Annotated in this window: 55 protein-coding genes and 15 tRNA genes (1 of these 70 running past the window's edge); 49 read left to right on the top strand and 21 right to left on the bottom strand. The window is 67.6% G+C overall.

The genetic code is table 11. The features are described from left to right. Positions 1-2,180: the 5' portion of a xanthine dehydrogenase family protein molybdopterin-binding subunit gene (locus AACH06_RS27670; RefSeq protein WP_341429040.1), read on the bottom strand. Its footprint begins 76 nt before the window's first position; 2,180 of the gene's 2,256 nt are visible here — the first part of the coding sequence; its start codon is at positions 2,178-2,180; its stop codon lies off the left edge, out of view. A gap of 16 nt (positions 2,181-2,196) precedes the next feature. Next, a complete protein-coding gene (locus AACH06_RS27665; protein WP_341429039.1) occupies positions 2,197-2,673 on the bottom strand; it encodes a (2Fe-2S)-binding protein in 477 nt (158 codons plus the stop codon). A 151-nt stretch (positions 2,674-2,824) separates the two neighbouring features. Here AACH06_RS27665 and AACH06_RS27660 point away from each other — a divergent pair, with 151 nt between their 5' ends. Together AACH06_RS27660 and AACH06_RS27655 are read left to right on the top strand one after the other, a co-directional pair. Next, positions 2,825-3,784 carry an AraC family transcriptional regulator gene (locus AACH06_RS27660; protein WP_341429038.1) on the top strand — a complete coding sequence of 320 codons (960 nt, stop codon included), beginning with the start codon at positions 2,825-2,827 and terminating at the stop codon, positions 3,782-3,784. A 134-nt stretch (positions 3,785-3,918) separates the two neighbouring features. Beyond that, positions 3,919-6,162, top strand: coding sequence for a hypothetical protein (locus tag AACH06_RS27655; RefSeq protein WP_341429037.1), 2,244 nt, complete (start codon positions 3,919-3,921; stop codon positions 6,160-6,162). Positions 6,163-6,215: 53 nt separating this feature from the next. On the opposite strand, the gene AACH06_RS27650 is transcribed toward AACH06_RS27655, so the two are convergent. The 3 genes from AACH06_RS27650 to AACH06_RS27640 form a co-directional block, all read right to left on the bottom strand. Continuing rightward, positions 6,216-7,091, bottom strand: coding sequence for a pirin family protein (locus AACH06_RS27650; protein ID WP_341429036.1), 876 nt, complete (start codon positions 7,089-7,091; stop codon positions 6,216-6,218). A gap of 72 nt (positions 7,092-7,163) precedes the next feature. Continuing rightward, positions 7,164-8,192 carry a hypothetical protein gene (locus tag AACH06_RS27645; protein ID WP_341429035.1) on the bottom strand — a complete coding sequence of 343 codons (1,029 nt, stop codon included), beginning with the start codon at positions 8,190-8,192 and terminating at the stop codon, positions 7,164-7,166. 342 nt (positions 8,193-8,534) lie between these two features. Next, positions 8,535-8,810: a hypothetical protein gene (locus tag AACH06_RS27640; protein WP_341429034.1), complete on the bottom strand. Its 276-nt coding sequence runs from the start codon at positions 8,808-8,810 to the stop codon at positions 8,535-8,537. Here AACH06_RS27640 and AACH06_RS27635 point away from each other — a divergent pair. The 7 genes from AACH06_RS27635 to AACH06_RS27605 all read left to right on the top strand — a co-directional run bounded on the left by AACH06_RS27635 (position 8,797) and on the right by AACH06_RS27605 (position 13,893). Beyond that, the gene (locus tag AACH06_RS27635) at positions 8,797-9,165 is read left to right on the top strand and encodes a hypothetical protein (protein WP_341429033.1); all 369 of its coding nucleotides are present in this window, start codon (positions 8,797-8,799) and stop codon (positions 9,163-9,165) included. The two genes, AACH06_RS27640 and AACH06_RS27635, sit on opposite strands and share 14 nt — an antisense overlap. Positions 9,166-9,415: 250 nt before the next feature. Next, positions 9,416-10,096, top strand: coding sequence for a protein-L-isoaspartate(D-aspartate) O-methyltransferase (locus AACH06_RS27630; RefSeq protein ID WP_341429032.1), 681 nt, complete (start codon positions 9,416-9,418; stop codon positions 10,094-10,096). 241 nt (positions 10,097-10,337) lie between these two features. Next, on the top strand, positions 10,338-11,828 hold the full coding sequence (locus AACH06_RS27625; RefSeq protein WP_341429031.1) for a cytochrome P450: 1,491 nt from the start codon (positions 10,338-10,340) through the stop codon (positions 11,826-11,828). A gap of 81 nt (positions 11,829-11,909) precedes the next feature. Beyond that, positions 11,910-12,254: an NIPSNAP family protein gene (locus AACH06_RS27620; protein ID WP_341429030.1), complete on the top strand. Its 345-nt coding sequence runs from the start codon at positions 11,910-11,912 to the stop codon at positions 12,252-12,254. Further along, positions 12,251-12,592, top strand: coding sequence for an antibiotic biosynthesis monooxygenase family protein (locus AACH06_RS27615; protein WP_341429029.1), 342 nt, complete (start codon positions 12,251-12,253; stop codon positions 12,590-12,592). The genes AACH06_RS27620 and AACH06_RS27615 overlap by 4 nt, the downstream gene beginning before the upstream one ends. 38 nt (positions 12,593-12,630) lie before the next feature. Beyond that, positions 12,631-13,341 carry an ArsR/SmtB family transcription factor gene (locus AACH06_RS27610; protein ID WP_341429028.1) on the top strand — a complete coding sequence of 237 codons (711 nt, stop codon included), beginning with the start codon at positions 12,631-12,633 and terminating at the stop codon, positions 13,339-13,341. A gap of 138 nt (positions 13,342-13,479) precedes the next feature. Then, positions 13,480-13,893, top strand: coding sequence for a hypothetical protein (locus AACH06_RS27605; protein WP_341429027.1), 414 nt, complete (start codon positions 13,480-13,482; stop codon positions 13,891-13,893). A 129-nt stretch (positions 13,894-14,022) separates the two neighbouring features. On the opposite strand, the gene AACH06_RS27600 is transcribed toward AACH06_RS27605, so the two are convergent. Beyond that, positions 14,023-14,430, bottom strand: a complete 408-nt coding sequence (locus AACH06_RS27600; RefSeq protein WP_341429026.1) for a hypothetical protein — start codon at positions 14,428-14,430, stop codon at positions 14,023-14,025. Between the two features lie 224 nt (positions 14,431-14,654). Between AACH06_RS27600 and AACH06_RS27595 the strand changes: the two genes are divergently transcribed. The 3 genes from AACH06_RS27595 (at position 14,655) to AACH06_RS27585 (ending at position 17,715) form a co-directional block, all read left to right on the top strand. Next, positions 14,655-14,972: a BON domain-containing protein gene (locus AACH06_RS27595; protein WP_341429025.1), complete on the top strand. Its 318-nt coding sequence runs from the start codon at positions 14,655-14,657 to the stop codon at positions 14,970-14,972. Positions 14,973-15,079: 107 nt separating this feature from the next. Then, positions 15,080-17,137 carry an AsmA family protein gene (locus AACH06_RS27590; RefSeq protein ID WP_341429024.1) on the top strand — a complete coding sequence of 686 codons (2,058 nt, stop codon included), beginning with the start codon at positions 15,080-15,082 and terminating at the stop codon, positions 17,135-17,137. A 155-nt stretch (positions 17,138-17,292) separates the two neighbouring features. Further along, positions 17,293-17,715 carry a response regulator transcription factor gene (locus tag AACH06_RS27585; RefSeq protein WP_341429023.1) on the top strand — a complete coding sequence of 141 codons (423 nt, stop codon included), beginning with the start codon at positions 17,293-17,295 and terminating at the stop codon, positions 17,713-17,715. A 29-nt stretch (positions 17,716-17,744) separates the two neighbouring features. Here the strand turns inward: AACH06_RS27585 and AACH06_RS27580 are convergent, their stop codons facing one another. Further along, entirely contained in the window at positions 17,745-18,377 is a 633-nt protein-coding gene (locus AACH06_RS27580) for a response regulator (protein ID WP_341429046.1), read from the bottom strand. Between the two features lie 45 nt (positions 18,378-18,422). Between AACH06_RS27580 and AACH06_RS27575 the strand changes: the two genes are divergently transcribed. The 5 genes from AACH06_RS27575 to AACH06_RS27555 all read left to right on the top strand — a co-directional run bounded on the left by AACH06_RS27575 (position 18,423) and on the right by AACH06_RS27555 (position 21,616). After that, positions 18,423-19,865: a CHASE3 domain-containing protein gene (locus tag AACH06_RS27575; RefSeq protein WP_341429022.1), complete on the top strand. Its 1,443-nt coding sequence runs from the start codon at positions 18,423-18,425 to the stop codon at positions 19,863-19,865. Between the two features lie 166 nt (positions 19,866-20,031). Next, entirely contained in the window at positions 20,032-20,196 is a 165-nt protein-coding gene (locus AACH06_RS27570; protein WP_341429021.1) for a DUF1328 domain-containing protein, read from the top strand. 55 nt (positions 20,197-20,251) lie between these two features. After that, on the top strand, positions 20,252-20,653 hold the full coding sequence (locus AACH06_RS27565; RefSeq protein WP_341429020.1) for a hypothetical protein: 402 nt from the start codon (positions 20,252-20,254) through the stop codon (positions 20,651-20,653). 291 nt (positions 20,654-20,944) lie between these two features. Continuing rightward, complete coding sequence (locus tag AACH06_RS27560; protein ID WP_341429019.1) at positions 20,945-21,391, top strand: BON domain-containing protein; 447 nt, start codon at positions 20,945-20,947, stop codon at positions 21,389-21,391. A 42-nt stretch (positions 21,392-21,433) separates the two neighbouring features. Then, entirely contained in the window at positions 21,434-21,616 is a 183-nt protein-coding gene (locus AACH06_RS27555) for a hypothetical protein (RefSeq protein WP_341429018.1), read from the top strand. Positions 21,617-21,687: 71 nt separating this feature from the next. Here the strand turns inward: AACH06_RS27555 and AACH06_RS27550 are convergent, their stop codons facing one another. Then, complete coding sequence (locus AACH06_RS27550) at positions 21,688-22,965, bottom strand: HD-GYP domain-containing protein (protein WP_341429017.1); 1,278 nt, start codon at positions 22,963-22,965, stop codon at positions 21,688-21,690. Positions 22,966-23,219: 254 nt separating this feature from the next. Between AACH06_RS27550 and AACH06_RS27545 the strand changes: the two genes are divergently transcribed. Both AACH06_RS27545 and AACH06_RS27540 read left to right on the top strand, forming a co-directional pair. Further along, entirely contained in the window at positions 23,220-23,753 is a 534-nt protein-coding gene (locus AACH06_RS27545) for a GNAT family N-acetyltransferase (RefSeq protein WP_341429016.1), read from the top strand. 264 nt (positions 23,754-24,017) lie between these two features. Then, on the top strand, positions 24,018-24,551 hold the full coding sequence (locus AACH06_RS27540; RefSeq protein ID WP_341429015.1) for a DUF6622 family protein: 534 nt from the start codon (positions 24,018-24,020) through the stop codon (positions 24,549-24,551). A gap of 118 nt (positions 24,552-24,669) precedes the next feature. On the opposite strand, the gene AACH06_RS27535 is transcribed toward AACH06_RS27540, so the two are convergent. Beyond that, a complete protein-coding gene (locus AACH06_RS27535; protein ID WP_341429014.1) occupies positions 24,670-25,644 on the bottom strand; it encodes an MBL fold metallo-hydrolase in 975 nt (324 codons plus the stop codon). Between the two features lie 262 nt (positions 25,645-25,906). Here AACH06_RS27535 and AACH06_RS27530 point away from each other — a divergent pair, with 262 nt between their 5' ends. From AACH06_RS27530 to AACH06_RS27515, 4 genes are all read left to right on the top strand, one after another. Further along, a complete protein-coding gene (locus AACH06_RS27530) occupies positions 25,907-26,908 on the top strand; it encodes a LysR family transcriptional regulator (protein WP_341429013.1) in 1,002 nt (333 codons plus the stop codon). Positions 26,909-27,084: 176 nt separating this feature from the next. Beyond that, positions 27,085-28,164, top strand: a complete 1,080-nt coding sequence (locus AACH06_RS27525) for an SPFH domain-containing protein (protein ID WP_341429012.1) — start codon at positions 27,085-27,087, stop codon at positions 28,162-28,164. Continuing rightward, positions 28,151-29,098, top strand: a complete 948-nt coding sequence (locus AACH06_RS27520) for a diacylglycerol kinase catalytic domain-containing protein (protein ID WP_341429011.1) — start codon at positions 28,151-28,153, stop codon at positions 29,096-29,098. Before AACH06_RS27525 ends, AACH06_RS27520 begins: the two co-directional genes overlap by 14 nt. Before the next feature lie 79 nt (positions 29,099-29,177). After that, entirely contained in the window at positions 29,178-29,549 is a 372-nt protein-coding gene (locus tag AACH06_RS27515) for a hypothetical protein (protein ID WP_341429010.1), read from the top strand. A 93-nt stretch (positions 29,550-29,642) separates the two neighbouring features. On the opposite strand, the gene AACH06_RS27510 is transcribed toward AACH06_RS27515, so the two are convergent. After that, entirely contained in the window at positions 29,643-30,143 is a 501-nt protein-coding gene (locus AACH06_RS27510; protein WP_341429009.1) for a hypothetical protein, read from the bottom strand. Positions 30,144-30,311: 168 nt separating this feature from the next. Between AACH06_RS27510 and AACH06_RS27505 the strand changes: the two genes are divergently transcribed. The 5 genes from AACH06_RS27505 to AACH06_RS27485 are packed head-to-tail and all read left to right on the top strand — an operon-like array spanning position 30,312 to position 35,493. Then, positions 30,312-31,226, top strand: a complete 915-nt coding sequence (locus AACH06_RS27505) for an STM4015 family protein (RefSeq protein ID WP_341429008.1) — start codon at positions 30,312-30,314, stop codon at positions 31,224-31,226. Further along, complete coding sequence (locus AACH06_RS27500) at positions 31,192-32,394, top strand: STM4014 family protein (protein ID WP_341429007.1); 1,203 nt, start codon at positions 31,192-31,194, stop codon at positions 32,392-32,394. The genes AACH06_RS27505 and AACH06_RS27500 overlap by 35 nt, the downstream gene beginning before the upstream one ends. Beyond that, the gene (locus tag AACH06_RS27495) at positions 32,391-33,200 is read left to right on the top strand and encodes an STM4013/SEN3800 family hydrolase (protein ID WP_341429006.1); all 810 of its coding nucleotides are present in this window, start codon (positions 32,391-32,393) and stop codon (positions 33,198-33,200) included. Before AACH06_RS27500 ends, AACH06_RS27495 begins: the two co-directional genes overlap by 4 nt. After that, positions 33,197-34,573: an STM4012 family radical SAM protein gene (locus tag AACH06_RS27490; RefSeq protein ID WP_341429005.1), complete on the top strand. Its 1,377-nt coding sequence runs from the start codon at positions 33,197-33,199 to the stop codon at positions 34,571-34,573. The genes AACH06_RS27495 and AACH06_RS27490 overlap by 4 nt, the downstream gene beginning before the upstream one ends. Continuing rightward, on the top strand, positions 34,567-35,493 hold the full coding sequence (locus AACH06_RS27485; RefSeq protein WP_341429004.1) for an STM4011 family radical SAM protein: 927 nt from the start codon (positions 34,567-34,569) through the stop codon (positions 35,491-35,493). Before AACH06_RS27490 ends, AACH06_RS27485 begins: the two co-directional genes overlap by 7 nt. 17 nt (positions 35,494-35,510) lie before the next feature. On the opposite strand, the gene AACH06_RS27480 is transcribed toward AACH06_RS27485, so the two are convergent. Next, entirely contained in the window at positions 35,511-36,005 is a 495-nt protein-coding gene (locus AACH06_RS27480; RefSeq protein WP_341429003.1) for a GNAT family N-acetyltransferase, read from the bottom strand. A gap of 488 nt (positions 36,006-36,493) precedes the next feature. Between AACH06_RS27480 and AACH06_RS27475 the strand changes: the two genes are divergently transcribed. Beyond that, positions 36,494-38,149: a WD40/YVTN/BNR-like repeat-containing protein gene (locus AACH06_RS27475; RefSeq protein WP_341429002.1), complete on the top strand. Its 1,656-nt coding sequence runs from the start codon at positions 36,494-36,496 to the stop codon at positions 38,147-38,149. 99 nt (positions 38,150-38,248) lie between these two features. Here the strand turns inward: AACH06_RS27475 and AACH06_RS27470 are convergent, their stop codons facing one another. From AACH06_RS27470 to AACH06_RS27450, 5 genes are all read right to left on the bottom strand, one after another. Continuing rightward, complete coding sequence (locus tag AACH06_RS27470) at positions 38,249-39,541, bottom strand: O-acetylhomoserine aminocarboxypropyltransferase/cysteine synthase family protein (protein WP_341429001.1); 1,293 nt, start codon at positions 39,539-39,541, stop codon at positions 38,249-38,251. 485 nt (positions 39,542-40,026) lie between these two features. Then, positions 40,027-40,587 (bottom strand): DUF4256 domain-containing protein, encoded by a 561-nt coding sequence (locus AACH06_RS27465; protein WP_341429000.1) that lies wholly within the window; start codon positions 40,585-40,587, stop codon positions 40,027-40,029. A gap of 132 nt (positions 40,588-40,719) precedes the next feature. Then, entirely contained in the window at positions 40,720-41,343 is a 624-nt protein-coding gene (locus tag AACH06_RS27460; protein ID WP_341428999.1) for an alpha/beta fold hydrolase, read from the bottom strand. Positions 41,344-41,363: 20 nt separating this feature from the next. Continuing rightward, positions 41,364-41,891 (bottom strand): GNAT family N-acetyltransferase, encoded by a 528-nt coding sequence (locus AACH06_RS27455; protein WP_341428998.1) that lies wholly within the window; start codon positions 41,889-41,891, stop codon positions 41,364-41,366. Continuing rightward, positions 41,888-42,475 (bottom strand): helix-turn-helix domain-containing protein, encoded by a 588-nt coding sequence (locus tag AACH06_RS27450; RefSeq protein ID WP_341428997.1) that lies wholly within the window; start codon positions 42,473-42,475, stop codon positions 41,888-41,890. Before AACH06_RS27450 ends, AACH06_RS27455 begins: the two co-directional genes overlap by 4 nt. 163 nt (positions 42,476-42,638) lie before the next feature. Here AACH06_RS27450 and AACH06_RS27445 point away from each other — a divergent pair, with 163 nt between their 5' ends. Next, a complete protein-coding gene (locus AACH06_RS27445) occupies positions 42,639-43,175 on the top strand; it encodes a hemerythrin domain-containing protein (protein ID WP_341428996.1) in 537 nt (178 codons plus the stop codon). A 13-nt stretch (positions 43,176-43,188) separates the two neighbouring features. Here AACH06_RS27445 and AACH06_RS27440 read toward each other — a convergent pair whose 3' ends face one another. Further along, complete coding sequence (locus AACH06_RS27440) at positions 43,189-43,497, bottom strand: putative quinol monooxygenase (protein WP_341428995.1); 309 nt, start codon at positions 43,495-43,497, stop codon at positions 43,189-43,191. 112 nt (positions 43,498-43,609) lie between these two features. Here AACH06_RS27440 and AACH06_RS27435 point away from each other — a divergent pair, with 112 nt between their 5' ends. Next, a complete protein-coding gene (locus tag AACH06_RS27435; RefSeq protein WP_341428994.1) occupies positions 43,610-44,572 on the top strand; it encodes a GlxA family transcriptional regulator in 963 nt (320 codons plus the stop codon). 20 nt (positions 44,573-44,592) lie between these two features. On the opposite strand, the gene AACH06_RS27430 is transcribed toward AACH06_RS27435, so the two are convergent. The 4 genes from AACH06_RS27430 to AACH06_RS27415 all read right to left on the bottom strand — a co-directional run bounded on the left by AACH06_RS27430 (position 44,593) and on the right by AACH06_RS27415 (position 49,672). Further along, positions 44,593-44,901, bottom strand: coding sequence for a hypothetical protein (locus AACH06_RS27430; RefSeq protein WP_341428993.1), 309 nt, complete (start codon positions 44,899-44,901; stop codon positions 44,593-44,595). A gap of 116 nt (positions 44,902-45,017) precedes the next feature. Beyond that, positions 45,018-46,058, bottom strand: coding sequence for an RNA 3'-terminal phosphate cyclase (rtcA, locus tag AACH06_RS27425; protein WP_341428992.1), 1,041 nt, complete (start codon positions 46,056-46,058; stop codon positions 45,018-45,020). A 60-nt stretch (positions 46,059-46,118) separates the two neighbouring features. Continuing rightward, a complete protein-coding gene (locus AACH06_RS27420; protein WP_341428991.1) occupies positions 46,119-47,345 on the bottom strand; it encodes an RtcB family protein in 1,227 nt (408 codons plus the stop codon). 749 nt (positions 47,346-48,094) lie between these two features. Beyond that, on the bottom strand, positions 48,095-49,672 hold the full coding sequence (locus tag AACH06_RS27415; RefSeq protein ID WP_341428990.1) for a vWA domain-containing protein: 1,578 nt from the start codon (positions 49,670-49,672) through the stop codon (positions 48,095-48,097). A 208-nt stretch (positions 49,673-49,880) separates the two neighbouring features. Between AACH06_RS27415 and rtcR the strand changes: the two genes are divergently transcribed. The 18 genes from rtcR (at position 49,881) to AACH06_RS27325 (ending at position 54,005) form a co-directional block, all read left to right on the top strand. Next, entirely contained in the window at positions 49,881-51,485 is a 1,605-nt protein-coding gene (rtcR, locus tag AACH06_RS27410) for an RNA repair transcriptional activator RtcR (protein ID WP_341428989.1), read from the top strand. A 183-nt stretch (positions 51,486-51,668) separates the two neighbouring features. Then, positions 51,669-51,881 (top strand): hypothetical protein, encoded by a 213-nt coding sequence (locus AACH06_RS27405; RefSeq protein WP_341428988.1) that lies wholly within the window; start codon positions 51,669-51,671, stop codon positions 51,879-51,881. A gap of 206 nt (positions 51,882-52,087) precedes the next feature. Further along, positions 52,088-52,162 (top strand) — tRNA-Gly (locus AACH06_RS27400). 268 nt (positions 52,163-52,430) lie between these two features. After that, positions 52,431-52,506: transfer RNA gene (locus AACH06_RS27395), tRNA-Ala, on the top strand. 4 nt (positions 52,507-52,510) lie between these two features. Then, positions 52,511-52,586 (top strand) — tRNA-Asp (locus AACH06_RS27390). 7 nt (positions 52,587-52,593) lie between these two features. Then, positions 52,594-52,671 (top strand) — tRNA-Arg (locus tag AACH06_RS27385). Between the two features lie 37 nt (positions 52,672-52,708). Continuing rightward, positions 52,709-52,942 (top strand): hypothetical protein, encoded by a 234-nt coding sequence (locus tag AACH06_RS27380; protein WP_341428987.1) that lies wholly within the window; start codon positions 52,709-52,711, stop codon positions 52,940-52,942. A 15-nt stretch (positions 52,943-52,957) separates the two neighbouring features. Further along, positions 52,958-53,102: transfer RNA gene (locus tag AACH06_RS27375), tRNA-Tyr, on the top strand. Between the two features lie 4 nt (positions 53,103-53,106). After that, positions 53,107-53,178 (top strand) — tRNA-Gly (locus AACH06_RS27370). Positions 53,179-53,191: 13 nt separating this feature from the next. Further along, positions 53,192-53,267 (top strand) — tRNA-Trp (locus AACH06_RS27365). 10 nt (positions 53,268-53,277) lie between these two features. Beyond that, positions 53,278-53,363: transfer RNA gene (locus AACH06_RS27360), tRNA-Cys, on the top strand. 1 nt (position 53,364) lies between these two features. Further along, positions 53,365-53,441: transfer RNA gene (locus AACH06_RS27355), tRNA-Asn, on the top strand. 13 nt (positions 53,442-53,454) lie between these two features. Continuing rightward, positions 53,455-53,529 (top strand) — tRNA-Ile (locus tag AACH06_RS27350). A gap of 11 nt (positions 53,530-53,540) precedes the next feature. Beyond that, positions 53,541-53,616 (top strand) — tRNA-Pro (locus tag AACH06_RS27345). A gap of 24 nt (positions 53,617-53,640) precedes the next feature. Next, positions 53,641-53,711, top strand: a tRNA-His gene (locus tag AACH06_RS27340). A 23-nt stretch (positions 53,712-53,734) separates the two neighbouring features. Further along, a tRNA-Leu gene (locus tag AACH06_RS27335) sits at positions 53,735-53,819 on the top strand. A 10-nt stretch (positions 53,820-53,829) separates the two neighbouring features. After that, positions 53,830-53,919, top strand: a tRNA-Ser gene (locus AACH06_RS27330). 8 nt (positions 53,920-53,927) lie between these two features. After that, positions 53,928-54,005, top strand: a tRNA-Arg gene (locus AACH06_RS27325). The last annotated feature ends 435 nt before the right edge of the window (positions 54,006-54,440 follow it).

Below are 54,440 nucleotides of genomic sequence, written 5' to 3'. Positions count from 1 at the left end.
AGGGGCGGCAGGCCAGGTTCGCCCATGCCGGTGGGGGCGTCGGCGCTGGGCACGGTGTAGACGGCGATCTTGGGCATGTCGGTGATGCGCGGCACGGCGAAGTCGCCGAAGTTGCGCTGTTCGACCTGACCGTCTTTCAAGGTGATCGCAGCGCCGGGCAGGCACATCGACAAACCCATCAGCGCCGCGCCCTGCACCTGGGCCTCGACCGTGCGCGGATTGACGACGAAGTTGCAGTGCACGCCGGCCGTGACCTGGTGCAGCACGGGCTTGCCCTTTTGCACAGACGCCTCGACGACATAGGCCACCACCGTGTTGAACGACTCGTGGACCGCCACGCCCCAGGCGCGCCCGGCCGGCAGCTTCTTCTTGCCATAGCCGCTCTTGTCGACGGCCAGTTGCAGCGCCGCGCGGTGACGCGGATGCTCGCCCATCAGCTTCATCCGGTAGGCCACCGGATCCTGCCGTGTCTGGCGCGCGATGTCGTCGATCAGCGTCTCCATCACGTAGGCGGTGTGGGTCGAGCCCACGCTGCGCCACCACAGCACCGGCACGTTCTGTTTCGGGTGGTGGACCGTCAAGCGCATGGGCACGTCGTAGGGCTCTTTCATACCCTCGACGGCGGTGGTGTCGATGCCGTCCTTGACCATCATCGGCTCGAAGGGCGAGCCGGCCAGGATGGACTGCCCGACGATCACGTGGTCCCACGCGAGCACGCGGCCCTCGGCGTCGAAGCCGATGCGGGCGCTGTGCAGGTGCATCGGCCGGTAGTAGCCCCCCTGGATGTCGTCTTCGCGGCTCCACAGCGTGCGAATCGGCGCCGCGATGCCCGCGGCCTGCGCCGCCTTGACGACCTGGCAGGCCTCGACGACGTAGTCGCTCGTCGGGATGGCGCGCCGGCCGAAGCCGCCACCGGCCATCTGCACGTGCACCTGCACGTTCTGCGGCGGCACCCCCAGCACCTGGGCCGCCGCCATGCCGTCCAGGCCCGGCATCTGCGAGCCCATCCACAGCTCGGCCTGGCCGCCCTTGAGCTGCACGGTGCAGTTCAGCGGCTCCATCGGCGCATGGGCGAGGTAGGGGAACACGAACTCTGCCTCGATGCGCTTGGGCGCATCTTTCAGCGAGGAGACATCGGCGTCGTACTTCTTCGGCCCCGGCTGGCCCACCAGTGCGCGGTAGGCCGCCAGTTGCTGGGTGCTGTCGACCCGCTCGACTCCGGACAGGTCCCACTCGACCTTCAGCGCCTCACGCCCTTGCTTGGCCGGCCAGTAGCCTTCGGCGATCACCGCCACGCCTTCGCCACCCCGGTCCACCGGCACGCGCAGCACCGCCTTGACGCCCGGCACCGCCTTGGCCGCCTGATCGTCCACCGATTTCAGACGGGCTCCGAAAACGGGAGGGCGCGCGACCACCGCGGTCAACATGCCCGGCAGACGCATGTCGATGCCGTAGCTCTGGCGGCCGCTGCTCTTGGCCGGCGCGTCGATGCGGGTGGTGGGTTGCCCGATCAGACGGAAGTCCTTCGGGTCCTTCAACTTGACCGTCTCGGGCACCGGCAGCTTCATGGCCTCGTCCGCCAGCTCGCCGTAGCCCAGGCGCTTGCCGCCCGGGCCGAGCACGGCGCCATCGCGGGTGCTCAGTGACGCGGCGTCCACCTGCCACCGTGCGGCAGCGGCCGACACGAGCATCGCCCGCGCCCGCGCGCCCAGCTCTCGGTATTGCATGTAGCTGTGAGCGATCGAGCCCGAACCGCCCGTGAGGTGCATGCCGAACAGCGGGTCGACATAGGACGGATCGTTCGTGCCGTGCACGCTGCGAACTTTCGACCAGTCGGCATCCAGCTCCTCGGCGAGGATCATCGGCAGCGCGGTCTGCACGCCTTGCCCGAAATCCAGCCGGTTGATCGTGACCGTCACCGTGCCATCGGCCGCGATGTGCACGAACGCCCCCGGTTGCTGGAACGGTTTCAGGCCGGCCGTAGCGGGTGCGGCACCTTGTGCGCCGGCGAGGGCGGGAAAGGCACCGATCGCGAACCCGCCGGCCACCGACAGCTTCAGGAAGCTGCGGCGGGCGAGGCCGGCACCGCCTGCCGGCGCCGTGTCACGCGCGAGCATCGCCCGCAAGACCTTCGGCAGTTCGGCAGCCAGTTCGGGCGTCAGGGCTTTGTCGTAGAGCATCGTCGTCTCCCCTTGTTCAGGCCAGGGCCTTGGCCGCATCGCTCACCGCGGCGCGGATCCGGGCGTAGGTGCCACACCGGCAAATGTTGCCGGCCATCGCGGCGTCGATCTCGGCCTCGGTCGGGCGTTTGCCCTTGGGCAGAGACTTCAGGAACGCGGTGGCGGTCATGATCTGGCCGCTCTGGCAGTAGCCGCACTGCGCCACGTCGTGCTTCACCCACGCGGCGTGCACCGCTTGGCCGACCTTGTCGTGCCCGTCGGTCACCGACTCGATGGTGGTGACCTTCTGGCCGGCGGCGGCCGAAACCGGCGTCACACATGAGCGAATCGCCTGGCCATTGAGGTGAACCGTGCAAGCGCCGCACAGCGCGGCGCCGCAGCCGAATTTCGTGCCGGTCATGCCCAGCGTGTCGCGCAGCGCCCAGAGGATGGGCGTGCCGGGGTCGACATCCAACTGCTGATCGCGGCCATTGACGTTCAAGGTGGTCGTCATGCGAAGTCCTCCTGTAAGCCGGCGAGTGTCGATCGGGCGCCGGGGTGGCTGTTAGCCTGAAGCTGCGAGTTCATTGCCTGATCGTCCGGAGGACGCGAGCAGCCGGCAATCAGGCGGCGTAGCATTGGCCGGCCACCACCTCGACGCCGCCATGCTGCAAAGAGTTCATCCCCCCGTTCCCGATGCCGACGACGATCGCGTCGAGGCCGCGCGGCGTTCGCTGGCGGCCGCGATCCAGCAGCGAGCCCCGGAGGGGCAGCTGTTCCGCCTGCCCGATCTGCCCAACCTCGCCATGTTCCGCAGCGGCACCTCGGCCGGGCCGGTGTGCGGCATCTACGAGACCGGCGTGGCGCTGATCGTGCAAGGCAGCAAGCGGGTGCTGCTGGGCAACGACAGCTTCGTCTACGGCCCCGACCATTTCCTGATCGCCTCGCTGAACCTGCCGGCGGTGGCGCAGATTCTCGAAGCAACGCCCGAGCGCCCCTATCTGTCGGTGATGTTGCGGTTGGATGCGCACGAGATTGCGCAGTTGATGATGGACGGCCATGTGCCGCCGCCCCGTCCGCAGGCGGCCGAGCGTGCCATGGGCACCGGCCGGGTCACCCCCGCCTTGCTCGGCGCCTTCCAGCGGCTGGTGGCTCTGCTGGACGAACCCACGTCCATCCCCGCCCTGGCCCCCCTGATACAGCGAGAGATCGTCTATCGCCTGCTGATGAGCGAGCAGGGCGACAAGCTGCGCCAGATCGGCTCGGCAGGCAGCCAGAGCCACCAGATCGGCCGGGCGATCGACTGGCTGAAGACCCATTTCGCTGAACCCCTGCGGGTGGAAGCCCTGGCCGAGATGGTGCGGATGAGCCCATCCACCTTCCACCACCACTTCCGCGCGTTGACGGCGATGAGCCCGCTGCAGTACCAGAAGTGGCTGCGGTTGACGGAGGCGCGCCGGCTGATGCTGGCCGATCGGATCGACGCCTCGACGGCGGCCTTCCGGGTGGGCTACGAAAGCCCGTCGCAGTTCAGCCGCGAGTACAGCCGGCAGTTCGGTGCGCCCCCGATGCGCGACATCGCCGGCCTGCGCGGCCAGCCGCAGGCGGCAGACTCCGCCGCGTGACACCGCCCCGGTGCATCTGCTGATGCTGCCGATGTGCGCCGTCTCCGCGGCGGCGAGGGTGGCGCGTCGGCCCGTACCATCCGTCCCGGGCCGCCGAACGCACGTCGCGTGACGGCAGGCCCCAGGAGACAACGATGAGGGACGAGGGAGTCGAAGAGCGCGCGAAACGCTGGCAGCGCATCGCCGCGCTGATGGTGGTCTTGTTGGGCTTGTTGTTCGCGATGAGCTGGTGGGCCCGTAGCCGTTCAGGCCCGGCCGCGTTGTCGGACGACGAGCTCCGGGCGGTGGTGGCGGACATCGACGCCGCACTCAAGACGTCGCCGCAGAAGTGGTCGTCGTTGACGCCCCGCGAGGCGACACCCGAGCGGCTGGCCCGGCTCTATGGCGGCCTGCAGTTCCGGCAACTCAGCGTGCCGCATCGGGAGGCCGGGCTGATGTGGGCCGGGCAAGGGGACCTGCTCCGTTTCGATTCACCCTCGGACATCGTCCGTCAGATGGACCGCTGGTTCAGCCAGGCTCCCTCGGCGGGCACGGGCGCCGACCCTGCCGCCGCGCAGAACGGTTCCCGCTACCTGGCTCGGATGCGGGGGCCGTTCCACCACTGGCAGGACACGCCCATCGCGTTCGCCGCATTGTGGAACTGCATGCCGCGGCGAGTCTGGGTGCATCCGGATCGCTCGCCGTTTGATGCGGAAGTCGATCGCGGCACGGGTCTCTATGGCCTGGCTTCGCCGGGGTCGGAGGAACTGGATTTCGGCTTCTGCATCCGTGAACGCAACGGCTGGGTCACCAGCGCGTTCGACACGCCGCAGGCGCGGGCGGCGGCCGAAGCCGATGCGCGCACGCTGCGGGCGCGGGCCGAGCCGCTGGTGGGACAGCGCCTGGCCGCTCACCTGAAGCGGCGTGGCTGTGCGGGCACCGGCCCGGACGACTGCGTACTCGCCGCCGCGTTGTGGGCCAGCGTGAGCCCGGGCGACCGTCAACTGCCTGAGGCCCTGCGCCGCATCCACGCCGAAGTCTGGCCGGCGACAACGCTCTGGGGCCCCAACGACGGTGAAGCCCCGCGCCAGGCGCGTCTCACCGAAGCGTTGCGCCTGGCCGCGCTGACCCGGGCGACCTTGATCTCGATCGGTGGCGCGCCAGACCTGTGGAGCGCGGACGCCGTCACATCGGCGCTGAAGCAGTTGGCGCGGCTGCAGCCGGTGCTCGACGCGGTCGCCAACGACCGGCAGCGCGACTGGGTGATCTCGGAATTGCGCGACGACCGCGGGTTGGCGAACCCCTGGCCGGCGCTGCAGTCGCTGGCGGCCCACCCTGCCGGCGCCGCCAGCCTGGGTGCTCAACTGGCCACGATGCCCGACACGCCAGGCTGTGAACCCACGCAGCGCTGGCTCAAGCGCACGCCCCCTGCGTTGTCGGCCAGCATCGCGATCTCCCATTGGACGTCGCAGGCCACAGGCAACCCGGGCAAGATCGGCACGGCGCGGAGCCGATCGGGCGTGGGATGCATCGAGCCCGATTGGTCATGGCTCGCCCGAGCCTCCGAGGCCGAAGCCGCCGCATTTCGCCTCGCCCTGAAACCCTTGATCGAGAAAGTCACGGAGGGCTTGCACGAGCACCTGCTCGACGGATTGACCCTCGGCGGCGCCGCGTGTTTCGGCCCCGAGGCCACCGGCACCCCTGCGGATGTGAAGGCGCTGTGCCGCCAGTGGGTCAGCGAGCCGCAGCAGGTCACCGAGCCCTTGCCGGGCAGCGGGCGCCGCGTGCCGCCCGCAGACGTATTCGCTGCGCTCAACCTGCCGGCCTGGCCCGAGGCGGCAGCCAGTGCCAGCGAGAAGGAGGTCAACGATGCCTTGCGTGCCCGGATGAGCCACCTGGCCGCGCTGCTGGGCCAACTCGGCGCCCCGGCCGACAGCAGTGCGCGCCTGGTGCAGACACTCGAGCAACTGCATCGCCAGATCGACAGTGCCGCGGCCTGGCGCAGCCGTGACGGGCAACAGCATGTGATCGCACTGGGACTGTGGGGCAACGCCCCACCCGACACCGCACCACCCACCTCGTCCGCCTGGCCTTACACCGAAGATCGGCTGTTGCTCTGGCTCTCTGCCGGCAGGCTGCAGGTCGTTGGCATTCCGTTGCGCTTCGCCTACCAGTACGACAGCGGCAGCGTCGAACGCATCACCGACATCGACCACGACGGAAGACCCGAGCTGTGGCTGACGGGCACCTTCGGCGAGTGCGACGGCGAGGATCTGAAGCCCGGGGAGGACTGCGCCATCAGCACCACGCACATGGGCGAGATCTGGGCAGACACCTTGAGCTTCTTCGCCTGGACGCCCCCGGGCGCGGGCGCGGCGACCTCATCCGCCCGGCCCTGAGGGCCCATCTGCCGAACAGGTGGGCCGGCGCAACCCCGGCGCTGCGGGCGCTTTCAGACCCCCGGGTGCAGCGGCCGCGGCGGCATCAGCAGCCCCCCCTCTTCCCCCGGAATCACCGGGAAGGCTTGCGTGGACCACCGCTGCGCGGCTTGCTCGATAAAGCTGCGATCGGTGGCCACGAAGTTCCACCAGATGAGGCGTGGGCCCAGCGGGGCGCCGCCGATCACGACCACCCGCGCCGGCAGCGCCGCGCGCACGGTGGCGCCCTCGGCCCCCGCCACCAGCGCCATCTCGCCAGCCGCCAGCACCTCGCCGTCCAGCTCCACGCACTCGGTGGGGCTGTAAAGCGCCATCTCATCGGCCAGCCGAGGCAGGTGCCAAGGGGTGCCCGCCGGCAGCTCAATGTCAAGGTAGAGCGTGGGCGAGGCGGTGCGCACCGGCGAGCTCAGGCCCAAGGCTTCACCCACCAACACGCGCACCGACGCTCCTTCATGGACGCATTCGGGAATGTTCGCCGCCGGCACATGCTGAAAGCTGGGCTCGCTCTGCTCGGCCTCGGCCGGCAAGGCGACCCACAGCTGCAGCCCGTGCAGGCGCCGCGGCTGCCCGCGCTGCCCCGGCGGCGTGCGCTCGCTGTGCACGATGCCATGGCCCGCCGTCATCCAGTTCACCGCACCGGGCTGAATCTCTTGCACCGTGCCCAGACTGTCCCGGTGCATGAAGCCCCCCTCGAACAGATAGGTGACGGTGGCCAGGCCAATGTGCGGGTGCGGGCCCACGTCGGTGTCCGCCTCGGCGGCGAGGGTCACCGGTCCGAAGTGGTCGAAGAAGACAAAGGGCCCCACCGAGCGACGTGCCGCCACCGGCAGCGCCCGCCGCACCTGCAGACCGCCGGCCAGATCGGTGACCCGGGGTGACCATCGCACCATCGCGCGCTCCTTTGTGGGGGACCACGGCCGGCAGCGACGCCAGCCACAACGCGCGATGGTACGCGGCCCGCGTCAGGCCACGTGCAGCAGGCCGCGCTGGATGCGCCCCCCCACGCGCTCGATGCGACGCCAGCCGCTGTTGTCGTTCAGGGTGATCCAGCGGCGCTCTTCCGATCGGTAGAACCAGTCCTTGTCCTGCTGGTAGTAGACCTGTGCACCCTGCGCTTCCCAGATGTTGGCGATTTCGTTGCTGTGGGCGCGCACCTCGTCGAAGTCGGTCGTGGCCTTCTGTCCCATCTCGCTGTAGCAGGCGTTGAGCTTCACCAGCAGCGCGTTCACGTCCGCCGGCATGCGCTCGGCCTGCAGGCCGATCTTCACAGCCTCGTCCAGCAGGATCGGGTAGCCGTGCGACGGGTACTTGCCATTCAGCGCACCCGCGATCGATTCGGCCTTGGCTGCATCGGCGATGTGGTATGCGAGCAGCTCGCGGCACAGCATCAGCGACAGCGACTCGGCCCGATCGACCGCGCCGATCACCAGCGGATGCACGTACTGGAACAGCGCCTTGTAGGCGTTCTCGGGCACGGCTTCGCCCTGGGCCTGCTGCTCGCGCCACAAGCGGATCACCCGCTGCAGCTCGTTCAGGCTGACGCTGACGCGATCGTTGTCCCGATCCAGCGGCGACAGCGCATGGTTCAGCGACGTGTCGACGGCGGTGAGATACGCGGTCGGCCCCATCAGAATGCGATCGGCGCCGATGGCCACCATCGTGGCGGCCGACGCACACTCCAGCGGCACCAGCGCCACCAGGCACCGGCAATGCTGCCGCAGCAAGTTCACCAAGCGCAAAGACACCTGGCCGCTGCCCCCGTCCGACTTCAGGAACAGGTAGATGGTCTCGTGCTCACCCAGCCGCGACAGCACGTGGTAGAGCGCCACCACGTCGCTGTGACAGACCGAGCCGCGCGCGCCGTTCCAGTAAGCCACCACGGGGCCACCGAGCCGCTGCGACAGCTGGCCGATCAAGCCTTGGGTCTTGCTGAACAGCACCGGCGGCTGCTTCACCTTCACTTCGACGGCCGGCAGTTGTTCGTTCTTCATCGTTGTTCTCCCTCCTGGTGGTGTTCCATCCGGTGACGGGTTCCGGCGCCGCCCTATCGTTGCGGCCGATTTCCACCACCCCGCGCTCGTGGGCGCGATGGCGGTTCAGTGCCTTCTCATGGCGGTTGTGCTCCAACGCGGTTCACTGCTGGCCGGGCGTGTCCGCTGCACGACGCACGGCATGCCGGCGGCGCACATGCCGGCCGCCGTGCGCTGGTGGGCGCGAAGCGACGGCCGTTGTGTCAAAACACACCCGCCATGAGAAGGCGGCAAAAAACAAGAAGGCCCGGATCCTGGTGGGGATCCGGGCCTCGACAGATGCGAGAGGCGCGATGCGGTCGGTCAGTCGACCGTCGAGCCCGGATGAGTGGCAAGCAGCATGTCTGCTCGCGCTGCGTCGCCTGCCAAGGCATGTGCCCCGCGGCTCAGCGCTGCCTCTGCCGCGGCTGTGGCGGGCAGAGGGTTCAGCAGTGCTGGCGCAATGAGGAGGTTCACGGCAGACATGGGTGGCAATTCGATGAAGACGGCACTGTAAAGAGTCTTCACCAGATCGTCAAGGCGATGCGACAATGCCGCATTGATCTCGTCGCCTGACCGCCACATCTTGAGCGAAGCCAACCTCACGCTGACCCGCCGACAGAACGCGCTGCAACTGTTCCAGCAATTCGCCGAAGCGCGCATGCGCGCCGGTGAACCGCCCAAGGGCATGGAGCAGGCCTTTGCGCAGGCCTTGCAAGTCAGCCCCAGCATGTGGAGCCAGATCAAGAGCAGCCGCCCCATCGGTGACAAGCTCGCGCGGCAGATCGAGGCCGCCTGCAGCCAACCCCATGGCTGGCTGGACGTGGCACATGAAGTCGTCGGCCTGTCTCCTGCCGAAGAGCAGTTCCTCGATCTGGCGTTGAAAGCCTGGCGCGGCAGCAATGCCACCGGGCGAAAGCAGCTCAAGCTGCTGCTGAAACAAGCGCTGTCGTAATGCAGTGTTTGATGCTGGGCGGAACTGAAGAAATCCGATAGATTGGGTCGTCTGGCGAGGCGCAAACCACAGCGATGCCCGGTGGCATCGCCAGGATTTGCAACGACGCCAGGCGGCCAAAGGCACGGTTTGATGTTCCGCACAGCGTCGAACACTGCACTGGCCTCGGGCATCGGGCCCTGGTGCAGCCGAGCCACGGGGCGTAGCATCGGCGCACCGGCACGCCACCGGCTGGGGATCCACAAGCGCCATGGCCCAGGAAGACGACGAATACGTGCAGGCGCGCGAGCGCATGCTGGCCGAGGTCACCGCCTTGGTGATCTTCAACTGCGGGCGCTTGGGCAAGGCGGCGCTCAGCCGTCGCGTGATGAGCGTGATGCGTGAAGTCCCTCGGCATGTCTTCGTGCCGCTGGACATGCGGCCCTACGCCTACGCCGATTCGCCCCTGCCCATCGGCTGCGGCAAGACGATCTCACAACCCTTCATCGTCGCGGTGATGACCGATCTGCTCGACCCGCAGCCAGACGATAAGTTGCTCGACATCGGCACCGGCCTCGGCTATCAGACGGCCGTGCTCTCCCGCCTGGCGGGCCAGGTGTGCAGCGTGGAGTTGATCGAGGCCCTGTCGGTCGGTGCGCGACAGCGGCTGCATCAGGCAGGCTGCCGCAACGTCGCGCTGCATGTGGGCAACGGGCACCATGGCTGGCCCGAAGAAGCACCGTTCGACAAGATCATCGTCAGTGCGGCTCCCGAGACGGTGCCCCCTGCCCTCGTCGAACAACTGGCGCCGGGCGGCCGCCTGGTGCTGCCGGCCGGCCCGCCAGAACAGCAACAACTGCTCGTGATCGACAAGGGCCCCGACGGCTCGCTGCACGAGCGCGAGGTATTTGCGGTGCGCTTTTCTTCGCTCGAGAACACGGCTCCGCGCTGAACCCTGCGGCGGGCAGGGGCTCCAGGCCACTTCGGCATGGAAAGCTGGCATCGTGCAGCCTCGTGCCTCCACTGGAGGTGGGATGCCCCGGCCCTGCGGCTGCGGTACCGTCGCCGGCCATGTGCGGTTCGCGTGGCAGCCGCCCGTCTGCCGCCACACTGGTGTGGTCGGTTGCCCACCGTCGGCACATCAGCGACCGTCACCGACCGTCGACAGGGCCGATGACTCCGAGACTGTTGTGATGAACCCACCGACGCTGCCGCCCCCCTCGCCGCCACCACGCGTGTCTTCCGACTTGGCGCCGCCGGCGCTGCGCCGCATCGCCGATCTGCCTGGCCCTCGGGGCGTGCCGTTGCTGGGCAACCTGTGGCAAATCGACCGTGACCGCCTGCACCAGCAGGCCGAGGCCTGGGCCCACCGGTATGGCGAGGTCTACCAGATGCGGCTGGGCGCGCGGCGCTTTCTCGTGCTGTCGAACCCAGAGGCGATCGCCGCGTTGCTGCGCGATCGGCCCGACGGTTTCAAGCGCACCGACCGGCTGAGCGCCACCGCGCGCGAGCTGGGGTTCCACGGCCTGTTCAGCGCCAACGGTGACCACTGGCGCCGACAGCGGCCGATGGTGCTCGCAGGCTTGGACCCCACCCACATCAAGAGCTTCTTCCCGACGCTGGTGACCGTGACGCGGCGCTTCGCCCGCCGGTGGCGGCGCGCCGTCGAGCAAGGCGAGTCCATCGACCTGCAGGCCGACTTGATGCGCTACACGGTCGATGTCACCGCCGGCCTCGCCTTCGGCGTCGACATCAACACCATCGAGTCGGATGACGAGGTGATCCAGCAGCACCTGGACAAGGTGCTGCCCGCCCTGCACCGCCGAGTGATGGCGCCGGTGCGGTACTGGGACTGGTTCAAGCTGCCCGCCGACCGCCAACTGGATCGCCATCTCGCCGCCTTGCATGAGGCGGTACACGGCTTCATCAACGCGGCGCAGGCCCGGCTGGACGCCGACCCGGGCCTGCGCGAGCAACCGCGCAACCTGATCGAAGCGATGCTGGCCGCGCGCGGGCGCGATGGCCAGTCGGTGACCGACGAGGATGTGTCCGGCAACGTGCTGACGATGCTGCTCGCTGGCGAAGACACGACCGCCAATACCTTGGCGTGGATGATCTGGCAACTGCACCAGCATCCCGACGCGGCACTGCAGGCGGCCGCTGAAGCGCGGGCCGTGTGCGGCGACGAAGGCCTGGTGACGCAGCCAGAGCAGCTGTCTCGTCTGGACTACGTCGAAGCCTGCGCCCACGAGACGATGCGCCTTCGGCCGGTGGCGCCAGTCATCATCCAGCAAGCCGTGCGTGACACGGTGGTGGCCGGCATCGAAGTGCCTGCCGAGGCGCTGGTGATGTGCCTGATGCGCCCGGGCGCCACCAGCGACACCCACTTTCCTGAGGCCGAGCGCTTCCGCCCCGAACGCTGGTTGTCGCCGGGTGCGGCCAACGTGGCGGCCAGCTCGGCCAAGCGGGTGGCCATGCCCTTCGGCGCGGGCCCGCGCATCTGCCCGGGCCGCTACCTGGCGTTGGCAGAGATGAAGATGGCGATGTCGATGTTGCTGTCGTCGTTCCGCATCGAGTCGGTCCAGACGCCGGACGGCACCGACGTGCGCGAACGCCTCGCGCTCACGATGTCGCCGGTGGGCCTTCGCATGCGGCTGCGCACCGCCGGCACGTTCACCGTCTGAGGCACCACGCTTCGTTCACCGTCGAAGCATTTGCGCCGCGCGCCGGCCGACACTGGCTTTTCTCTTTGGCCGGTGCCTCACATGACCCTGACCTGTTTCATCCGCTACCAGATCGACCCCTTCCAGCGCGACGCTTTCGAGCGCTATGCCCAGACCTGGGCCCGCGTGATCCCGCGCTGCGGTGGCCACCTCGTGGGCTACTTCATGCCGCACGAGGGCACGCTGGATGAAGCCTGGGGCCTGATCGCCTTCCCCAGCCTGGCCGCCTACGAAGCCTACCGGCAGCGCCTTCGCCTGGACCCGGAAGGCCGCGCCAATTTCGAGCTCGCGCAGAAGCAGCGCTTCATCCTGCGCGAATGGCGCACCTTCACCCGCGTGGTGGACGACACCTTCGAACGGCCCGCCCTGCAGGAGGCCAGCGCATGATCACCGTCATCTTCGAGGTCACGCCGCGGGCCGGGCAGGCAGCACGCTATTTCGACATCGCCGCTGCGCTCGCCACCGAGCTGCCCAAGATCGACGGTTTCATCTCGGTGGAACGGTTCGAGAGCATCAGCCGGCCGGGGCACTACCTGTCGCTGTCGACCTGGCGCGACGAGGACGCGGTGCGGACCTGGCGGCAGCACGAGGGCCATCAGGCGGGCCAGCGCGAAGGGCGCGCTTCGGTGTTCGCCCACTACCGGATCCGCGTCGCCCAGGTGCTGCGCGACTACAGTCTGGAGGAACGTGAACAGGCTCCCAAGGCCTGTTCACCCCTGATCTGACCGGCCCCGACCCGACCCACCGCCCCGCGCCGCCTCGCATGCCAGCCCCTCATGAACCCCGCGTCGTGCGTGTGGCGGCGATGATCGCCGATGCCACCCGCGCCCGCATGCTGAGCTACCTGCTGGGCGGCGAGTTGGCCAGCGCGAGCGAATTGGCCCGGTGCGCCACGGTGAGCGCCGCGACGGCGAGTGCTCACCTGGCCAAGCTGCTCGACGCGGGCCTGGTGGTGTGCACGCCTCGGGGGCGCCACCGCTACTACGCGCTGGCCGATGCCGAGGTGGCCCACGCGCTGGAAGCGCTCGCGCTCGTGGCAGAGCGTGGCTGCCACACCAGCGCCTGGGCGCCACCTGCCCGCGCACGGCTGCGCGAAGCCCGCAGCTGTTACGGCCACCTGGCAGGGCGCGCCGGGGTCGCGCTGCTCACGCACCTTCAGGCGCAGCAATGGCTGGAGCTCGAAAGCGGTGCGGGTGGGCCGCAGTTCCGCCTGTCGGACACCGGTCGGCAAGGGCTGTCTGACTGGGGCCTGGACGGCACGGCATGGCAGGCGAAGCTGGCCACGTCCGGCCCCAAACGCCAGGCCTACCCGTGCCTGGATTGGTCCGAGCGGCGCGACCACTTGGCCGGGCCGCTGGCGTCGACCCTGCTGAGCCACTTTCTCGAGCGCCACTGGCTGTACCGTGCGCCCAGCGACCGAGCGCTGAGTCTCACCCCGGCGGGCCGCTGCGCGCTCGGCTGGTGGCCCGTATGACGGCTCGGGGTGACACCCCGCCGCCCCGGGCGAATGACGGTGTCGCCCTACAAGGCAAGCCGCTCGCGTCCGATGCCCCGGGGTTCCACGCCTGGCGATGATGCCCTCCATGGCCACTCGCCCCCGAAAGGAACCGTCATGTTGAAAGCCTCCATGCTCGCTCTTGCGATGCTGTCGCCGACGATCGCCATGCTCCCGCAACCCGCCCACGCCGAAGTCGACATCGACCTCGTGTTGCGCGTGCCGCCGCCAGCGCCCCGCTACGAGGCCGTCCCGCCCCCCCGGCCCGGCTTCGTCTGGACGCCAGGCTATTGGGCCTGGCGAGGCAACACCCATGTCTGGGTGGGCGGAACGTGGACGGCCGCGCGGCCGGGCTATGCCTACGTGGCGCCTCGTTGGGTCGAGCGCAACGGCCAGTGGTATTTCACCCGCGGTGCATGGGCACGGCACGACGCCGATCACGACGGCATCCGCAACCGCCGCGATGCCGACCGTGACGGCGATGGCGTGCCCAACTGGGTAGACCGCCACCCCAACACCACGGGGCGTTGACTCCCAGTCTCAAAGACATGTGGGCCCCGGTCACCTGCCAAGGGACCGGGGCCTTTTCACGAGTAGGGTCTGTCGGCGTAGCCCCGGGTCGGGGCGGCAAAAGGCGAGCTGACGCTCGCCTGCCGAGGATCATCGCGTGAGCGGTTGATCGTCTGTGGCGGGTGACGAGACGTCGACAGGCGGCTGATCGGAAACAATCACGCCCCCATCGTGGGGCTCAGCCTGCGCAGGGTCTGTCCCGCCAGGCGGCAGCGTGGGGTTGTCGCCGTTCGCCTTGGCCCCTTCCACCTCAGCGGCAGGGGCTGTTCGAGGCGTGGTCACCGTGTCCGCAGTGTCGGTGCCATTGACGGAATCGACAGCGAGCCAAGCCACCAGCCCAGCCACCGCCAGCGCGGCGACCACACCGGGCCAGTGGCGCCGAACCGGGCGATAGGGCGCATGGTCGTCGAGTGACGAATCCGACGGGACGTCGAAGGCAGCGCCGGGGCGCGGCGGCGGCGTGAGGATGCGACGGTCAGGTTGAGCGTGAGTGGTCATCGAAGTCTCCAGGTGAACGAAACACCAGTCCAGTCTGATCGCCATGCCATGGGGCGGGCATCGGCCACCATCGACGGTCGATGTAGGACGGCAGGTCTGTCGAAGACCCCTCCCCACTCTGCGCCAGCGCTGTCCTACAGACCTCAGCGCTTCTCTCCGATCGCGCTCGTGGCGCGGCCCACCTAACGTTCGTGCATCAACACACCTCGCTGAGGAGACTCTCCATGAATGCACGTCACACCATCGTCGCCTGCGCCGCTGCGTTGGCCGCGCTCACCATCCTCCCGGGCTGCGCTGTCTCGCGCGGCCAATCCAGCGTGGGCGAGTACATCGATGACGCCACGATCACCACCGCCGTGAAGGCGAAGTTCGTCGAAGCCAAGTCGGTCGACGCCACGTCCATCAAGGTCGAGACGCTGAACGGCGAAGTGATGCTCTCCGGCTTTGCCAAGAATGGAACCGAGCGCTCTGAAGCCGAGAACCTGGCCCGTCACGTGAACGGCGTCAAGGCGGTGAAAAACCAGATCGTCGTTCGATCGTGACGCCTCGCCTGGCTGGGCATTGACCTGCATCCGGCGCGTCCGTGACCGAACGATTTCCCGACCTCCCCTCAACCCCTGAGGCCCCCGCAGCCCAGGGGTCTGAGCCCGTGCTCACCCGGCCGAACCTCGCCCGTCGACCGACGGTGCTGTGGAGCATGGCCGGTGTACTGGCAGCGGTGACTGTCGCGCTCGGCGTGGCCGAATGGCAGGGGTGGCGCTTTCTGGCGCGGCCGGCCGAGCGCTGGTTGAGCCAGCATCTGGAACGCGAGGTTCGCTTCGGTGCAGCAGAATCCACCGGGTTTCGGCTGTCCTTGTGGCGAGGCATTCGGCTGCAGGTGGCCGATCTCAGCATCGCCAACCCACCGTGGAGCCAGCTGGGCCCCATGCTGACGGCGCATCAGGCGGAACTGCGTTTGCGCTATCGCGATCTGTGGGCGGCACGCGGGGGCTGCGCATTGAACGTGCAGGCCCTGCAGGCCGACACCTTGCAACTGCGCCTGGAGCGGCGGCAGGATGGGCGCGCCAGTTGGCAATTCGGTGGGGCCGACAGCGGCCTTGCCGCGGCAGAACCTGCGATCAACGGCGTGCATTTCGAATCGCTGATGGTGCGCGATGGGCGGCTGCATTGGATCGACGAACCCAGCCAGGTGACGCTGGACGGCGAGTTCGCATACCGCCCGGACGCCTGGCGGCAGACGCCCGGCTGGGTCGCTCAAGCGAAGGGCCGCTACCGCGATGCCCCGATGGCTTGGCAAGCCCGCACGGCCGCCGTGCTGCCGGGCATCGACGCGCTCGCGCCGGCAGAGGTGCCGCTTTCGGTCGAAGGCAGCGCCGGCCGAGCCCGGCTGAAGTTCGAAGGCAGCATCCGCGATCTGTTCGGCGAACAATCGCTGAACGGGCGCTACGCCTTGAGCGGGCCTTCCCTCGCCGCGGTCGGTGATCCGCTCGGGGTGACCTTGCCCACCACCGCCGAGTTCACACTGCGCGGCCAACTCCAGCGCGACGGTGATCGTTGGCGAACACAGGTCGAATCGGCCCAGATCGGGCGCAGTCGCCTATCGGGCGATTTTGAGTTCCACCACGTCGCCGGCCAAGTACCGTCGCTGACCGGCGAATTGCGCGGCACGGCGCTGTGGCTGCAAGATCTGGGGCCGGCGATCGGGGTGGAGCCGGGCACCGGTCTGGCGGGCCAGCCCGAGCGCCCCACCTCCAGCACTGCGGCGCGGCGGGTGTTGCCGGATCGGCCGCTGGACCTTCCCTCGCTGGCGGCCATGAAGGCTGACGTGAGGGTGCGGCTCGATCGGTTCGAGCTGGGGCATCCGAAGCTCGAATCGATACGGCCCTTGAAGGCGCGCATCACCCTGGGCGACAGCGTGCTGACCGTCAAAGACCTCGACGCCACCTTGGCCCAAGGCCGAATCTGGGGCGGGTTCCAACTCGATGCACGCCAGCCTCGTGACGGCATCTGGGACGTGAACCTGTCAACGCAGGGCCTGCGGCTGGAGCAATGGATCGATCAGGCTCGGCCCGCCGGGCAGCCGCCCTATGTGGCCGGCGACATCGGCGGTCAGCTGCAATTGCGCGGCCATGGCCGCTCCGTGGCCGAGCTGCTGGCCCACGCGGATGGCCAGGCAAAGCTGTGGTGGACAGAAGGCCAGATCTCGCACCTCGTCGTCGAAGGCTCGGGCATCGACCTCGCGCAGGCGCTGGGGGTGATGGTCACCGGAGATCGTGCCCTGCCGGTTCAATGCGGCGCGGCCGACCTGCGCATCCGGCAGGGCATCGTCTCGCCACAAGTGATGGTGGTGGACACGAGCGACTCCACGCTGTGGGCCACCGGTCACATCTCGCTGGCCTCGGAGGAGTTGAGCCTCACGGGCCACGTGGCCCCGAAAGATGTGAGCCCACTTGCGTTGCGCACCCCCGTGCGCGTGCGCGGCACGCTCGCCGACCCCGACCTCTCGCTCGCCAAAGGCCCCTTGGTGCGGCGTGCGGTGCCGGCCCTGCTGCTGGGCATGCTGAACCCCTTGGCGGCGTTGTTGCCGCTGATCGACCTGGGCAGCGGCGAAGCGCGCGATCGGTTGAATGGATGTCGCACGCTGGCCGCCCGTCAACCAGCCCCAGCGCCTTCGCGTGCACGGTCGGCACGCCCAGGGGCATCGTAGGAATCGTCTGACAAGAAACACGTCGTTGAACGGACGCCCGCGGCCCGGCGAGCGCTTGATAATCCGGCCCAAGCACCCAAGGCGGGCCGTCGCCGGCCGCGGCGGGTATCGATTTCCAACAGGCTCTTGGCGCACGCGCCCGGCCTTTCTTTCGTATGACCTCGCTGTTGCCTGCCAGCGTTCCACCCGCTCCGTTGAGGTGCTTCCTCGTCGAGGACAGCGCGGTCATCCGGCAGAACCTCATCGCCACGCTGGAAGAACTCCTGGCGGTGCAGATCGTGGGCACGGCCGAAGACGAGCGCAGCGCGGTCGAATGGCTGCGGGGCCACCCGGCCGACACCTGCGACCTGATGATCATCGACATCTTCCTGCGCAAGGGCACCGGGCTCGACGTGCTGCGACAGGCCCGCGAACTTCACCCCGAAGCGCGGCTGGTGGTGCTGACGAATTTCGCCACCGCCGACATGCGTAAGCGCTGTGCGCAGCTGGGCGCTGACCGCGTGTTCGACAAGTCGGCCGAGCTCGAGGAACTGCTGGCCTACTGCGAGGGGCTCAGCCGCCCCCTGCCCCAGGCTTGACGGGGCCGAAGCGGCCCTCGCCCATGGCGCTACTGAATCAGGCCGTTCTTCAGCGCGTAGTAGGTGAGGTCGCTGTTGGACGACAGCTTCATCTTCTCCATCACCCGCGTCCGATAGGTGGACACCGTCTTCACGCTCAGGGCCATCGAATCGGCCATGTGTCCGATCGTCTCACCCTTGGCGAGACGAAGGAAAACCTGGAACTCCCGCTCCGACAGCTGCTCATGCGGCAGCTTGTCGGGATCCCCCCCCAGTCCGTCGGCCAGCAGTTCAGCGACCGCCGAGGTGATGTACTTGCGGCCCCGGAAAACCGTGCGGATCGCGGTGACGATTTCTTCCGGGTCGCATTCCTTGTTGAGGTAGCCGCTGGCACCTTGACGCAGCAAGGTGGTCGCGTAATGCGTTTCCGGAAATCCCGACAGAATGAGCACCGGCAGGTTCGGCTCGCGCGCCTTGATGGCGGCCAGCGCATCCACACCGCTCTGATCGGGCATCGACAGGTCCATCACCAGCACATCGACCTCGCCCTTGCGCACAAGATCGAGTGCTTCGCGGCCGTTGGCCGCCTCACCTGTGATTCGCAAGTCGACTTGCTCGGACAGGAACTGACGCAGGCCGGTCCGAACGATCACGTGGTCATCCACAATTCCAACCCTGATCATGGCGCTCTCGTTGTGAACAGTTGCAAGGCCGGGGGAGTGTAGGCCATGGCCCATCCGTTTGCTGCATGGCTCGAACGAGCCCGATATCAGAAGCTGGCGTTTCCCGCCGCCGCGTTGGTGGCCGGGCTGATGATCCTGCTCAGCGAACTGGCCTACCACGGCGCCGACGCGCGCCTCACGCGCCTGACGGCGATGGACCAGGCCCGCTACGAATTGCTGCGGGTGCTGCGCCGCGTCACGGATGCCGAATCGGGCGAACGTGGCTTCCTGTTGACCGGTGGCCCCGAGTACCTCGCACCCTATCAGTCGGCCCGTGCCGACGTGTTCGATGGTCTGCAAAAGATCGAAAAGCTCTACCGAGACAGCGGTGATGCCCAGGCCGAAGCGCATCGGCAGCGCATCGCTGCACTGGTGATCGCCAAGCTCAGCGAAATGGAAGAGGTGCTGCGCCTGGATGCGAGCGGCGCACGCGGTACGGCCCTCGAGATGGTCCGCACAGGCATCGGCCGCGACCAGATGGAGCTGCTGCGCAAGGAGATCGACCAACTGCTCAAGCAGCAGGCCCAGGCCAGCAGCGAAGCGCTGGGCAGCGTGTACGACACGCTGCTGATGGGGCGATTGGGCGTGGCCGCGCTGACGGTGATCGGCCTGATCGTGTTGAGCGGCTTCCTGCGGGTGGGCCGGCAGCTGGATCGCCAGCGGGCGGAGCGGCAGGCCGAGGCGCAGGCCGAGCGCGAAAGATTGGAGCGAGAAGTCCAGTTGCGCACGGCGGACCTCACCGAGCTCGCGCGCCATCTGCAGACCGCCCGCGAAGACGAGCGCGCACGCCTGGCGAGGGACCTGCACGACGAGCTGGGCGCATTGCTCACCGCCGCCAAACTCGACGTGGCCCGCATCCGGCCCAAGCTGCAGCAGGCCGCCCCTGACCTGGCGCCGCGCCTGGCACACCTGGTCGAGGCGCTCAACAGCGGCATCGCCCTCAAGCGCCGCATCATTGAAGACCTGCGTCCGTCGACCCTCAACAGCCTGGGCCTCGGGCCGGCGCTGGAGATCCTGTGCCAGGAGTCGGGCGAACGCATGGGGCTGCCCATCGATGCCCGGCTGGAGCCGGTGCGCCTGGCACCCGGTGCCGACCTGGTGGTGTTCCGCGTGGTGCAGGAGTCGCTCACCAACATCGCGAAATACGCCAAAGCGACGAAGATCGAGGTGCAGCTGTGCACCGAAGGCGATTGGGCGGTGGTCGAAGTGCGCGACAACGGTGTGGGGTTCGACGCCAACCGGTCCACACGGGGCAGCCACGGCCTGTTGGGCATGCGCTTTCGCGTCGAAGCGGAGCGGGGGCACCTGGAGGTGCTGACAGCACCGGGGCGGGGCACCACGCTGCGAGCCAGGCTGCCATTGATGCCGACGCCCGAGCCCATGACGGACGTCGACTCGACGCTCCCCGCGCCGGAACACGCCGCCCCCAGCCCCGGCGCGCGCGCGTAGGACAACGCCTACACCGACTCGCTTCCCGCACCGACATCTCGCCGCGCCGTCTGCTGCTGAAGTAGGAAGAGGCGGCTGCCTACATTGGATGCATCGCAGCGAGCGGCTGCGAATCCATCCAACCGGCGGTCGCCTTGCGCCGCCCTTGCCCCACAAGGAGCTTCAGATGCTGCACTACGCCGTTGTGTTTTTCGTCATCGCGCTGATCGCGGCGCTGCTTGGATTCGGCGGCATCGCTGCCGGGGCCGCCGGCATCGCCAAGATCCTGTTCATCCTGTTCCTGGTGATGGCGGTGGCCGCCTTCCTCATGGGCTTGTTGCGCAAGGGCTGAGGTACCAGCCGGCCTCATCGTCATTCTTCCCCCCACCGATCGAAAGGAACCTCTCATGACCAAGCCAACCACCTCGTTCTCGGAGGCCACCAGCGACACCGCCAACCAAATGGCCGAGCAACTGGCCGACAAGGCCCACAGCGCGGTCAGCGCCACGCGCCGTCGCGCCAACAGCGCCCTGGATGGCGTGGACGAAGGCGTGGACAACCTGCGCGACATCGCCCCTTCCGCGTTCAGCCGCGCCGCGGCGCAGATGGAAGAGCTGACCCGCCGGGGCATGGATCGCGCCCGCGACACCAGCCAGGCCGTGCGAGACCAGGCTCAACGCGCCGGTGACCGTGCGGTCGGCTACATCCAGGACGAGCCGGTCAAGTCGGTGCTGATGGCGGTGGCTGCCGGTGCCGCGGTCGCCATGCTGGCGAGCTGGTTCGCCCGCTCACGCTCCGGCCGGTTCTGACGGTCGTTGGCGCCGCTCCGATCGCCGTAACGGGCCGCGCCGCCCACGCAAGGGGCCGCCGACGAGGACGGCCCCTTCTTCTACAGACGCGGCCAGCGGCCTTGGCCACGGGTCTTGTCAGCCGCCTCTGACAAGGGAACGCGCCCGTCGCCGATGTCAACGCCCTGCCGGGCCACGTACTCTGAGCGTCACGGTTGAGCGGGTTTTTCTTCCTTCGACCGCCATGCCCGGCCCACGCCGGATTCACCAGCCAGCCACCGCGGGTGGCCCATGCCAAGAAGAGGACTCGACATGAACTTCCATTCACGCACCACGATCGCGCAACATGGTTTGCTGCTGACCGCCCTGGTCGCCACCTTGGGCCTGACCGCCTGCGACCGCCGAGATGACCAGACCGCCGGCCAGAAGCTCGACAGCGCCATCGCCAAGACCGAGCAGAAGGCCGACGAGGCCAAGGTGGCCACTGAAAACGCCGCTAATCGCGCCGAGCAAAAGATCGATGCCGCCACCGACAAGATGGCCGCCAAGGCCGACGACGTGGCGATCACGGCCAAGGTCAACGCCGCGCTGGCGGGCGACCCCAAGCTGAGCGCCCTCAAGATCGATGTGGACACGGTCGATGGCCGCGTCAACCTGTCGGGATTTGCTCCCGATGCAGGATCACGGGAACGCGCCACCGAGCTGACCCGCGCCGTCAACGGCGTCGTCAGCGTGGACAACAAGCTCGAAGTCCGCTGATCGGGCGGCCGAGAACAACCGACTTGCCAGGAGGACCGCACCATGAAGACGTTCCTTCACGCACCGCTCTACCTGACGGTGGCAGTGGCCTGCGCCGCCCTGGTCGGGCTGCAGCCCGTCGACGCGACGATGCTGGATGCGAACGCGATGGTGGCGGTCACCGACCAGGTGCTGAGTTCGCTGGTGTTGGAAGCCGCCAGCGAAGCGCCGAGCCGAGCCGAGTAGTTCGAGGCCGGCACAGCACGGGGCCTGCCCGCCGATGCGGCGGCAGGCCCCTTCTCATTCAAGAGGCAGGCTCAAACGCTCGCCGCGCGCAGGCTTTCGCACAGCGAGGCCAGCCGCCCCGCGTCGGCCGGCGCCAGCTCGCCGGCCCGCAACAGGGCTGCCCGCTCGACCGCGCGAAGGCGAAACACCAGCTCTTCTTCGATCGACTCGACTTCGGCAACGTCACGTGCCGACAGACCCTGCGAACTCCACAGGCCGCTCGCATTCCACCCGATGCGCAGCCGCGCCAGCAGGTGCCGGCTCAGTGCCACCGCGGCCTTCAACGGCGGCGATTCGGCCTGGGCCGCCAACTCCGCAGCCCCTTCTTCGGCCGTGCGCAAGGCGGCATCCAGACGGCCGAGCCGACTTTGCACCTCGGACGAACTGAGCCTCGCGCCGCTGGGCACCTCGGCACGGGCGCCGGCCTCGACCACACGGGCCCAGTACAGGTCGAATTCGCCAGGCACGGCGCGCAAGGCCACGCTGACACGCGCCAGCAGGGGCTGCTCGGCATGGCGCAAGGTACCTAACGTCGCCTCAGTCACCGCCAGCATCCGGCCCAGTGACGACATGTCGTCGGACTGCAGCCCGTGCGGGTAGCCCGACCCATCGAGGCGTTCGTGGTGTTCGGCAATGGCCCGGGGCAGCGCGGCGGGGTAGTTGGTCAACTGCGCGATCAGCAGGTGGCCGACATGAGGATGCACCACCAATTGCTGGTAGCTGATGAAATCGAGTTCGCGGTCGGCCTCTGCCTCGCCATGGCGAGGGTCGATGTACATCTCGCCCAGGTCGTGCAGCAGCCCGCACAGCAGCGCCATGCGCATCTCGGCGGTGCCGCCACCGTGCGCATCCATCATCGCTCCGCACAGCGCCATCGCCTGGATGGCGTGCTCGAACGATTCGGGCCGCGACGCCTGGGCCGCGGTGAGCAGCAACTGCGGCACCGAGTGGATCGGCAGGTGCGAGGTTTCACGCACCAAACGGGCGGCATGCGGCCGCACCAATGTGGCGACGGGCCCGCCGCGCTCGAGCATCGATTCGAGCGATTGCACCAACGCATAGGCCGTGACGCCGTCTTCCGCCAGCAGGCAACTTTCAAGCGGATTGCGCAGTTGCCGGTCAAGCAGGCGGCGCTGCAGTGCGCTGGAGACAGGCTGATCACGGGCCCACAACTTGATGCCCGAGATGTCGAAGATGTCGCGCGAGGCGATGATGCTGCGGGTCTGGCTTGCTTCCAGGATCGTGGCCAGCGCATGCTGGTTGGCCACTGAAAATGAGGAGCCGCGCGGGACCGTGGCTGCTTGGATCATGACGAATCTCCCTGATTCAGCATCACTGAGCGTCGAGTGCCGCAGTGGGCAATGGGGCTGGGGCCGTGCCAGGTTCGTCGCGCTGTCTGTGGAGCCCGATCGACCTGTCCCGGTGCATCGGCCGAAGTCCCGCATGTTGAAGCGGTGCTTCTCCCTGGCTCGTGACAGCTGGAAACAGAATCTTGACGGAATCGCCGCCCGATCGCGCCCGGCACATCGGTGTTTTCTCACGATCCGCCGGTCCAGAATGGGGCATGACGATCTTGACGACAGCGCGATTGCGCCTGGAGCCTTTCGACGACCGCCACCTCGATGGCTTGAACGCATTGAACCGAGACCCGGTGGTGATGCGCTACCTGACCGGTCGGCCGGAGACGCGACAAGAGACCTCAGAAGTGATTGAGCGCGTGAAGGCGCGCTGGGCGGAATGGGGCTGCTCGTGGTGGGCGTTCATCGAGGCCGACACCCAGGCACTGGTCGGCGCCGGCTGCATCCAGCATCTCGGCCGCGACCCGGCCAATCCCCTGGAAATCGGCTGGCGTCTGCGGCAGGACCGCTGGGGCCGGGGTCTGGCCTCTGAAGCCGCCCGCACGATGGCCGGATGGGCCTTCGACGATCGGCGGGCCGGGTTGCTGGTGTCGGTGTGCCACGTGGACAACCACGCTTCCGCCCGCGTGATGCAGCGCCTGGGCATGCGCTACCGCGGGGTGGAGCACTGGTACGACATGGACACCTCGGTCTATGAGATGACGGCCGGCGATTGGCAACGCGCCAGCGGCCACGCCTGATCCCCGGTCACCCGCCTGCCGCTCTGCCTGCCAATCTGCCGCTCTGCCTGCCAATCTGCCGCTCTGCCTGCCAATCTGCCGCTCTGCCTGCCAATCTGCCGCTCTGCCTGCCAATCTGCCGGCCGCCAGCCCCTCCGTTCGCGCCCCATCCACGGCGATTCGCGAACGCCGGCCACCCGTCATCGCATCCGGGTGGCCCGCCCTGCGCCCCGCCGGCACCATGGCCTCCATCGATGTTCAACGCCCGACACGCCGGAGTCCCCCATGATGCTGATCCAGATCCTGTCTCACACCCCCACCTGGGTGTTTGGCCTGTTCGCAGCCCTGTTGCTGCTGGGCCTCTCGCAATTGGCCACCCGCCGCGTCAAGCTCCTGCGGGCGTCGCTGCTGCCGCTGGGCATGCTGGGCCTGTCCTTGTACGGGGTCTGCTCCGGCCTCGCAGCGGCCCACCCGTGGGTGCTGCTGGTGTGGCTGAAGGCCCTTGCAGTGAGCGCGGTGTTCGTGATGCGCAGGCCGGCCCCTGAAGGCACGCAGTACGACGCCGCCAGCCGCAACTTCGTGCTGCCCGGCAGCGCGGTGCCGCTGTCGATGATGATGGCGATCTTCTTCACCAAGTACGCCGTGGGCGTGATGTTGGCGATGCAGCCCGGCCTGGCGCAACAGGCGGTGTTTGCCGGTTCCCTGAGCCTGCTGTACGGTGCGTTGAGCGGCGTGTTCCTGGGCCGTGCGGCCCGTCTTTGGCAGCTCGCCTGGCCGACGTTCGGCAGCACCGCGCCTCTTCAGCCCGCCACGCGCTGAGCCTCAACGGCCCCGCCTGCGACCAGGGCCCGCCGCGACCCGCGGACGGGCCCTTTTCTTTTGCTGGGCACGGTGCTCGCCGTGTGGGGTGGGGCCACGGCGAGGTGGCCCGTCGCGATCAATGCGCGTCGTTCACGTAACGCACCGGCAGCCACACATAGCCACTGCCTTGTTTGCGCAGGTGGCCGATGCCCGGGAACGTCACATGGGACGGCGCCACCAAGTAGCCCTGCTTGGCGGCATCGGCAAATGCGGCCAAGCGCTGCGCCTTGGCAGACTTGGAATCGGTGTCGAAGGCCACCGTGACGGTGGGATCGGGGAACTGCACCTCCTCGAAGTGCATCAGGTCGCCCCAGAAAACGAGCTTCTGGCCCTTGCTTTCCAACACGTAGAAGCTGTGACCGGGCGTGTGGCCGTGCGTGGGCTGGGTGCGCAGCCCCGGGACGATCTCGGTAGCACCCGTGAATGGCTTGACCTTGCCCGCCTTCACGTACGGTGTCAGCGCCGCCTGGGCCATCTTGAAGAAGCCCTGCGCGCCCTTCGGCGCAGCGTCCATCTTGGCGGTGTCGAGCCAGAAATCGAGCTCAGCCTTGTCGGCGTGCACATTGGCGTTGGGGAACTGGATGGCGTCGCCATTGACCAGCCCGCCCACATGGTCGGCGTGCAAGTGGGTGATGACGATGTCGGTGACCTGGTCCGGGGTGTAGCCGGCCGCCTTCATGCTGGCCTGGAGCTTGTTCAGCGACGGCCCGAAGAAGCCGCCTGCACCGGTGTCGACCAGCACCAGCTTGTCGCCGAGCTTGACGAGATAGGCATTGACCGAGGTGTGCAGCGGGCCGGTCTGATGCGCCTGCTTGAGCAGATCCTGCACGTGCTGGGGCTTGGCTCCGGTGAGGATGTCCGCGCTGAGCACCACCGTGCCGTCGGACAGCGACGTGACTTCGGCATCGCCCAGCATCATGCGCACGTAGCCCGCTTGTGCCTTGGCGAGTGCCGGCGGCGGCGGGGTCTGCGCGACGGCGGAGCCGGCGGCGATGCCGGTGAACACCAAGGCGGCCAGGGCCGTGCGTGTGAAGGCGTGAAGTCTTGTCATGGGTGTCGTCATCGTTGGTCCTTGTTGTGCATCCTGAATCTGGTGGAGGTGTGGCCGTCCGGCGCCCCGCCCGGGGCTGAATGTTCCACAACCGAAGGTCGGGCGTGGGCCGGCTGCGCCATGGCCTGACATGCCGGGGGTCTTGCGCTCCTCGGGACACGGCGCCCGCCGAACGGCACGGGCCGCACGATAGGAGGGTCGGGGCCATCCAGCAAGCCTTTGCCGGTGCGAGCAGTTTTTCGCTGGTGCAACAATCGTCCGCATGGACAAGTACGCCGCCTTGCAAGCCTTCGCCCGCGTCGTTGAATGCGGCAGTTTCACCAAGGCGGTGGCGTCGCTGGGGGCCACCAACGCCGCCGTGACGCGCTCGGTGCAAGACTTGGAGGCGCACCTGCGCACCAAGCTGATCCACCGCACCACGCGGCGGCTGTCGGTCACGCCCGATGGTCAGCGCCTGTACGAGCACGCCGCCGACTGGCTCAACGACTGGCATGCGCTGGAAGCCAGCGTCGTCGATGCCCAGGCCGTGCCGCAGGGGCGCTTGCGCGTCGAGGTCGGGGCCGCCGTCGCACGGCAGTTTCTGATTCCCGCACTGCCGCTGTTCCAGGCGCGGTACCCGGAGATCGAAATCAACCTCGGCGTGGGCGACGTGGTGGTCGACGTGATCGCACAGAAAGTGGACTGTGTGATCCGCGGCGGTGAGGTGGAAGACGAATCACTGGTCGCCCGCCGACTCGGGGTGATGAACTACATCACCTGTGCCTCGCCCGAATACCTGCGGGCGCACGGCACCCCCACCCACCCCAGTGATCTGGAAGACCCACGGCACCGCGTGCTCACGCTGTTCATGCCCAGCAGCCGCAAGCCACGGCCGATGACATTCGAGCGCGCGGGCGAGCGGCTGACGGTGGATTGCCGCAGCACCTTGTCGCTCAACGAGAGCAACGCCTACGTGGCCGCCGGGCTGGCGGGCCTGGGCGTGATGTCGGTGGGCAGCTTGCTGGTCAAGGATGCGCTGCTCGATGGCCGCCTCGTGCGGCTGATGCCCGACTGGGCTTGTGACCACAAACCCATCTACCTGGCCTACGCTTCGCGCCGCCACATGAGCAAGCGGCTGCGGGTGTTCATCGACTGGGTGGTGCAACTGTTCGAGCAGGAGCCGCTGCTGCGCCCCGGCGCCCAGGTGCCCGAACCGGCCCGCACGGCGGCTGCCCCGCGCCGCTCGCCGACATCGAGCACTTCGGCGCTGCGCCGAGCGGCCTGACCGCGCCGCTAGTCGCTTCCTGAATCCGCGGGGCTGCACCGGCCGGCAAAGAGCCCGCCGCTTGATGGTGCCCGCCGCTTGGTGCCCGCCGATTGACGCTCACCTGTTGACGCTCACCCAGATAAGTTGTATTGTGCAACCCACATAAGTTGTCCTATACAACCAAAGGAGAGGCCATGTTCGGCATCCGTTTCATCAAGTCCCAGCCCACCGTGCACCTGATGCAGTTCCGCGGCGGCCAGATCGTTCGCGAAGGGATGGGTCAATCGTTTTTCTACTACGGCCCGACGACCACCCTGGTGGCGGTGCCGGTGGGCAGCAAGGACCGCCCGTTCATCCTCGACCTCGTGACCTCGGATTTCCAATCGGTCACCGTGCAGGGCCAGGTCACCTATCGGATCGGCGATCCGCACAAGACCGCCGCGCTGATGGACTTCTCGCTGGCACGCGACGGCCAGAGCTACGTGTCGGAAGATCCCGGTCGCCTGGGGGACCGGGTGGCGATGCAGGTGGAGGTGATCATCCAGCAAGCCGTCCAGGCACTGCCGTTGAAAGAAGCCCTGCGCGCCTCGTCGGCCATCGCCCGCGCCGCGCAGGATGAACTGGCGCTTCAGCCCGAGATGGCGGCGCTCGGCCTGGAGATCCTTGGTGTGTCGATCATCGCGATCAAGCCCAACCCGGACATCGCCCGGGCCCTGGAGGCCGAGGCACGCGAGTCCAACCTCAAGACAGCCGACGATGCGATCTATTCACGGCGCATGTCGGCGGTGGAGAACGAACGCGCCATCCGGCAGAACGAGCTCGACACCGACATCGCCGTTGAACAGAAAAAGCGCGAGATGCGCGAAGCGCAGATGGAAGCCAAGGCGACGTTGATGCGCAAGGAGAACGCGCTGCGGGCAGAGCAGATGGCCTCCGACATCGAACTCGAAACCCGGCGTGCCGACTTCGTGGACGGACAGGCTCGCAACAGGCGCGCGCTGGCCGAGGCCGAGGCGCACCGTGTGGGGGCCGTGATGCAGGCGCTCCAGTCGGCCGACCCGCGGGTGGTCCAGGCCCTGGCGGCCGCCGGCATGCAGCCCGGCCAGTTGATCGCGCAGGCCTTCGGCGGCATCGCCGAGCGCGCGGAGCGCATCGGGCAGCTCAATGTCTCCCCGGAATTGCTGCAGAGCCTGATGGCAGGCTCCGCCGCGAACCCGTTGGCCACTGTGGCCGCCAGCATCACCCCCACGAAGGCCGGCCGTGAGCGCGCCTGACCGCAAGGTGGTGCTGGTGACTCGCCGCACCCGGCTGGACGAGTTGCTCGCCCGGTTCCATACCCTCGGACAGGCCAAGTTCTATCTGGAGCATCTGGGGGCCGACTTCTCCGACTACGTGCGTGAAGACGCGGCCTACGCCCGAGCGAAGACCGAGGTGAGCCACGCGCTGCAGGCTTGGGGCCGGCACCAGATGATCGACCGCGACTATCTGCCCAACTTCGTCTTCGCAGCCGACGACATCGTGGTGGCGTTGGGGCAGGATGGTCTGGTCGCCAACACGCTGAAGTACCTCGACGGGCAGCCTTTGGTCGGCGTCAATCCCGAACCGAGCCGCTGGGACGGACTGCTGCTGCCCTTCCTGCCCACCGAGCTGAAGCCGTTGTTGGCCGATGTGGCCGCCGATCGTCGTCCAGTGACCTCGGTGACGATGGCCCGGGCCACACTGTCGGATGGCCAGACGCTGCTGGCCGTCAACGACCTGTTCATCGGCCCGCGCACGCACACCTCCGCGCTGTACGACATCCGCCTCGGGGATCACGCCGAAGCGCAATCGTCATCAGGCTTGGTCGTCTCCACCGGCCTGGGCTCGTCGGCATGGCTGAAGAGCATCGTCACCGGGTCGCTGGGCATCGCCGCGGCCCTGCAGCCCGAGGCCTCCAGCGCCGCGCGCGCCGCTGGCGCCTACCGGCCGATGCCCTGGGACACCGATCACCTCGCCTTTGCAGTGCGCGAGCCCTTCGCCAGCCGCACTTCATCGGCTCAGTTGGTGTACGGCGAAGTGACGGCAGCCCGGCCGCTGAAGCTGCGCTCGCGCATGCCGGACCATGGCGTGATCTTTTCCGACGGCATCGAAGCCGACTACCTGCGCTTCACCGCGGGGATGGAGGCCACCATCGGCCTCGCACCCACCCGCGGACGTCTCGTTCGTTGAACGATGCGGCGGCGAACCAGTGCTGGCTCGCCCCTTGAGCCTCTCGCCGCGTCCAATGTGGTCTCAACGGGAGAACGACATGAACACATTGAACACATCCACCGATCGCTGGGCTCCGCACGACCAATCCACCGCCTCTGCCCAGGCCTGGCACGACGCCACCCACCGACGCGCTCGCCGCGTCTTCGCCGGCCTCTACGGCCTGGCCGTGGCCTGCCTGCTGTGGTGCGCCCTGCCGCTGCCGAACGTGCTCAGCACCGCCTCGCTGTTGCCGGCCATCGTGGCCGCCCAGATCGTCGGCGCGTTGGCGCTGCTGGGCTGGCTGCTGGCCTACCCGCGCGAGGCGTGCGACGAGGGGGCCACGCCTTCGCCCTTGTCCTCACCGCTGGAGCGTTGGTTGGCCGCGGTGACTCGGCGCTCGTCGATCGAGCCCACCTTCGGCCCGCAGTGACGCCCTGAGCGGCCAGGCCGTGCAGATCGATCGGTGTGCTTCGCGAGGGCCGGGCCTCCGTGCAGGCGCAGCCGAGGCCCGCCAATGGGCGCGTCACGCCAATCGGATCGGGGTGAAGGTGAGCGGCGCAGCGTCGGGGTCGCTCACCAGCGCGTCGATCAGCGCGGCGAACGCTTCACGGTCGGTGGCGACCGCCTCGCCCCAGTTCGAGCGCCCATTCGCCGCCAGCTCTGACAGCACGGTCGAAGCCGACTTCGTCATCGGATGCTCAGAATGTTCGAGGCAGAACACCCGGCAACGCGTGGCCTGGAACAGCACGCCGATGAAGTACGCCTCGGACACGGCGGCAGGGGCTGGCAGTGTGAGCACCACCAGCTCGCCCCGCTGTGCATCGGCCGGGCGATGCCACACTGACGCGCCTTCGTTGGGCAGGCGCTCCGCCGGATCCAGCTCGCGGCCCACCGCCGTCCACAGGTCCGTGAAGAAGCGCTCGTCGCCTCCGGGCCTGAACTTGTCCAGGAAGCGCTGCGGCCCCTGCAGCGCCAACTGCGCCATCAGGTATTTCATGCGGAAGTGGTGGGTGCGGGCAGACATGCGCAGACAACGCCGTATCGAAGTGAGCCAGTCTTCCCGACATTCACCGAACCGACACCGCGCGTGCCGCGCGGCGATGTGCACTTCTTCACTCATCGTTCAACGATGCGGGGTGTCAGCAGCCCGCGCGATACTCGGCGCCACTTTGTTCCACCCCCACGATCCGCCATGACCATCTCCAACCTCACGCAGCGCTTCGCCGGCAAGGAAGTTCGTGACTACGAGCGCGGTCAACCTGTCGATTCGGCGGCCGATGTCGTCTACCGACTGAGCCTCGACTACGACGCGGACACCACGATGGTGACCCTGCTCGACGAATTCCTCGCCGAAGTGGACAAGTCTCGGTTGGAGGCCCTGGTCATCGGCGCCTGGGAAGAACCCCACGAGAACAACCCCGACGGCGTGATCGCGGCGCTGGCCGACCGGGCCGCCGACCTGCCTCAGCTGAAGGCCGTGTTCATCGGCGACATCACCTACGAAGAGTGCGAGATCTCCTGGATCATCCAGGGTGACTACACACGGCTGCTGCAGGCCTTCCCGCGCCTCGAGCAGTTGCATATCCGGGGCTCGAATTCGCTGACGTTTCCGGCCTGCACGCACGCTGGCCTGAAGCGGCTGGTGATCGAGTGCGGCGGACTGCCGGCCACCGTGTGGCAAGGCCTCGCGGGCTGCAGCTTCCCCGCGCTGGAACACCTGGAGCTGTGGGTCGGCACTTCCGACTACGGCTTCGATGCCGATCTGGACGCGGTGACAGCAGCAGTTGAAAAGCTGCGCACGCCGGGCCTGCGATACCTGGGCCTGCGCGATGCAGAAATGGCGGACGCCATCGCCGCCTGGATCGCCGGCCAACCGTGGATATCGCAGTTGGCGGTGCTGGATCTGTCGCTCGGTACGCTGGGCGACGAGGGCGCCCAGGCGCTGTTGAATAGCCCGCTGGTGCGCAGGCTGCCCCGCGTCGATCTCTCGCACCACTACATCAGCGACGAACTGCAAGCGCAGTTGCGGGCCGCGATGCCGGGTGTCGTGCTGGATGACGTGCAGGAAGAGGATGACGAGTACCGCTACGTGGCCGTCGGCGAATGACCGCCGGCCGCCCGGTGCGCGCTTTGCACACTGGGTGGTGCTGGGGGTGGCCGGCAGCAAGCGCCACCGCCAGGTGCTGGCCAGTTGCGAGCGGCTCGGCGTGCCGCCGCCGGCGTGGGTCGCCTGGGCCGATTGGCTCGACCGCCCTGCGGTGCTCGACGAGGCCATCGCCCGCCCGTGCGTCCTCAAGATCGAACCACCCGGCGACGACCCCGCCGTCCATCACGCGCTGATCACGCACGGGGCCCATCTGCTGGGCCTGCTGCCACCGGCACCGCTGCAGCATGGCGAGCTCGGCCACGGTCGGCTCTGGTTCGAAGGCTTTCGGTGGGCGATGCAGGCCATTGGCCAGTCGTGCACCCGCTCGGCCGCCCACCCGGTCAACCCGCCGGACGACATCCTGGCGATGACCGACAAGCTGACCTGCCAGCGCCGGCTGCAGTCTCACGGCGTGGCTACGCCACCGCTGCTCGGGCCGATCGAGGGCTTTGATGACCTGCAACGCCGGATGGACGAGCACGGTGCGGACCGGGTGTTCGTCAAGGCTCGGTACGGCTCATCGGCCGCCGGCGTGGTGGCCTACCGGCGCCATCTGCCGGGCCGCCACCAAGCCACCACCACCGCGCGCCAGGTGATCGAGTCCGGCCGGGCAGGCGAGACGCGCCTGTTCAACGACAAGCGCGTCAGCCGCTACCTGGGCGTGGAGCCGATCCGAGACCTGATCGACCGGATTGCCGCCGACGGCGCCTATGCAGAGGTGTGGATCACCAAGCCGCGCTGGGGTGCCGGCCACTTCGACCTGCGCATGCTGGCCCTGCTCGGCAGCCCGGCGCACCGCGTGGCCCGCTTGAGCCCGCACACCATGACGAACCTGCATCTGGACGCCGAGCGGCTACCGGCCGAGCAGGTGCTGAGCCAGGCCGCTCAAGCTCGCATCGAGCAATTGGTCACTCGGGCGGCCAGCGCTTTCCCGGCCAGTGGCGTGATCGGGTTCGACGTGCTGCCCCATCGGGACCGGCCGTGCATCATCGAAGCCAACGCCTTTGGCGACCTGCTGCCCGGCCTGCTCTGGCAGGGGCTGGACACGCACGCCGTGCTGCACGCACGGATGGGCCAGCCGGCTTCGGCGTCGGCGTGGGCCCCGTGGCGCCAAGGCATGCCGGCATGAGCGCGAACCCGGTCGACATGAACGCGGTGGTCGGCACGCACGACATCGTGTTCGTGACGCTCGACACCCTGCGTTACGACGTGGCGCAGGCCGAGTTCGAGCAGGGTCGCTTGCCGGTGTTCCAGAGCCTGCTGCCGCCGGGCGGCTGGGAACGCCGTCACACGCCGGGCAGCTTCACCTACGCGGCCCACCACGCGTTTTTCGCCGGCTTTCTGCCCACCCCCTCCGAGGGCGGGCCCGATGCCCGCTTGTTCGCGACGGCGTTCGTCGGCAGCCAGACCACGTCGGACACCACGTATGTGTGCGACCAGGCCGACATCGTCAGCGGGCTGGCTGCGTCCGGCTACCACACGGTGTGCATCGGCGGCGTCGGCTTCTTCAATCGGCAAACCGCCTTGAGCCGGGTGCTGCCCGATCTCTTCGCCGAGAGCCACTGGAGCCCGTCCATGGGCGTCGGGGCGCGGCACTCGACCGAGCGCCAGGTGGCACTGGCGTGCCGGCGGCTCGCGGAGCTGCCGGGGCGGGTGATGCTCTTCATCAATGTCTCGGCCATCCACCGACCCAACCGGTGCCACCTGCCCGGTGCCACCGTCGATTCAATGCACACCCACGCCGCCGCGTTGCGCTATGTGGATGGCGCCTTGGCGCCGCTGTGGTCGGCCTGCCGCCAACGCGGCCCCAGCTTCGTGATCGTCTGTTCTGACCATGGCAGCGCCTATGGCGAAGACGGCCACCAGGGCCACCGCGTGGCCCACGAGTGCGTCTGGACGGTGCCCTATGCCCATTTCTTTCTGGAGCCCTCGTGAACGCCCGTGATCCGATGTCCCTGGCGAGCCTGATCGCGACCGGCCCCTACCAGGCCTACTCGTACTCGTACCCGCACAAGAGCGCCTATCGGCCACTGGCTCGGCCGGCGCCGCTGGCCCCGCTGTGGGCTGCCGAGGACCGTTCCGCCCTGTTCGCCTACCTGCACCTGCCCTTCTGCACGATGCGCTGCGGCTTTTGCAACCTGTTCGCGATGGCGCAACCTGGTGATGACCTTGTCGACCGCTATGTCGACGCGCTGTGGCGGCAGATGGCGGTGATGGACGAGGTGCTCGGTGAACGCCGCTTCGCGCGCCTGGCCCTCGGCGGGGGCACACCGTCCTACCTCAGCGCCGCCCAGCTGGCGCGGGTGTACGAGGGCGTGCAGCGCCATCTGCGCATCGAGCCCGGCAGCGTCCCTTCGGGCATCGAGGTGTCGCCCGAGACGGTGACCCGCGACCGCCTGGGTGTGTGCCGCGACGCCGGCGTCGACCGGATCAGCATGGGCGTTCAGAGCTTCATGGCTGACGAGGTGCGATCGCTGGCCAGGCCGCAGCAGAACGCCACCGTCACCGAAGCCATCGAGGAGATCCGGCGTTCCGGCATCGCCACGCTGAACCTCGATCTCATCTACGGCATCGAGGGCCAGACCTGCGACAGCTGGCTCGCCTCGATCGACAGCGCACTGCGCTTCGAGCCGGAGGAGCTGTACCTCTACCCGCTTTATGTGAGGCCGCGCACCGGCCTCGGCAGGATCGCCATCCGGCGCGCCGGCCCGGCCAAGGCACCAACGGTGCCCCCTGCGCCGCAGCGCGAAGACACACGGCTGTCGCTGTACACCGTGGCCCGCGAGCGGCTGCTGGCCGCGGGCTACGAGCAGGTCTCGATGCGCATGTTCCGCGCGCCGCATGCCCCCGCCGACACCGGGCCGGCCTATTGTTGCCAGAGTGACGGCATGGTGGGCCTGGGCGCCGGGGCACGCTCTTACACCCGCGCCCTGCACTACTCGGGCCGGTATGCGGTGGAGCGCGAACCCACCCGCGACATCGTCGAAGCCTTCATCGGGAGCACGGCGCACGACCTGGCGCATGCCCACCACGGCTTCGAGCTGACACCCGATGAGCGGCGGCGCCGCTACCTCATCCAGTCGCTGCTGGTGCGGCCCGGTCTGGCGCATGAGGCCTACGCCCGGCAGTTCGGGGCACGCCCGCTCGAAGATTGGCCCCCGTTGGCCGAGTTGATCACCCTGGGCCTGGCGGACGACGAAGGCGATCACCTGGTGCTCACCGAGCAGGGGCTGGCTTTCGCCGATGTCATCGGGCCCTGGCTCGCCTCGGATCGGGTGCGCGCCTTGTCACAGGCCGTGGCATGCTGACGCTGCACTTCCGCGGACGCCTGGCCAGCTGCAACTACGCTTGTCCGTACTGCCCCTTCGCCAAACGACGTGACAGCCGCGCGACGCTGCAGCAGGATGCACGCGACCTGCAGCGCTTCGTGGACTGGACGCGCCCGCAGCCCGGGCCGCTGCGCATCGGCTTCACGCCCTGGGGAGAGGCCCTGATCCGCCAGCACTACCGACGCGCGATGCTCGACCTGGCCGCCCAGCCGCAGGTCACACAGGTGTCGGCGCAAACCAACCTCTCTGGCCCGCTCGCCTGGTTGGCTGACGCGCCCGCCGGCAAGGTGTCGCTGTGGTGCACCTTCCACCCGGGGCAGACCACGCTCGACCGGTTCGTGGCCCGCTGCAGGCACCTGGCGTCGCTGAACATTCGGCATTCGGTGGGCGTGGTGGCGCTGCACGAGCACTACGCGGACATCCGCGCGCTGCGGGCCGCGCTGCCGAGCGACGTGCCGATGTGGTTCAACGCCTACGACCGGCGCCGGCCCGGCTACTACAGCGACGACGACCTGCGCTGGCTCGAGTCGATCGACCCCTTCTTCGCGCACAACCACTCGCCAGGCTGGTCGCGCGGCGCCGCCTGTCGCGCCGGTGAAGAGGCGCTCACCATCGACGGCGACGGCACGGTCCAGCGCTGCCACTTCATCCCCACGCGGCTGGGCAATCTGTACGTCGACGCACTCGACACGATGCTCAAGCCCCGCGCCTGCAGCCGGTTCAAGTGCGACTGCTACATCGGCTACGCCCATCGAAAAGACCTGCCGTTCGAGCAGCACTTCGGCCTCGGCCTCCTCGCGCGGGTGCCGACGCCTCATCAGCCAGTTCACCCTCTCGCCGCGGGCTCTGCGGATCCGCAGCGAACCCCAGTGAGCCGCGGGGTCGGGCCCGAAGGCTGAGCAGCACCCTCCGAGCGTCACGCTCCGAGCGGCTTGTCCATCTGGATGACACCGAGGCCGGGCCGTCGCGGCAGGCCGATGCCGGCCGACGCCGGGTAGGGTCCCACCTCATTGCCGCGGCGCACATAACCGCGCCGCTGGTAGTACGCGACCAACTCGCTCCGCTCGGCCACCACCGAGATGCAGGCCCGGTCGCTTCCCCAGACCTCGAGGGCATGCCGCTCAGCCGCCGCCAACAAGCGGCTTCCCAGCCCTGAGCCCTGCTGCGCTGGATCGGCAGCCAGCAGGCCGATGCAGGCGTCAAACCCCGCGCGCCGCAGGTGCACACAGGCGGCCAGCCCGCCCACGCTTCCATCCAGCACCAGCACCTCGGTGTCGGCGGTCCACAACCCGCGAGCCTGAACCAGGGTCAGTCGAGGCCCGCTGACCAACGCCGACTCGTGCGTCCACCCCGCCACCGCGTGGCCTGGCCCACCCAGCCCCGGCCGATAGGCGCGATTCACCAGGTCCACGATGTCCGAGGCCTCCTCAGGCCGGGCAGTTCTGATGGCAGCGCGACACGCGTCGGGTGGACGAAGTGGCGACTGTGAGGGCACTGCTGACGGCATCTCGCTGGGCCGGGCCTCGGCCTGTGTATTGACAGTTCGGGCTACAAGATACGCATCCGCCGATCCACCGTCTTGGACGAAAGCGACGCCCCACGGCGACCCGCCCAACAACGCGCCAGCAGGCGGTAAGGGCCTGAAAACCAGCGCTCATCCCCTGATCGAGCGAAGACGCCGCCACGAAGATACGAATTGGACTCGTCACATCTCTTCGCTGCAGCCCGCAGCGGACGCAGCCCAAGGAGACTCCGTTGGACGGATTTCGCACCGCACCTGCCGCGCAGCGCCTGCCTTCACTGCCGCCTCTGCGCTGGATCACCCTCGCCTGCCTTGCCGCCCTGTCGCTGTCTGGATGTGGTGGGAGTGACGGGTCGGGGAGCGTTGATCAAACGGAATTGACCCTCAGCCGAATCAGTGCCGAAGCAGCCGGCGAAAACTGCAGCACGGGCGGTGTGCGGATCGACGCCGGCGCCGATGCCGACCACAACGGCCTCCTTGGCGACGGCGAAATCGAAGATTCCCAATACGTCTGCCACGGCGCCGCAGGCGCCTTGGTGGTCACCACGGTCGAGCCCGCCGGCGCGAACTGCCCGGCCGGCGGCATCAAGGCGACCGCGGGCCAGGATGCAGATGCCGATGGCATCCTGGACACTGAGGAAATCGAGACCACGCAGTATGTGTGCAACGGTGCCAACGGCATCGACGGCCTCGATGGCGTCGATGGCGCGCCATCGCTGGTCAAGATGACCGCCGAAGCCGCGGGGGCCCACTGCACCACTGGCGGCACCAAGATCGAAGCCGGCGTCGACACCGACGGCGACGATGTGCTGGACGCCAGCGAGGTGACCAGCACCGCCTATGTGTGCCGCCCCGCCGGTGTCACTTGGGTCGAGGTCACGGCCAGCGATGTGCAGGCCGAGGCGAACACCGGGTATCGTGCCTCGGGCAGCGCCGACATCACCATCACCTTGCCTGATTCGGCTGATCTCAACGAAGGCGATCTGGTTTCGGTGGCCGGCGTGGGCACGGGCACCTGGACGATCGCGCAGAACGACGGTCAGACGATCTACGGCGGCAGCCTGGGGCACATTGGCGTCAGCTGGACGCCCAGGGAATCAAACCGGGGCTGGCAGTCCATTGCCTCGTCGGACGATGGCACCAAGCTGGCGGCGGTCGAGTACGGTGGCCAGGTCTACACCTCGACCGACGCCGGCGAGACCTGGACCCCCCGTGACAGCAACCGACTCTGGTACACGATCGCCTCGTCAGCCGATGGCGCCAAGCTGGTGGCAGGCGTCCCCGGGGGGCAGCTCTACACCTCTGAAGACAGTGGTTTGACCTGGACTGCCCGTGACACCGCGCGCAGTTGGTACAACGTGGCCTCCTCGGCCGACGGCAACACCCTCGTGGCGGCGGCCGGTGGCGAGCAGCTCTACACCTCGTACGACGCTGGCGCCACCTGGGTGGCGCGCGACTCGAACCGCCTCTGGTTCTCCGTCAGCACCTCGGCCGACGGCTCGCGCATGGCTGCGGCCGAATATGGCGGCCAGGTCTACACCTCAACCGACGCCGGCGTGAACTGGACTCCCCGCGAAACCAACCGCGCCTGGGCCGCGCTGACCTCGTCATCCGACGGCCTCAAGCTGGTGGCCGCGGTGTTCGGGGGACAGATCCACACCTCCAGCGACGGCGGCATCACGTGGTTCGCACGGGCCTCGGTCGGCAACTGGATCGCGATCGACTCCTCCGCCAACGGGCAGTATGTGGTGGCACTGCAGTCGGGCGGGCAGATCTACACCTCGAGAGACGGCGGTGCCACCTGGCTGCCGCGCTACACCGACCACAACTGGAGCTCGGTGTGCAGCTCGGCCGACGGCCGGCAGATGCTCGCGCTGGAGCACGGTGGGCAAATCCACAAGTCCACCCCCTTCAGCACCCTGGGAATCACCGGTGGTGTGCTGGGCGGCCCCTACGACACGCTGGAATTGCAGTACCAGGGCAACGGCGTGTTCATGCCTCTGAGCCATGAAGGCTCGCTGACGGTGTTCTGAGTGACGATCGGCCCGGCCCCGGATGGGGTCGGCGCCGCCCCGCCACCACGCCAGGCCCGCCCGTGAAAGCGGCCTGGCGTTCGTCGTTGCGGACTGCGATCAGCTCGCCGCGAGGGCCTGGTCGAGGTCGGCGATCAGGTCATCGATGTGCTCGATGCCGACGCACAGCCGCACCGTATCTTCACCCACGCCACTTTGCGCCAACTCTTCCGGTGACAACTGGCGATGGGTGGTACTGGCGGGGTGCGTGGCCAGGCTCTTGGTGTCACCGATGTTCACCAGGCGGGTGAACAGCTGCAGCGCATCCAGGAAGCGTTCGCCGCCCGCGCGGCCACTGCGCACCCCGAAGGTCAGCAGGCCCGACGCCCGGCCTCCCATTTGACGCTTGACCAATGCATGGTCGGGATGGTCTTCCAGACCGGCATAGTTCACCCAGCCCACCTTGGGGTGCTGCTGCAGGTACTGCGCGACCGCCAGCGTGTTCGCGCAGATGCGATCCATGCGCAGGGCCAGGGTCTCCACACCTTGCAGGATCTGCCAGGCGTTGAACGGCGAGATCGCTGCGCCCATGTTGCGCAGCGGCACCACCCGCGCGCGGCCGATGTAGGCCGCCGCGCCCAACGCTTCGGTGTAGACCACGCCGTGGTAGCTGACGTCGGGCTCGTTCAGGCGCTTGAAGCGTGCCTTGTGCTGCGCCCAGGGGAACTTGCCACTGTCGACGATGGCGCCCCCGATGCTGGTGCCGTGCCCGCCAAGGTACTTGGTAAGCGAGTGCACGACGATGTCGGCCCCATGCTCGATCGGGCGGCACAGGTAAGGGCTGGGCACGGTGTTGTCAACAATCAAAGGCACGCCATGGCGATGCGCAATGGCCGCCAGGGCGGCGAGGTCGGTGATGTTGCCGCGCGGGTTGCCCAGGCTCTCGACGTAGATCGCCTTGGTGCGCTCGTCGATCAGCGGCTCGAAGCTCGCGGGGTCGCGGTCGTCGGCGAAGCGGGTGGTGATGCCGTACTGCGGCAAGGTGTGTGCGAACAGGTTGTAGGTGCCGCCGTACAACGACGTCGAGCTGACGATGTTGTCACCCGCCTCGGCAATCGTCTGGATCGCGTAGGTGATCGCGGCCTGCCCCGACGCCAGCGCCAGCGCAGCGAGACCCCCTTCGAGAGCGGCAAGGCGCTCCTCCAGGACGGCCTGGGTCGGGTTCATGATGCGGGTGTAGATGTTGCCCGCCACCTTCAGATCGAACAGGTCGGCACCGTGCTGGGCACTGTCGAAGCTGTAGGCCACCGTCTGGTACAGCGGCACGGCCACCGCATGCGTGGTGGGCTCGGGGGTGTAGCCGGCGTGGACCAACTTGGTCTCGAACCGCCACTGGCTGGTGTCACGGGTCATGTCATCTCCTGTCTTGTGGTCGAACGGGCCTCATGAAGAGCGTGGGCCGCCTCGCGCAGTCTAGGGCGTGTTCACACGACGCAGCCCCGTGCGAACGGGTTGTCCAGGGATGCAGGGCAAGGCGCCCGACGCCGCCCAGGCTGGTGCCCGGGCAAGTTGGGCAACGCCGCCATGCACCCTGGACGGCCCGTTCCCGAACGGTTGCCACCAGAACCAGCCCGCCCGCGGCGTTGCAAAGCCTCGCCGGGGCCGCACCCCGGCTTCGTTTTACGCCTTGCGCTCGACCGGTTCTGGTGGCAACGCATCGGGGCTGCGTCGTGTGAACACGCCCTAGGCGGGTTGGCGGCTCCACCCGCCGGGCCGCGCCCTACCGATTCGGTCTAACGATCTGCGGTGATCGATGAAGCGCCAAGCGCATCGTCGGCCCGGATGCTGTGAACGACCCTGCCGCAACGAGCGGATGCGGCGGTGCTGCCAGCCCTGCCTCAGGTCTCCAGCCAGACGCGGAAGCCCCGCGCGGCGTAATACGACTCGGCCCCGTTGTGATAGACGAACAGCCGGCCATAGCGCCGATCGCAGAACAGCGCTCCACCGAGGCGGCGCACGTCCTCCGGCGTCGCCACCCAGCTCGAGGTCTTGGCATCGAAGCTGCCCAACGTCTGCAAGTGCCGGTATTGCTCCTCGGTGAGCAGCGAAGCCCCCATCTCGGCCACCTGCTCGAGCACGCTGCCGCGGGGCTTGTTCTCCTTGCGTGCATCGAGCGCCGCCCGGTCGTAGCAGAGGCTGCGGCGCCCACTGGGGCTCTCTGCCGAACAGTCGCACCACACGAGATGGCCTGTCGCCGGGTCGACGCCGACGACGTCCGGCTCTCCACCGGTGGATTCCATGGCCTGCAGTGTGCGCAGCGCCGCCGGCCGCTCGTCCAGCCGCCGCGCCACATCCGCCCAGGCGAGCCCGGGGTGTCGCTGCGTGTGCGTGTCGAACCGGTTCTTCAGTGCTGTCAACAGCCCGTCCATCTCTGCCGCCATCATGGAAGTCAGCCTCATCAGAAAGCGCCGGGCCACCCCGCAGTGTCCTCATCCCCCCTTCGATAGGAGCGTGACCGGGCGGAGCGGGCTCTCAGCCGGAAAGAAGCCCCGAAGCTTGCCATGGACGGGGCAGCGTGTGGGAGCCAACCGTCAATCCAGGCGGTTCGCCAGATGCGCATCGATCGATGCGGCCACCTCCGCGGCGTGGGTTCGGGCGAAGGTGTGGCCGCCACCCTTGATCACCTCGCACCGGGCGCGCCGCAGGCTCGACGCCACCCATTGGTTGGCGGGCGGCGGGCTGAGTGGGTCGGCATCGCCGCACAACAGCAGCGCTGGCGACTCGACGAGGTGCAGATGGGCAGAGAGATCCTCGCAGTACGCTGCGAACAGGTGGGTCGGGTCGTCCGGATCGATTTGTTCAGAAGGAGGCCGCCAGTCGGTGGCCCCGAAGCGCCGAAGATCGACGCCGCCCGACAAGCCCGCCAGCACCAGGTGCGTGAGATGCACCGGCCTCGTCATCGCAGCCCGCAACGCCACCACCGCCCCCATCGACTGGGCGACGAGCGCGGTGGGCTGATCGATGCGGGCCAGCACCCGATCCACCAGATCCGACAGCGTGCGAACACCCGCCGCGGCGGGCGTGGCGCCGATGCCGGGCCAGCCCAGGTGGTGCATCGCCGTTGGACGGTGCACCAGGCGCTCGGCCACCGGTTGCCAGAAGTCCACCATGCCGGAGGCTCCGGGCAGAAAGAGCAGCTGCGTGGGGGTCGCCATCGGGCTCCGTGCCCCGCCCATCAAAGGTGCTTGTAGTAGAAGGTGGTGCCACACGGCGCGCCGTCCGGCATCAGTGCGTAATGCGGCACATCACCCACTCGCAACCACCCCGCCCGCTGGTACAGCCGCTCCGCGTCGCCACCGGTGACCGTGTCCAGCACCAGCACGCTGCGTCGTTCGACACGGGCCTCGTCGTCGAGCGCCGCCATCAGCTGCTGTGCGATGCCGCGCCGTCGGGCGCGGCGATGCACCAGCATCTTCGCCACATCGGCGCGGTGCGGCTGGTTGTCAGGCAGGCCGGTGATCAGTTGCACGGTGCCGACGAGCCGGCCGTCGGGGTCGTCCGCTACGAGCAGCACCCGTTCGCCATGTGCCACCCCCTCGGCCACGCCGCGCCAGAAGGCGACGGCCCGTTCACGCGGCAAAGGCCACATGAAGCTCACCGAAGCGCCCCCTTCGACACAGTCGATCAACAGGTCCGCCAGGGCCTCGACGGACGCTGCAGCCTCGTCGGCGCTCAGACGCCGGATCGTCACAACTTCGTTCATCCCATCCTCCGTGGGGTCACATAGGGCAAGGTCACCAGCGCCACCAGGTAGCGCGCCGGCGACCGGGTGGGGTTGAGGTAGACGATCGGCCGGTCCAGCCGCATGGCCAGGCAGTCGCCGGTTTCCAGGCGCCAGTGGTCGTCACCCACGCTCATCTCCATCACGCCATCGATCATCCAGACCTGCTGGTGGATGTCGGTCTCGCGCGCGGGGCTGTCGTAAGCGATGCGCTGGCCCGCCGGAAAGATCACGTCCACCAGTTGGATGGGGGACCTCGCGGGGGGAGACACGTTGCGCCGGATGTAGCCGCTGGCCGGGTCTGTCCACACGGGCTGATCGGCCACCCGCGCCATCGGCGAAGGCTCCCACGGCGTCGCCTCAGGCTCGAACAGCGAGGCCACGGTCACCCCCAACCCGGCGGCGAGCTTGTCCAGCACCACCGCGGTCGGGCTGCTCTGCGCTCGCTCGATCAGCGAGATGTTGGATCGACTGACGCCACTGCGCTCGGCCAGCGCGTCGAGCGAAAGCCCCTGGGCATCGCGGAGATCCCGAACGCGGCGGGCGATGCGGTGGTTGATGTCCATTCCTCCAGTATACAGGAATATTCATCCAGTTTGCTAGATGGCGTCCGCAACCAGAGCCCTGTCGTCCTACATGCCAAGCACGCGCGCGCCTACAGCGCTGGGGCGTCCGCGACGCCACACTGCCCGCACTGCCCCAATGGACACCGGACACCGGGATACCGCCATGTCGAACGCGAATCTCTTCGATGCACTGCGCGACAGCCACGCCATGCAACGGCAGCTGTGCCGTCGCCTGACCCGCACGCGCGATCCGCGGCAGCGCGAAAGCCTGTTCCTGCAGCTGAAAGTCGAGCTCGAAGCGCACGCCGCCGCCGAAGAGCGGTACCTCTATGTGCCCATGCTGATGACCGACGCAGGGCTGAGCGCGACGCGCCACGCCTTGTCCGAGCACCATGACATCGAAGAGCTGTGCGAGGACCTGAGCGTGCGCGACAAGTCCGGTGATGAGTGGGCCGGCACGATGTCGGCCCTCAGTCACAAGGTGCACCACCACCTTCGCGAGGAAGAACGCAAATTCTTCAAGGTGGGCGGCCGGCTCTTGGACAGCCGGCAGAAGGCGCAGTTGGCGCGCCAGTACGAAGACGAGATCGTGCGCCTGCGCCGCCGGTATGCCGCGGCCTATCGCAGCGTCGGGGTCGACACCGCAGGCGCCGTGGTGCCTTCAGGCCGGGCGACGGCCTCGATGCCCGTCGTTGCCTGAAGGCGGCACCCCGTCAGAGCGCGCCGTTGTTCTTCAAGCCCAGCACCTCGATCGATTCGATCGACGGCGGGATCGCGAACAGCTCCGGGGCCCGGGCCATCAGCGCTTGGGCGATCGGGCCTGTGAGATGGCGCTGCCGCCCCGCTTCATCATGGAACGCATCGAAGATGCCGAAGGTGGTCGGCGAGAGCTTCAAGGCGAACCAGATCGGCGTGTCAGGTTCGTCGCGCGCCATCGGCAGCGCCGACATCAGGAATCGCTCGACTTCGGCCTCCAGGCCGGGTTTGGCTTCGAGGCGGGCGAACAGGGCGAGCTGGATCATGCGGTTCTCCTTCACAAGTCGTTGAACGTCGTGGATTCGACGCCGCGCAGTTTGGGTGTTGGTCGCTTCCGGCACCATGGCCGCAAATGACATTTTCGATACCATATGCGCCATGAAGATCGCTGTCCTGGCCGTCGATGGCGTGTTCGATACCGGCCTGGCCGCAGTACAAGACACCTTCCACACGGCCAATGAGCTGGCGGCGTCGCTGCCCCAGCCCGTGCCCCGCTTCGAGGTCTCCGTCGTGGGCATGCGCCGGCAGGTGCGCACGGCGCTGGGCTTGCGGGTGCCGGTGCTGCCGCCAGACCCACGGAGCACGCCCGACTGGGTGGTGGTGCCCGCGCCCGGCGCCAAGATGCCTGAGCCCCTGCTCGCCGCCCTCGCCCGCCCCGAGCTGCGCGACGCTGCTGCCCAGCTGTGCGACTGGCATGGGGGCGGCGCCCGGGTGGCGGCGGCGTGCATTGGTGGCTTCCTGCTCGCCGAATCGGGCCTGCTCGAAGGCCACGAGGCCACGACCACCTGGTGGCTCGGGCCGCTGTTTCGCCAGCGTTATCCCGGCGTCCACCTCGACGAATCTCGCATGCTGGTGGCCTCGGGCGACTTTGTCACCGCCGGCGCGGCGATCGGCCATCTGGACCTGGCCTTGTCGCTGGTGCGCCAGGTCAGCCCCGAGCTCGCCGCGGTGGTGGCGCGCTACCTGCTCATCGATGCGCGTCCCTCCCAGGCCGCGTTCATGATTCCGGACCACCTGGCGCACGCCGACCCGATGGTGCAGCGCTTCGAGCGCTGGGCGCGCGGCCGGCTGGACCAGGGTTTTTCGCTCGATGCGGCGGCTGACGCACTGGCCACCAGCAAACGCACGCTGCAGCGACGGCTGGAGGCGGTGCTGGGCAAATCACCGCTGTCGTACTTCCAGGATCTGCGGGTCGAACGCGCCGTGCACCTGCTGCGCACGAGCTCGGCCGGCATCGAGGCCATCGCCGCCGAAGTGGGCTATGCCGACGGCGTGACACTGCGCGCCTTGCTGCGCAAGCGCCTGGGCCGCGGGGTGCGAGAGTTGCGGCTGAAAGGTTGAAAGAGGGGCCGGAGCCGCCTTCAGTCGCGCAGCCGGTCCTGCACCCGGTCGATCACCTGCCAGGCCACATCGGCCGCGACACGTGCGCCCAGGAAGTGGCCGTGTTCGATGAAATAGCGGTCGGCCATGGCCTCTTTCAGGGCCGGCGCCTGAGAAACGTTGCCGGGCAGATCACGCGAGGTGCATCCCGCCAGCGCCTGCTTCAGCCGGCGGGCGAAGAGCTTGTAGGCCACCGGGTCCATGGGAAGGCGCCCGCTTTCCATCTCGTACAGCTTCTGGGCGACATCGAGGACGTACAGGATCTGGCCAGAGGATTCGGGCAGTGGCATGGCGGTGGGGCGTGGGGCGCCAGTCGAGATCGAAGGTGTTCAGGATCCTGCAATCCGCCCCCACCCGATCGTCCGAATAGCGGCCACTCCGCCCCGCTTGTTACCGCCGTGGCGCATCAACGCGGGCGGATGGTCACCGCCCAGCCGCCTTCCAGACGATCCATCGTGCAGGCCACTGGCAGAAACGCCTCGATCACGCCGAAGTTGCTGCGCGCGTGCTCTGTCAGCTCAGTCAGCGTGTACCGCGCCGGATGACCGCTGTCGACCACCGCCAAGGCCAGGGGCAGCGCCCACTGGTCGGCCAGGTGCGGCCCGACCGCCCCCGCCGATCGCTGGAAGGCACGAACCTCGGCCACCACGGCCGCGGCCACGCTGTCGGCGCTGCGGCCCTTTTCGCCGAAGGCCGTGACCAGCTCGGTCACCTGCTCATAGGCCAGCGTGGCCATCAGGGCGTTGCCGGGGCCTTCGTTCTGACGCGCCGGCAACTCGCGCAGTTGATCGCCAGACCACCCCAGCGCCGCGCCCAGGGCCTGCAACTCGCGCGATGCAACATGGCGCGGCAGCCCCGGGGTCAGGCATTCCGCGTAGCCCTCGCGCCGCTCACCGCGCTCCATCAGGTCAAACGGCTGGAGCCGCCCCTCCTCGGGCGGCGTGATGAGTGCCACCGCCTCGCCCCCACCGGCCGGGTAGAAGCCATGGCGGCCGAGCGACAACTGCAACTGCACGCCCAGCCGCGCCAGCAAGGGGGCGAAACACCGCTGGATGAAGTGCACCGGCGGTGCCATCGGGTTGTGGGTGCCGCCACTGAGCTCGACGCGGCTGGCAGCCGACGCCCGCATCAGCGCAGGCAAGACCGTCTGCAACACCAGCGTGCAGCTGCCCGCCGTGCCCACCACGAATCGGTAGTCGCCGGCTCGCACGGCCCCTGGCTCGAAGCTCAGCGTCGATGACCCCAGCTCGGCCCCGTGGACCACCGCGTCACACACCGTCTGAGCCGCCTGTACGCAAGCCAGATGCTGCCGCATCAAGCCCGGCTTCGGCCGCTTTGCGCGAATGCGCGTGATGCGCAGCGGCTGGCCCGTGCACATCGACAAGGCCAGCCCGCTGCGCAGGATCTGTCCGCCGCCCTCTCCAGCGGAGCCATCCAGCTCGATCATGAAAATCTCCCTCTTCGTTCTGTCATGGGCCAGGCACAACGCCATTCGGCCCACCCGGCATCACCCCTTCACGCAGACCACCTGCTTCAAGGTGTAGACCACCTCGACCAGATCCTTCTGCGCCTCCATCACTGCGTCGATGTCCTTGTAGGCCTGCGGGATCTCGTCGATCACGTCCGCGTCCTTGCGACATTCCACGCCTTGGGTCGCCTTGATGTGGTCGTCCACCGTGAACATCTTCTTCGCCTGGGTTCGGCTCATCACGCGGCCCGCCCCATGCGAGCACGACTCGAAGCTCTCGGGATTGCCCTTGCCGCGAACGATGTAGCTGCGTGCGCCCATGCTGCCCGGAATGATGCCCAGCTGACCCGCCCTGGCGCTCACGGCGCCCTTGCGGGTCACGAACACGTCTTCACCGAAGTGGCGCTCTTGCTGCACATAGTTGTGGTGGCAGTTCACCGCCTCCACATGCGTCTCGAACGGCTTCGGGATCACCGTGCGAACCGCAGAAATCAGGTTGGCCATCATCACCTCGCGGTTCTTCGCCGCGAACTTTTGCGCCCAGCCGACACCGCGAACATAGTCGCCGAAGTAGGTCGCGCCTTCCTCGAAGTAGGCCAGGTCGCGATCGGGCAGGTTGCGTTGGTGGACCTCGGCATCCTTCTTCGCCAGCTCAATGAAATGGGTACCGATGGCATTGCCGACACCACGCGAACCTGAATGCAGCATGAACCACACCGCGCCGGCCTCGTCGAGACAGACTTCGATGAAGTGGTTGCCACCACCCAGCGTTCCCAGATGCTTGCGGTTGTTGGTGTTCTTCAAGCGCGGATGCAACTCGCACAGCGCATCGAACTCATCTGCCAGCGTGGCCCAGATCTCGTCCACCGTCTGCGGCGGGTTCTCCCAGCTGCCTTCGTCACGGCCCCTGTGTCGCGGCGTCGAGCCATGCGGCACGGCCCGCTCGATCGCCGAGCGCAGCGGTCCGAGGTTGTCAGGCAGGTCTTCGGCGCGCAGCGTGGTCTTGCACGCCATCATTCCGCACCCGATGTCCACGCCGACGGCCGCCGGGATGATGGCCTTCACCGTCGGGATCACTGAACCCACGGTGGCACCAATGCCCAAGTGAACGTCCGGCATCGCCGCGATGTGCTTGAACACGATCGGCAGCCGCGCCGCGTTGGAGAGCTGACGCTTGGCGGCATCTTCCACCGGCACGCCGCGGGTCCACATCTTCACCGGCACGCCGCCGGCGACTTCTTCGACGTTGTAGTTCTTCTGTTCCATGATTTCTACCTGCTTCAACTGATCTGGTGGACGCGACGGGATTGCTCGCGCTTTGCGCTCGGCCTTCGGCCCGCGCCACGGGCGCGTCCAAGGCTGCGCCTTGAGCGAACCCGTATCAATGCAGCCACCAGCGATTGTTCGCGCTCCGCACTCTGCCTTCGACCGGCGCCTTTGGCGCGCCCCCTTCTGTGCCAGCGCGCCCGTTGTACGAATTGCTCTTTCCGAAGATGCCTCGCTGCGACGAGGTTTGATGAAACGTTTGTCGTGCTCTACCCACTGAGCTACGGCCCCCCTGAGTTGGGCCGGCGGGATTCGAACCCGCGACCACGGCATTAACAGTGCTGTAGTTCCATCTGCATTCGCAGCGCGACATCAAAATCTGCGCGACAAGGGGCGGCAAGACAACTGCCATTGCCGGAGAACCGGCTGGGGATTCGAACCCCATGGCGTCCAATGTAGTCCTGCCTGCATTCGCGCTTCAAACTCATCAACGGCTCTCGGGTGGCGACCAGAGATGAGGTGGGACGTTGAGCGTGGAAAACGATGTAGTCCCGCCTCGCATTCGCCACCCGACAGCCGTCAACAGGTTGGATGGGTGCCGCAGGCGACCAGAGGCACAAGAGCGGCCACCGGTTGCCCGGTCGGGGGCTTGCGGGCCCCCTGGCCTGTCTGGCGCTGTACTCCTGTGCGCATTCGCCTGCGGCACCGTCCTCACCTCCCAGTGACTTGGTTGACTTTCATCTTTCTTCTCATTGCACGTCGAGCGACACCTTTTCGATCTCGCCCACCCAGTGCTCGGCGCTGGTCCGCCCTTCGATGAACCGGCCCATCATCTCGAACACCGCATCCGAGAAGCCGCCGACATTCATGATGTCGTGCCGCTCCACCGCCTGCGTGGTCGAGCCGGGCTGGATGTCGATGCAGACCAGCTTCGCTTGTGGGCAGCGGCGCTTCAGCGCCTCCCACTCACGCATCGTCTGCGTCGACCCATGGCGGCGCGCGTCGATCCACGACTCGTTGTCCGAGACCAGGATCACCACGTCCACCATCGCGCCCTCGCGGTTCAGCCGAGCCAGCGGCGCACTGCAGTTCGTCCCACCACCCCCGATCGATGCCAGCGCCGCAGCGTTGGTCATCACCGAGTCGCGGGCGTTCAGCTGCAGCTTCACCACATCCTGCTCGAACGGCATCACGCGGGCCGACGGGTTCTTGCGAATCACCGCCGCGGCCACCAGCGCTGCCACGTCGATACAGCGCACCGTCGACGTGGCCGAGCCGCGGAATCCCGTCGCTGGCGAGCTCATCGAGCCCGACACGTCCGGACACACCACCACGCGGCCGTCGAACGCCGGCACGTTGATCAGCGCAGCCTCCATCGCATCCTGCAAGGCATCGCGCACCGAGGTGGGCAACGCTTCGCCGGTCGCATGGAACGCCGACATCAGTTGATAGGGCAGCACACGAGCCTTGGCCACGGCCTGCGGGTCTCGCAGCTTCGCCGCCACCACATCGGCCATCCCCTGCAGCTCGAACACGCCGTGGCGCGCAAAGGTGTTCAGGTTCTGGCGCACCATCTGCCACGTTCCGCTGAGCGCGATCTGTGCCCAGTGGGCGGTCGTCAGCGGCAGCGCGGTCAGCATCTGGAACGGCACGTCCGGCACCGACATTGACGTCGCCCCCAACGCCACGCCTCGCTTGAAGCGCTCGAAGGCTTGCGTCAGCGCGGGCAGCTCGTTCTCGGCGAAGGGCTTGCCCAGCAACCAGGCGAACCACGCCGCACGCCACGCCTCAGCCGGCTTCGGGTGAACCATCTTCACCACATCCGCCAGCGACGGCGCATTCCCGATCGACGCCGCCAACAGCTGCTTCTCGCTGGCGGTCAGCAACCAATGCTGAACCAGCTTCTTCGGCCGCGTGCCCAATGACTTGCGCCCCACCTCACCGCTGCGAAGAATCTGCACGAAGTTGCGCAGCATCTTGCCGTTGTCCACGACGCGGCAGAACACCCTGCTCAGCAGGCCCACATCACGCACGGCCAGCGACGCCGCCAGCAAAGCCGGCATGTCCTTCATGTGGCCGGCCGAACGGGCGTAGATCGCCGTCTTGGCGACGAACGCAGGCTCGAGTTGCTGGGCCAGGCCCAGCACCTGATCGAGCTGACCCTTGGCATCCGCATAGAAAGTGGCGTTCAGGCAACCGGTGGCGGCCAGCTGCGCCAATTGGTGGCGCGGGCTGAAAGCAAAGGCGGCCGCGCCGTGATGGTTGACCGCTTCGGCCTGCGGCAGCCGAGCACCGCGCGCCGATTGAAAGAGTTGCGTGTTGACCATTTGAGTTCTCCTTGTCCCTCTGGCATTCAACGTTTGTGCTCTTCTTATCGCAACGCCCGTGCCAACTCATCCCCCGCCACACACAGCACCACACAAGCCGTTGATTTATAAGGATATTTCTCAGATCAACGGTCAGCACCTCGGAGGCTCAACAGAACCCATTGGGCGCACTGCTAGCATTGCCGCTAGTTTTTTATCCGTCGTTCACATGCGAAAGAAGACTGTGGTGATGGGCTTCATCGGAAGCCAGTTGGACTCCGGTCAAGGCGCTGGGCGCTGGGAAAAGTGGCGCCCCACGGTGTCGCTGGCCCAGCACGAGGACGTGGTGATCGACAGGCTCGAGCTCTTCCACAGCCCGGCGCATCGAGCGCTGGTCGATCGGGTGGTGGAGGACATCGCCTCGGTATCGCCAGGCACCGAAGTCCGGCCGATCGAGATGCCGATCGCCGACCCCTGGGATTTCGGCGAGGTGTACGGCGCGCTGTACGACTGGACGCGCCGTTACCGCTTCAACCCCGACCGAGAGCAGTACTGGGCCCACATCACCACCGGAACCCACGTCGCGCAGATCTGCATGTTCCTGCTGGTCGAATCGCGCGCCATCCCCGGCGTGCTGCTCCAGACGTCGCCGCCCAAGCGCCAGGCGCATGGCAACCCGGGCAGCTACGCACTGATCGATCTCGATCTCTCGCGCTACGACGCGCTGGCACGGCGGTTCGAAGCCGAGCAGCGCGATGCGGTGGACTTCCTCAAGAGCGGCATCGCCACGCGCAACCCGCGATTCAACGCGCTGATCGATGAGATTGAGCGGGTGGCCGTCCGGTCGCGGGCGCCGATTCTGCTCACCGGGCCGACCGGGGCCGGCAAGTCCCACTTGGCCCGCCGCATGTTCGAGCTTAAGAAGTCCAGGCACCAGATGAACGGCGAGTTCGTCGAAGTCAACTGCGCCACGCTGCAGGGCGACGGCGCCGCCTCGACGCTGTTCGGGCACAAGAAGGGCTCGTTCACTGGCGCGGCCGCCGACCGCGCCGGGCTGCTGCGCACCGCGCACGAGGGCGTGCTGTTTCTCGATGAGATCGGGGAACTCGGCTTGGACGAACAGGCGATGCTGCTCAAGGCGGTGGAGGAAAAGCGCTTCTTCCCGATGGGCAGCGACCGCGAGGTGACCAGCGATTTCCAGCTCATCGCCGGCACCAACCGAGACCTGCGCATCGATGTGGCGGCCGGGCGATTCCGGGAAGACCTGTACGCGCGCATCAACTTGTGGTCCTACACCCTGCCGGGGCTCGCCCAGCGGCCCGAGGACCTGGAGCCCAACATCGATCACCTGCTGGCCCGCGCGGGCGCAGAGTCGGGCCGCGCGGTTCGATTCAGCGCGGAAGCCAAGGCGATGTACCTCCGTTTCGCCCAATCACCCGCGGCACTGTGGGCCGGCAACTTCCGCGATCTGTCGGCCAGCGTGACGCGCCTGGCCACGCTGGCCGACGGTGGGCGCATCGACACCACGCTGGTCGAAGCGGAACTGCAACGCCTGCGCTGGCATTGGCAGCACGCTGGCGATGCGGCCTCCAGTGAAGCCGCGATCGAACTCGAGGCCTTACTGGGCAGCGAAGCCCTGGAATCGTTGGACCTATTCGACCGAATGCAGCTCGAATCGGTGTTGCGAGTCTGCCGCGAATCCAAGACCTTGTCTGATGCGGGCCGCAAACTGTTTCACCGATCGCGCACACAACGCAGCGTGCTCAACGACGCCGATCGCCTGCGCAAGTACCTTCAGAAGTACGGCCTGACCTGGGACGCCATTTCCGCATGAAGTGACCACCACAGGCACCATGTCGCCGACGCTCAGGACCAACGCTGTGAAAAATATTTACGCGTCCCGCTTGACGCACCCGTGAAGAGTCTTTACAGTCACGTCCATGTTGCAGCTGCCAGCAGCGGCGCAACCAACGAATATCTAACGAATAACCAACGTCAACACCTACAGAGATCCATCGTGAACCGCTTGAGCCACCTCCACCACATCGCGCTGCCCCAGTCGGGCAGCCGTGTGGCAGCGCGCGCCGCCTTCGGGCCGGCGGGCCTGGATTTGGGCGGCAAGCGAGCCCACACGATGAATCTGCAGCAGTCCTACTGCGCCAGTCGGCAAGCCGAAGCTTGCCTCGGCTATGAGGATTGGCTGTCACCACCGGGCGAGGGGGGCGCGTAAGCGCGCACACCTTCCAACTCGAACACATGTCGAGGCCCGGATTCCAGCAGGATCCGGGCCTTTTTCTTTGACCGCGCGTCTGGCAGGACGCGCACCACCGGTGACCCCTCGGGTCGCCCCGGCCCACCAGCGTGCGCCGGATTGCTCTTTAACAAGTTGCCGCGAGGACGGCCTCCCATCAGGGGCGGCGAGTCCTCGCCATACAAGCGGATGTAGCTCAGTGGGAGAGCGCGACCATGCCACGGTCGAGGCCCCGGGTTCGATCCCCGGTTTCCGCTCCATTCATTCCATGCATCTCATGGCGGGTGTGCTTCGGCACAACGACCAGACGTGGCCCCGCGAAGTGCAGGGGCGGTCGGGATGTGCGCCATGGGGACGCCCGTGTCGTGCAGCGAGTCAGCGCTTTGGCGGCCCGGCCGTCCTCGCGCTGGAGCACAACCGCGATGAGATGACCTGGAAACCAACAAGCCTTCGTCGAGCTCACGCTTCGAGGGCGGAAATCGGCCGCAAAGATTGGGCGGCGCCGGAACCCGTCACCGGAAACCTCATGGGGGTGTAGCTCAACTGGAAGAGCAGCTGTTTTGCACGCAGCAGGTTGCAGGTTCGATCCCTGTCACCTCCACCATTTCGCTCCGTTAACTCAGTGGCCAGAGTGCCGGCCTGTCTAGTCGGAAGTCGCGGGTTCGAATCCCGCACGGGGCGCCAGATTCATGTCTCCTTAGCTCAGCGGATTGAGAGCACTGGTCTACGAAGCCAGGGGTCGCACGTTCGAATCGTGCAGGAGGCGCCATACCCGTCAGCTCACAGCAACCATTTGAGGAGGACCCATGCTGTCGATGAAAGAGATGGTGAAGAACAACAAACAGGTGACCTTCATTTTCTTCAAGGAAGGCGAGCTGTGGTATCGCACGGAAGACGGGTTCGAGTTTCCCGTCCCCGTGGCTGACGTGGGCAACGCGACGATGATGGCGCAAGACAAGGCGCTACTTTTCATGCGCTACATCCGCAAGCACATCACGATGCTGGAACACGCTCGGAGCGAAGCCAGCGCGATGGTGTAGTGAATGTCGACTCACGGGTGTGTGGCAGAGCGGGCGATTGCACCTGTATGTAAACCAGGCCCTCTATAGGCACGGTGGCTCACTCAACGCGCAGCGTTGGACGCGGATTCAGCCGAGGGCCGAAGGCCGAGCGCAGCGAGCAATCCATCCGCACCCACCAATTCGCGGGCGTAGCTCAGTGGTAGAGCTCCCGCCTTCCAAGCAGGATGTCGCGCGTTCGAATCGCGTCGCCCGCTCAATTCAAACTTCGAGTACGTAGCTCAATTGGCAGAGCATCGGATTCCAAATCCGACGGTTCGCGGTTCGACTCCGTGCGTGCTCGCCACCTCATTCCTCTCGGGATAGCCAAGCGGTCGAAGGCGGCGGATTGCAAATCCGCTGGCGAAAGCCCACGCTGGTTCAAGTCCAGCTCCCGAGTCCAATCCCCGATAGCTCAGCAGGTAGATGCGTCCGGCTGTTAACCGGAAGGTCCGCGGTTCGAACCCGTGTCGGGGAGCCAATTTTTCGAAGCGCCTCGCGTAGCTCAGTGGTAGAGCACCGTCTTGATAAGGCGGGGGTCGGTGGATCGTGACCACCCGCGGGGACCAATCAACCCAGTCTCGGTGTAGCGCAGCAGGCAGCGCGCATGTTTCGGGAGCATGAGGTCGCAGGTTCGAAACCTGCCACCGAGACCAATCCTGCATTCGGTGTGCTCAGGTGTGGCCGTAGCTCAATGGTAGAGCCGCGGGTTGTGATCCCGCTGGTGTCGGTTCGATTCCGACCGGTCACCCCTGAGCGCATCGAGACACTCGCCCCCTCGTGGCGGAAATGGCAGACGCAACGGTCTCAGAAACCGTGGCCGACAGGCATGCTCGTTCGACCCGAGCCGAGGGGACCATCAACCATCTGGAGAGCTGCCCGATCGGTAAGGGGTCGGTTTGCTACGCCGAAGCCGGTGTGAAAACGCTGAACAGGTTCGATTCCTGTGCTCTCCGCCACCACCCTCGCCTCCTTAGCTCAGCCGGACCAGAGCGTCGGTTTCCGAAGCCGAAGGCCGCACGTTCAAGTCGTGCAGGAGGCACCACCACCAACCCATGGAGAACATCATGAACAAGCACATCACCGCGAAGAAGCGCGACCGCCACCAAGCTTTCTGCTTTTGAGGTCACGAGCAAGCGCCGCAGTGGATACCCTTCCGAAACCGGCGTGAAGCGCGGCCACCGCATCGTGCACGGGGACAAGGAACTGCTCGAGAAGCTCGGTCGCCAAGACCCTTGCCCATGCGGCTCCGGGTTCAGCTTTCAAGCGCTGCGCCTGCGCAGCGGCTGCTTTCGATGGATCACTGCGCGATGACTACTTCCGCGAGTGACTCGTCAATCACCAAGGTCTCGTTCGTCTAAGGATGGTCTGCACAAAGCATGGCGCGACGTGCATGGACGCTGAAGAACACGGAATCTGGGCTCGAGATGCCAGAAACGGCTTCAGCCCGAGCTCTTGGGCGCCGATTCGGCGAGCGTAG

The sequence above is a fragment of the Ideonella lacteola genome (genome assembly GCF_038066555.1).
In the GTDB taxonomy this organism is placed as follows: domain Bacteria; phylum Pseudomonadota; class Gammaproteobacteria; order Burkholderiales; family Burkholderiaceae_C; genus Ideonella; species Ideonella lacteola.
The sequence above is the reverse complement of the archived record's forward strand: the minus strand, read 5'-3'. Positions and strand labels throughout refer to the sequence as shown.

Excerpts from the sequence above, each read along its gene's own strand:
- AACH06_RS27665 (WP_341429039.1), bottom strand. The coding sequence starts at position 2,673 with ATGACGACCACCTTGAACGTCAATGGCCGCGATCAGCAGTTGGATGTC.
- AACH06_RS27660 (WP_341429038.1), top strand. The coding sequence starts at position 2,825 with ATGCTGCAAAGAGTTCATCCCCCCGTTCCCGATGCCGACGACGATCGC.
- AACH06_RS27655 (WP_341429037.1), top strand. The coding sequence starts at position 3,919 with ATGAGGGACGAGGGAGTCGAAGAGCGCGCGAAACGCTGGCAGCGCATC.
- AACH06_RS27650 (WP_341429036.1), bottom strand. The coding sequence starts at position 7,091 with ATGGTGCGATGGTCACCCCGGGTCACCGATCTGGCCGGCGGTCTGCAG.
- AACH06_RS27645 (WP_341429035.1), bottom strand. The coding sequence starts at position 8,192 with ATGAAGAACGAACAACTGCCGGCCGTCGAAGTGAAGGTGAAGCAGCCG.
- AACH06_RS27630 (WP_341429032.1), top strand. The coding sequence starts at position 9,416 with ATGGCCCAGGAAGACGACGAATACGTGCAGGCGCGCGAGCGCATGCTG.
- AACH06_RS27625 (WP_341429031.1), top strand. The coding sequence starts at position 10,338 with ATGAACCCACCGACGCTGCCGCCCCCCTCGCCGCCACCACGCGTGTCT.
- AACH06_RS27620 (WP_341429030.1), top strand. The coding sequence starts at position 11,910 with ATGACCCTGACCTGTTTCATCCGCTACCAGATCGACCCCTTCCAGCGC.
- AACH06_RS27615 (WP_341429029.1), top strand. The coding sequence starts at position 12,251 with ATGATCACCGTCATCTTCGAGGTCACGCCGCGGGCCGGGCAGGCAGCA.
- AACH06_RS27610 (WP_341429028.1), top strand. The coding sequence starts at position 12,631 with ATGCCAGCCCCTCATGAACCCCGCGTCGTGCGTGTGGCGGCGATGATC.
- AACH06_RS27605 (WP_341429027.1), top strand. The coding sequence starts at position 13,480 with ATGTTGAAAGCCTCCATGCTCGCTCTTGCGATGCTGTCGCCGACGATC.
- AACH06_RS27600 (WP_341429026.1), bottom strand. The coding sequence starts at position 14,430 with ATGACCACTCACGCTCAACCTGACCGTCGCATCCTCACGCCGCCGCCG.
- AACH06_RS27595 (WP_341429025.1), top strand. The coding sequence starts at position 14,655 with ATGAATGCACGTCACACCATCGTCGCCTGCGCCGCTGCGTTGGCCGCG.
- AACH06_RS27585 (WP_341429023.1), top strand. The coding sequence starts at position 17,293 with ATGACCTCGCTGTTGCCTGCCAGCGTTCCACCCGCTCCGTTGAGGTGC.
- AACH06_RS27580 (WP_341429046.1), bottom strand. The coding sequence starts at position 18,377 with ATGATCAGGGTTGGAATTGTGGATGACCACGTGATCGTTCGGACCGGC.
- AACH06_RS27575 (WP_341429022.1), top strand. The coding sequence starts at position 18,423 with ATGGCCCATCCGTTTGCTGCATGGCTCGAACGAGCCCGATATCAGAAG.
- AACH06_RS27570 (WP_341429021.1), top strand. The coding sequence starts at position 20,032 with ATGCTGCACTACGCCGTTGTGTTTTTCGTCATCGCGCTGATCGCGGCG.
- AACH06_RS27565 (WP_341429020.1), top strand. The coding sequence starts at position 20,252 with ATGACCAAGCCAACCACCTCGTTCTCGGAGGCCACCAGCGACACCGCC.
- AACH06_RS27560 (WP_341429019.1), top strand. The coding sequence starts at position 20,945 with ATGAACTTCCATTCACGCACCACGATCGCGCAACATGGTTTGCTGCTG.
- AACH06_RS27555 (WP_341429018.1), top strand. The coding sequence starts at position 21,434 with ATGAAGACGTTCCTTCACGCACCGCTCTACCTGACGGTGGCAGTGGCC.
- AACH06_RS27550 (WP_341429017.1), bottom strand. The coding sequence starts at position 22,965 with ATGATCCAAGCAGCCACGGTCCCGCGCGGCTCCTCATTTTCAGTGGCC.
- AACH06_RS27545 (WP_341429016.1), top strand. The coding sequence starts at position 23,220 with ATGACGATCTTGACGACAGCGCGATTGCGCCTGGAGCCTTTCGACGAC.
- AACH06_RS27540 (WP_341429015.1), top strand. The coding sequence starts at position 24,018 with ATGATGCTGATCCAGATCCTGTCTCACACCCCCACCTGGGTGTTTGGC.
- AACH06_RS27535 (WP_341429014.1), bottom strand. The coding sequence starts at position 25,644 with ATGACAAGACTTCACGCCTTCACACGCACGGCCCTGGCCGCCTTGGTG.
- AACH06_RS27530 (WP_341429013.1), top strand. The coding sequence starts at position 25,907 with ATGGACAAGTACGCCGCCTTGCAAGCCTTCGCCCGCGTCGTTGAATGC.
- AACH06_RS27525 (WP_341429012.1), top strand. The coding sequence starts at position 27,085 with ATGTTCGGCATCCGTTTCATCAAGTCCCAGCCCACCGTGCACCTGATG.
- AACH06_RS27515 (WP_341429010.1), top strand. The coding sequence starts at position 29,178 with ATGAACACATTGAACACATCCACCGATCGCTGGGCTCCGCACGACCAA.
- AACH06_RS27510 (WP_341429009.1), bottom strand. The coding sequence starts at position 30,143 with ATGTCTGCCCGCACCCACCACTTCCGCATGAAATACCTGATGGCGCAG.
- AACH06_RS27505 (WP_341429008.1), top strand. The coding sequence starts at position 30,312 with ATGACCATCTCCAACCTCACGCAGCGCTTCGCCGGCAAGGAAGTTCGT.
- AACH06_RS27500 (WP_341429007.1), top strand. The coding sequence starts at position 31,192 with ATGACGAGTACCGCTACGTGGCCGTCGGCGAATGACCGCCGGCCGCCC.
- AACH06_RS27495 (WP_341429006.1), top strand. The coding sequence starts at position 32,391 with ATGAGCGCGAACCCGGTCGACATGAACGCGGTGGTCGGCACGCACGAC.
- AACH06_RS27485 (WP_341429004.1), top strand. The coding sequence starts at position 34,567 with ATGCTGACGCTGCACTTCCGCGGACGCCTGGCCAGCTGCAACTACGCT.
- AACH06_RS27470 (WP_341429001.1), bottom strand. The coding sequence starts at position 39,541 with ATGACCCGTGACACCAGCCAGTGGCGGTTCGAGACCAAGTTGGTCCAC.
- AACH06_RS27465 (WP_341429000.1), bottom strand. The coding sequence starts at position 40,587 with ATGAGGCTGACTTCCATGATGGCGGCAGAGATGGACGGGCTGTTGACA.
- AACH06_RS27460 (WP_341428999.1), bottom strand. The coding sequence starts at position 41,343 with ATGGCGACCCCCACGCAGCTGCTCTTTCTGCCCGGAGCCTCCGGCATG.
- AACH06_RS27455 (WP_341428998.1), bottom strand. The coding sequence starts at position 41,891 with ATGAACGAAGTTGTGACGATCCGGCGTCTGAGCGCCGACGAGGCTGCA.
- AACH06_RS27450 (WP_341428997.1), bottom strand. The coding sequence starts at position 42,475 with ATGGACATCAACCACCGCATCGCCCGCCGCGTTCGGGATCTCCGCGAT.
- AACH06_RS27445 (WP_341428996.1), top strand. The coding sequence starts at position 42,639 with ATGTCGAACGCGAATCTCTTCGATGCACTGCGCGACAGCCACGCCATG.
- AACH06_RS27440 (WP_341428995.1), bottom strand. The coding sequence starts at position 43,497 with ATGATCCAGCTCGCCCTGTTCGCCCGCCTCGAAGCCAAACCCGGCCTG.
- AACH06_RS27435 (WP_341428994.1), top strand. The coding sequence starts at position 43,610 with ATGAAGATCGCTGTCCTGGCCGTCGATGGCGTGTTCGATACCGGCCTG.
- AACH06_RS27430 (WP_341428993.1), bottom strand. The coding sequence starts at position 44,901 with ATGCCACTGCCCGAATCCTCTGGCCAGATCCTGTACGTCCTCGATGTC.
- rtcA (WP_341428992.1), bottom strand. The coding sequence starts at position 46,058 with ATGATCGAGCTGGATGGCTCCGCTGGAGAGGGCGGCGGACAGATCCTG.
- AACH06_RS27420 (WP_341428991.1), bottom strand. The coding sequence starts at position 47,345 with ATGGAACAGAAGAACTACAACGTCGAAGAAGTCGCCGGCGGCGTGCCG.
- AACH06_RS27415 (WP_341428990.1), bottom strand. The coding sequence starts at position 49,672 with ATGGTCAACACGCAACTCTTTCAATCGGCGCGCGGTGCTCGGCTGCCG.
- rtcR (WP_341428989.1), top strand. The coding sequence starts at position 49,881 with ATGCGAAAGAAGACTGTGGTGATGGGCTTCATCGGAAGCCAGTTGGAC.
- AACH06_RS27380 (WP_341428987.1), top strand. The coding sequence starts at position 52,709 with ATGCTGTCGATGAAAGAGATGGTGAAGAACAACAAACAGGTGACCTTC.